The following is a 41,436-nucleotide window of genomic DNA, read 5'->3' on the forward strand; positions in this document are numbered from 1 at the left end:
GAAACCCCCAAACCCTCACCGATTCCGACCCACTTGGGCCCCGCACTCCGAGGTTGCCGACCCAGGTTCGGGCACCGGCCCGCTCTGCTGCCGCGTGCGGTGGGTGGGCAACCGCCGACCGAGCGGAGGGGGGAGAGGGGGGCCAAGGCCCCGCCCAGCCCCGCCCCCTACATGCTCAGCGACCGCGCGTAGTTGATCTGGGCCATGACGCGCTGGTAGGCCATCGCGTCCGTGGCCGGGAGCATCGTGGAGTGGTGGCGGCCGCCGCTGGTGACCGTGATCTGGATGTAGCCCGTGGTCTTCTTCTCCTTCATCAGGAGGAAGAGCAGGCCGAGCAGGCAGAACAGGAAGAAAATGACGGCCAGTACGATCGCGTGCGCGGGGATCTTCTCCTCGGTGCGCGAGAAGTCCGTCGCGTTCCACATCGCGCCCCTGAGCGGCATCGAGCCCGACGGGGTGATGATCTGGTCGCCGGCGATGCTGATGTCGCCGATCGAAAAGCCCGCGCCGCCCGGTGCGGCCATGGGGTAGGCGGGGGTGGGCATGCCCGCGCCGCCGATCGTGGGCTGGTAGGGCGGGGTCGCCGGGTAGGGCTGCGGGTAGCCGTAACTGGCCTCGCCCGGGCCCCATTTGTAGTCGCCGCCCTGGCCGGGGTCGCTCGCGTAAGGATTCGGCTGCTGCTCGCTCATGCGGCCGATCCTTCCACAACGACCCCGGTCCCGTACCCCGGTCAGAGAGCTGCTTCGACAATGCCGGTGACGCGCGTGACGATGTCGGTCCTGGTCGCCGTCGGCGTCGGGAGGAAGGACCAGGTGACGACCCGTCGGCCGTCGTTCGTGCCGAAGGTGCCGTTGGAGTACTGGGCCATGCTGCCGGTCTTCCCCCAGACCTCGGTACCGTCCTCCAGCTTGTAGTACGCCAAACCGCCCTGGCTGAACGGCTCCTTGGCGGTCTTGGAGAGCGCCGGCATGACGAACAGCTGCCGCTGCTGGGCCGGGGGCAGCGGCCGGCTGCCCAGCAGTGCCTTCATGAAGCGCTCCATGTCCGGGGCGTTGGAGATCATCCCGCCCTCGGCCCACGCCCACGGCTCCTTCGGGGTGGGTGCGGCCAGCGACGGGCTCGGCATGGAGGCGTCCCCCGGGCGCGGGAGGTACGTGTGGCGCAGGCCGAGCGGGCGGGTGATGCGGCGCTGGAGCTCGTCGGCGTAGGAGCGGCCCGTGACCTTCTCGATGGCCAGGCCGAGGATGAAGAAGTTGCCGCCGTTGTACTGCTGCCTGGTGACGGGGTGTTCGGGGGTGGCGCAGCCGTCCGAGGTCCAGGCGGTGACGACCTTCTCCGGGGTCAGGCCGAGCCCGTCCCCGAGCGGCCCGCAGGGCATGCCCAGGCCGCTGGTGTGGCTGAGCAGCTGTCCGACGGTGATGGGCTGCCAGTGGGCCGGGATGGTGTCGGGGAGGATCTCGCGGATCGGGGTGTCCAGGGTGAACCGGCCCTCGGCGACCAGCGGAGCACGGGAACGGGCGAGGGCCCCGCCCCGGGTGAACCGGGTGCGGGGCCCTCGTGCGGGCGCAGGGGGGGATCAGAAGCGGCGCGTGATGAGAGCGCGCTTGACTTCCTGGATCGCCTTCGTGACCTCGATGCCACGCGGGCACGCGTCGGTGCAGTTGAAGGTCGTGCGGCAGCGCCACACGCCGTCCTTGTCGTTCAGGATCTCCAGCCGCTGCTCGCCGGCCTCGTCACGCGAGTCGAAGATGAAGCGGTGCGCGTTGACGATCGCCGCCGGGCCGAAGTACTGGCCGTCGTTCCAGAACACCGGGCACGAGGACGTGCACGCGGCGCACAGGATGCACTTGGTGGTGTCGTCGAAGCGCTCGCGGTCCTCGGCGGACTGCAGGCGCTCGCGCGTCGGCTCGTTGCCCTTGGTGACCAGGAACGGCATGACGTCGCGGTACGCCTGGAAGAAGGGCTCCATGTCGACGACAAGGTCCTTCATCACCGTGAGGCCCTTGATGGCCTCGACGGTGATCGGCTTCTCCGGGTTGATGTCCTTGATCAGCGTCTTGCAGGCGAGCCTGTTCTTGCCGTTGATCCGCATCGCGTCGGAGCCGCAGATGCCGTGCGCGCACGAGCGGCGGAAGGTCAGCGTGCCGTCGAGGTCCCACTTGATCTTGTGGAGACCGTCGAGCACGCGCTCCTTCGGGTCGATCTCGATCTGGAAGTCCTGCCACTGCGCCTCGTCCGAGATCTCGGGGTTGTAGCGGCGGATCCGGAACGTGACGGTGATGAAGGGGGAAGCCGCGGCCGCCTCCTCCATCTTGTCCATCTTGTCCGTCTTGCTCAGGGTCGGGGTGCCCATCAGTACTTACGCTCCATCGGCTGGTAGCGGGTGACGACGACGGGCTTGTAGTCCAGCCGGACGGAGTCCTTGCCGTCATCGCCGACCTCGCGGTACGCCATGGTGTGGCGCATGAAGTTGACGTCGTCGCGGTTCGGGTAGTCCTCGCGGTAGTGACCGCCGCGGGACTCCTTGCGCGCCAGCGCGGACACCGCCATGACCTCGGCCAGGTCGAGCAGGTTGCCCAGCTCGATGGCCTCCAGCAGGTCCGTGTTGAAGCGCTTGCCCTTGTCCTGGACGGACACGTTCTTGTAGCGCTCGCGCAGCTCGGCGATCTTCTCGACCGCGGTCTTGATGGTCTGCTCCGTACGGAACACCATCACGCACGCGTCCATCGTCTCCTGGAGCTCCAGGCGCAGGTCGGCGACCCGCTCCTTGCCCGTGGAGTTGCGCAGCCGCTCGACGAGTTCGGCGACGTCCTGCGCCGGGTTCTCCGGCAGCTCGACGTAGTCGTTCTCGTGGGCGTACTTGGCGGCGGCGATGCCCGAGCGCTTGCCGAAGACGTTGATGTCCAGCAGCGAGTTGGTGCCCAGGCGGTTCGCGCCGTGTACGGAGACGCAGGCGACCTCGCCGGCCGCGTACAGGCCCGGCACGACGGTGGTGTTGTCCGCCAGGACCTCACCCTCGACGTTGGTCGGGATGCCGCCCATGGCGTAGTGCGCGGTGGGCTGGATCGGGATCGGGTCCGTGTACGGCTCGATGCCCAGGTACGTGCGCGCGAACTCGGTGATGTCCGGGAGCTTCGCGTCGAGCTGCTCCGGCGGCAGGTGCGTCAGGTCCAGGTACACGTGGTCGCCGGCCGGACCGCAGCCGCGGCCCTCGCGGATCTCGGTGTAGATGGAGCGCGAGACGACGTCACGGGACGCGAGGTCCTTCATGACCGGCGCGTACTTCTCCATGAAGCGCTCGCCGTCCTTGTTGCGCAGGATGCCGCCCTCACCGCGGGCGCCCTCCGTCAGCAGGATGCCCATGCGCCAGATGCCCGTCGGGTGGAACTGGAAGAACTCCATGTCCTCCAGGGGCAGGCCGCGGCGGTAGCAGGCCGCCTGGCCGTCACCCGTGAGGGTGTGCGCGTTGGAGGTCACCTTGAAGAACTTGCCGGTGCCGCCCGAGGCGTAGATGACGGACTTCGCCTGGAACACGTGGATCTCGCCGGTGGCGAGCTCGTACGCGACCACGCCGGCCGACTTCTTGACGCCGTCCTCCTCGACGAGGAGCTGGTCCAGGACGTAGAACTCGTTGAAGAACTCCACGCCCTCCTTGACGCAGTTCTGGTACAGCGTCTGGAGGATCATGTGGCCCGTGCGGTCCGCGGCGTAGCAGGACCGGCGGACCGGGGCCTCGCCGTGGTTGCGGGAGTGGCCGCCGAAGCGGCGCTGGTCGATGGTGCCGTCCGGGGTGCGGTTGAACGGCAGGCCCATCTTCTCGAGGTCGAGGACCGCGTCGATGGCCTCCTTCGCCAGGATCTCGGCGGCGTCTTGGTCGACCAGGTAGTCACCGCCCTTGACCGTGTCGAAGGTGTGCCACTCCCAGTTGTCGTCCTCCACGTTGGCCAGCGCGGCGGCCATGCCGCCCTGCGCGGCGCCCGTGTGGGAGCGGGTGGGGTAGAGCTTCGTCAGCACGGCGGTGCGGCTGCGCTTCGTCGCCTCGATGGCGGCGCGCATGCCCGCGCCACCGGCGCCGACGATGACGGTGTCGTACTTGTGGATCTTCATGAGTCGATTCGCCTCAGCCCGTGCCTAGCGGATGTTCGGGTCGAAGGTGAAGATCACCAGCGTGCCCAGAAGGATGGTGAACACCGTGGCGGTGTAGAGCAGGCCCTTCAGCCACAGCCGCGTGTTGGCGCGCTCCGCGTAGTCGTTGATGACGGTACGCAGACCGTTGGCGCCGTGCAGCATGGCCAGCCACAGCATCAGCAGGTCCCAGACCTGCCAGAACGGGGACGCCCAGCGGCCGGCCACGAAGGCGAAGCCGATCTTGGAGACGCCGCCGTCGAGCACCAGCTGGATCAGCAGGTGGCCGATGACCAGGACGACGAGGACGATGCCCGACAGGCGCATGAAGAGCCAGGCGGCCATCTCGAAGTTGCCGCGGGTCGAGCGCGGCGTCCTGCCGGTGCGCTTGCGCGGGGCCTCGATGTAGGGCGCCGGGTTCTCGACGTCGTAGAGGGAGACGCCCGTCACGGAGCCGCCGTCGCCGGCGGCCTTGGTCATGTCGACCGAAGAAGTGTCAGAAGACATGCGTGTCACTTCCCGAACAGTTCAAGGTACGCGTGGTGCAGGACGGGGTACACGGCCCCGGCCATCAGCACGATCCAGACGCCCACCACGGTCCAGAGCATCTGCTTCTGGTAGCGCGGGCCCTTGGACCAGAAGTCCACAGCGATGACACGGAGACCGTTGAGCGCGTGGAAGAGGATTGCGGCGACGAGGCCGTACTCCAGCAGCGCGACGATCGGGGTCTTGTAGGTAGCCACGACATCGTCGTACGCCTCGGGGGAGACGCGGACGAGAGCGGTGTCGAGGACGTGTACGAACAGGAAGAAAAAGATGAGGACGCCGGTGACTCGATGAGCCACCCACGACCACATTCCTTCCCGGCCGCGGTACAACGTTCCAGCCGGCACGGAAAACCCTCCGGAAGCGGGGCGGGGGCCAGCCGGCTTCTTTGTCGGTCGGGCCCGGCCGGGTACGGTCCTCCGGCCCCGGACATCGTAGCGACGCTTTGTCGGTTCCCTCGCCCGGGGTCCGCCGGTGTGATCAAACAGGCACGGACGGACTATCCCACAGGGGCGAATAGCCCGATTTCCGGAGCAGATGGCCCATTCGCCGAGGTCAGCCGCCGCGTCAGGTCCAGCAGCCGGGCCTGCGCGACGCGGCGCAGCTCGTCCGCCGAGATCGCCCGCTCCTCGTCCACCTCGTGGCCCATGCGACGGCGGATCGCCCCCAGCAGCTGGTCCGCCTGCTCCTCCGGCGGATGCCCGGCGAGGCAGATCACGAAGGCGTGGCCGAACTTCCGTTCGTACTCGGCGTGGGCCGCGTCGAGGGCCAGCAGTGCGGCGTACGGGGCCCCGTGGCCCAACTCCACCGAGAACTCGGCGGCCAGCGCCTCCGAGAGATCCGGCTGGGAGAGGTCGTACGAGGCTTCGTCCGCGGCGGCGAGCAAAGCGCCGGAATCGGGGTAAGGGCGGTGTGCGGCCAGCCGGTGCGCCCAGCGCCGGCTGCCGCAGCAGTGCATCAGGACCGCCTGCGCGGTTTCGGGTGAGAGGGCGTTGAACCGGGTGAGGCCGGAGCCGTGAGAGGAGTCGGAGCGCGCTGCGGACTTCTCCCGCAGACTTTGGTATCCGGAAGGGGCCCCCAGGGAGGTGCTCGCGGTGCCCCCGTGGGCCTGTGCCGGAAGATGGCTGGACAGCAGGGGGCTCCTCGGGGCGTGGCGCGGGTGTTCCGCCACGCTATCCACGCAGGGCAGGCTGTGTCGTACCGATTCGGGGATTTCACCCGGAAGTGAGCCGAAAGGATGACGTGGGCGCCGAAGGCAGGACCGAGAAGGGGAGGGCGACCGAGGCCGCCACCCCCCACAGGAGAGGCCCCGGCCGCCATCCGTCACGGGCTCGTGCGACAAGCCCGTATCCCTGTCAGCGCCCCGAGTGCGTTTTGTGTCACACCCCGCTCCGCACAGGATTGGTTGCTCGTTGTACAACTCGTGGACGAGAGGTGCTGGAAAGCCGTAACGTGCTGATTTGCGCCACACGTACAGGACAGTGAACGGGTTGGGGACTTTGCTGGGGGACGACGCCGAGCTGACCGCCGCAGTGCTCGCGGCACAGGACGGCGACGAGAACGCGTTCCGTACTGTGTACCGCGCCGTGCACCCGCGCCTGCTCGGATACGTACGCACGCTCGTCGGAGACGGTGACGCGGAGGACGTGACCTCCGAGGCCTGGCTGCAGATCGCCCGCGACCTCGACTCCTTCACCGGCGACGCCGACCGCTTCCGGGGCTGGGCCGCCCGCATCGCACGCAACCGCGCCCTGGACCACATCCGCATGCGCGGCCGCCGTCCCGCCATCGGCGGCGATGAGACGGAACTCACGGGCTGGGCCGCCGACAGCGACACCGCCGGCGCGGCGATGGAGGCCCTCTCCACCGGAAGGACCATGGCGCTCATCGCGCGGCTTCCGCAGGACCAGGCGGAGGCGGTCGTCCTGCGGGTCGTGGTCGGCCTGGACGCGAAGAGTGCCGCCGAGACCCTCGGCAAGCGGCCCGGAGCCGTACGCACCGCCGCGCACCGGGGCCTCAAGAAGCTCGCCGAGCTGCTCGCCGACGACGCGGACCGGGATGCGGAGTCGGAAGCGGAGGGCCGGGTCGGCCATAATGCCGGTGGCCGGCTACGGGACGGCGGGGGCGGGAGGGATCTCGACGCCGTACCCGCACAGCGCGGCCATGGCGGGGGCCTCGTAGAACAAACCGGTGTGACGCATTCACGTTGGCGGACGCAGAAGGACATGTGATGGCCGACGAGCGCGACAGGTGGCTGGACGGAGCCGCAGCGGAACGACTGCTGCGCGGAGAACCGGTGGAACCTGTGGGGCCGGCCGCCGATCCCCGAGCCCGGAGGGAAGCCGCCCGGCTGCGTGCCGCCCTCGACTCCCTCGACGCGCTGGGCGCCCCCGCGCCGGCCGGTGCGGAACTGCCCGGCGAGGCCGCGGCGCTGGCCGCCTTCCGCGCGGCGCGCGGCACGGCCGGTCCGGCAGCGGCCGGTTCCCCGGCGGCAGGCTCCGGCGCATCCGACGCCCCCACTGCACCCCTGGTCGACCTCGGCCGCACCGGCATCGGCATCGGCATCGGTATCGGCGGCAGAGGCAGAGGCAGCGGCAGCGGAACCCTCTCCGGGCCCCGGCGCGGCCGGCCCGTGCGGTTCGGCCTGGCGGCCGCCCTGGCGAGCATCGCGGTCGGCGGACTGGCCGCCGCGGCGGGGGCCGGACTGCTGGACCAGCCCCGGCGCACCACCGCGGGCCCCGGCCCGGCGATGTCCGTCAGCGCGGACGGGATCCCGACCCAGGGCGCCGACGGCGGATCGCCCACCCTCAGCCCGCAGCTGCGGCCCACCCCGCTCCCGGACGGCCCCGGGCAGTCGGCGACCGGGGGCACGGTTCCGCCGTCGGGCGGCACCGGGGAGCGTACGACGACGGACGGCGGAACCGGCGCCGGTTCCGGAGTCTCCCCGGGGGCCGGTGCGACCGGCGGCTCGGGCAAGGACGTCCAGGGCGGCAAGGACGGAGACCGGCAGGCCTTCGGCAGCGGAGGCGAAACCGGAACCGCCCTGACGGACCGCGACCGGGACCGCGAGAACCACCGCAGGGCCGTGGACCTCTGCAACGACTACCGGGCCGGGCACCTCAACGACGACCGGCGCAGGCGGCTCTCAGCCCTGGCCGGCGGTCTCGCGCGGATCCCGTACTACTGCGAGGCGCTGCTCGACGGCGTGACCGACAGCAGCCGCAGTGCCGACGGCCCCGGGGACAGCGTGCTCAAGGCCCCGACCCTGGCGCCGGCCCTCTCGGGAACCCCGAAGACCGGCCGCTGAGCCTGCCCGGCACATGCAGCTGACACATGCGCCGACCCGCCTGTAACACTTTTCGAACCGGTGACGCAGTACGTAACGAGCCGACTGGTCATCGGCCGCGCATGAGCCGGGGTTCCCCCCGTACCCCTGGGCTCTGCGCAACCGGCGCGGGCGGGGCACGTTCCCCCGGCCCTGCCCGCGCCCTTTACTTTCCGACCGGCCCGCCTGCGGGCCCCCGCCCCCGGCCTCACCAGTAGACGACGACCTTGTCGCCGACCTGGACCTGGTCGAAGAGGGCCGACAGCTTCACCTTGTCCCGGACGTTCACGCAGCCGTGCGAGGCGCCGGCGTAGCCGCGGGCCGCGAAGTCAGCCGAGTAGTGCACTGCCTGGCCGCCGCTGAAGAACATCGCGTACGGCATCGGCGTGTGGTAGATCGTCGACGTCCACTCCTTGGCCTTCCAGCCCACGTTGAACACGCCCTCGCGGGTCGGGGTGTTCTCCGAGCCGAAGCGCACGTCCATCGTCGAGACGACCTTGCCGTCGATCATCCAGGCGAGGGTGCGGCTCTCCTTGCTGATGCACATGACCCGGCCCTGCATACAGCGCGGGTCCGGCGCGTCCGCCTCGTTGACCGCCGGCGGGCGCAGCTCGTCGGCGGTGGGCTTCTTCGTGGCGCTCTGGATCTTCTTCCAGGTGGCCTCGTCCACCGAACCGGTGGGGTTCAGACCGTTCTTCGACTGGAAGGACTTGACCGCCGAGGTGGTCTTCGTGCCGTAGAAACCGGTCGGCGCGACCGACATCAGGTGGAGCTGCTTCAGGCGTGCCTGGAGCTCGCGCACCTGCTCGCTGTCGTCGCCGTTGGCCATGATCTGCTTGACGGTGGGCGAGGGCGAGGGCGAGGCGGACGGGGACGCCGAGGCGGAGGGCGAGGCCGAAGGCGAGGCCTCGGGCTTGTCGTCCGTGGACGGCGAGGCTTCCGGTGTGGCTCCCGCCGTGGGCGAGGACGGAGCCGAGGAAGCGGAGCCCGTGGACTCGGCCTTCTGCGGTCCGCAGGCGGTCGCGGCGAGCGCGACGGCGGTGGCCACCCCGAGCGCACGGACTATGACTCTCTGGCGGTGCATTGCAGTCCCCCGATTTCTACGTCGTGTACCTAGGTGATGCCTCGCGCGCGTGGAGAGTTGCACTCCGCCCGGGGATGTTGCGCCATTGTGACCAGGACCCGTACGCGGTCTTGCGAAGCGATGAGCGGCCGGGGATCGCCCCGGCGTTCGCTGGGGGAGGTTGTATCAGCCCCGGGCCCCGTCGCTCTACGGAGGGTTTGGTCACATGGCGCGCAGCGAGAGCGGACTTCCCATCGAACCCGTCTACGGGCCCGGCCATCTGACGGGGTGGGACCCCGTGGCCGAACTGGGGCAGCCAGGGGCATTCCCGTACACCCGGGGCATCTATCCGACCATGTACACCGGCAGGCCGTGGACGATGCGGCAGTACGCGGGTTTCGGCACGGCCGCCGAATCCAACGCCCGGTACCGGCAGCTCATCGCGGGCGGCGGGACCGGGCTGTCCGTGGCCTTCGACCTGCCGACCCAGATGGGGCACGACTCCGACGCCCCGCTCGCGCACGGCGAGGTCGGCAGGGTCGGGGTCGCGATCGACTCCGTCGACGACATGCGGATCCTGTTCGACGGGATCCCGCTCGACCGGGTCTCCACCTCGATGACCATCAACGCGCCGGCCGCGCTGCTCCTGCTGCTCTATCAGCTGGTCGCCGAGGAGCAGGGGATCGAGGGTGCGCAGCTGACCGGGACGGTCCAGAACGACGTGCTGAAGGAGTACATCGCGCGCGGCACGTACATTTTCCCGCCCGGGCCCTCGCTGCGGCTGACGGCCGACACCTTCCGCTACTGCCGGGCCGAGATCCCCAAGTGGAACACCATTTCCATCTCCGGCTACCACATGGCCGAAGCGGGTGCCTCGCCCGCGCAGGAGGTGGCCTTCACGCTCGCCGACGGCATCGCGTACGTCCGTACCGCGTTGGCGGCCGGGATGGCGGTCGACGAGTTCGCGCCCCGGCTCTCCTTCTTCTTCGTCGCCCGCACCACCCTGCTGGAGGAAGTCGCCAAGTTCCGCGCGGCCCGCCGCATCTGGGCCCGCGTCATGCGCGAGGAGTTCGGGGCCCGGGATCCGAAATCGCTGATGCTGCGCTTCCACACCCAGACGGCCGGGGTCCAGCTGACGGCGCAGCAGCCCGAGCTGAACCTCGTACGGGTGGCCGTGCAGGCACTGGCCGCCGTGCTCGGCGGCACGCAGTCGCTGCACACCAACTCCTTCGACGAGGCGATCGCGCTGCCGACGGAGAAGTCCGCCCGGCTCGCGCTGCGCACCCAGCAGGTGCTCGCGTACGAGACGGACGTGCCGCACACCGCGGACCCCTTCGCGGGCTCGTACGCGGTGGAGCGCATGACGGACGACCTGGAAGCGGCGGCCCTCGACCTGATGCGGCGGGTCGAGGACCAGGGCGGGGCGGTCGCCGCGATCGAGAACGGCTTCCAGAAGGGGGAGATCGAGCGGAACGCCTACCGCATCGCGCAGGAGACCGAGAGCGGGGAGCGGGTGGTGGTCGGGGTCAACCGCTTCGCGCTGGAGCGGGAGGAGCGGTACGAGCCGCTGCGCGTGGACCCGGCGATCGAGGCGCGGCAGTGCGAGGCGCTGGCGCGGCTGCGGGCGGAGCGGGACGGGGCGGCGGTGCAGGCCGCGCTCGGGGCGCTGCGCGAGGCGGCCGCGGGGACGGAGAACGTGCTCTATCCGATGAAGGAGGCGCTGCGGGCCCGGGCCACGGTGGGGGAGGTGTGCGGGGCGCTGCGGGAGGTGTGGGGGACGTACGAGCCGTCCGCATCCACGTGGTGAAAGCCACTGACTGACAGGTGCAACCTTATGGGACACTCCTGCCCATGCTGGGTGTGACCGATCTACCGACCTATCTCGCCGGCCTGGTGCTGATCATTCTGCTGCCGGGGCCGAACTCGCTCTACGTGCCTGCTGATATTCGGCGGCACCCGCCTCTCGGAGGCCTTCCGCCGCCGCAGGCGGCTGTCGGCCGGGGCCACCTCGGCGGCGGGCGTGCTGTTCCTCGGCTTCGCGGCCAAGCTCGCCGTCAGCTGAGCACCCGCCGCACGACCCTGGCCGCGGACCGGTGCCGTACTGGTCAACGACTTCGCCTGGAGCCGCGCCCGCTTCGGCCCGCCCCCCGGCTGACCAAGGGCACCGACCTCCTCGGCACCTCGCTCGTGGAGACCGGCGTGGTGGACCCGGCCCGCTATCGGGAGGCGGTGCGCGCCCTGACCCTGGAGCATGGCGCCACCCGCTACTTCGCGCACCGCCGGGAGTCCTTGGAGTATCTGCGCGCGCTCAGCCAGGCGACCGGGCTGGAGATCGTCCGGCCGGATCTGCCCCTGGAGATGATCGCGCGGCGCGGACCCGTCGGACGTAGGATCCTCAGCTTTCCGTCCACGGTCGTCCACACGCTGCCGTACGCGCCGGCCGGTACCGGTGTGACCGTCGCCGTCTGCGAAATCGACCCGGACTGGCTCACACGGTCCGCGTCCCCGCGCGCCCGCGGCTTCCTGGCCGGGGTCACCGACACCGCCCGTGATGTGCACAGACTCCCAGCCCGGGCGGCTCCGGCGGCCGGATGAGCGCCGGAGTTTACCCCCGGGCCCGCCCGGTCATGCGCCAGAGGCCGGGTTTCTTTCCCCTAACGGCATGAACTTTTCGTGATCCCCGGCCAGTTGACCCGTCGGTGCGCCTACCCTTCAACGGGTGAACCAGTTGATGTCCCGCGAGTCCCAGACCGCCCAGCCCGCCGTGTCCGAGCGGCCCGAGCTGCCCGGCAAACTTCCGGACCACCTGCGTGCCGAACTGATCGCCTTCCGCCGGGACTTGCACATGCACCCGGAGCTCGGACACCAGGAATTCCGCACCACGGCCGCGATCAAGGCCCGGCTCGAGAAAGCCGGCCTGCGACCACGTGTGCTGAAGTCCGGCACGGGCCTGGTCTGCGACGTGGGCACGTGGGACGGCGTGCGGCCCATGCTGGCGCTGCGCGCGGACATCGACGCCCTGCCCATCCCGGATGCCAAGACGCACGTCCCGTACCGCTCGACCTTCCCGGACCGCGCGCATGCCTGCGGCCACGACGTGCACACCGCCGTCGTCCTCGGCGCCGGCCTGGTCCTCGCCGAGCTCGACCGCCAGGGCCTGCTGCCCCGGCCGGTGCGGCTGCTGTTCCAGCCCGCCGAGGAGGTGCTCCCGGGCGGGGCGACCGACGCGATCGAGTCCGGGGTCCTGGACGGCGTGGGGAAGATGGTCGCCGTGCACTGCGACCCCCGGGTCGACGCGGGCCGGATCGGGCTGCGGACCGGCCCCATCACCTCGGCCTGCGACCGGCTGGAGGTCAGCCTCGCCGGCTCCGGCGGGCACACCGCGCGGCCGCACCTGACCACCGACCTGGTGACGGCCGCCGCCCGCGTGGCCGTGGACGTCCCGGCTCTGCTGTCCCGTCGGATGGACGCCCGTTCGGGCATGTCCGTCACCTGGGGCCGCATCGAGGCCGGGCACGCCTGCAACGTCATCCCGATGCACGCCGAGCTGTCCGGAACCGTCCGGTGCCTGGACCTGGACGCCTGGCACGTGGCCCCCGACATGATCCACGCGGCGATCGACGAGGTCGCGACCATGCACGGCGCCAAGTTCGAGATCAACCACGTCCGCGGGGTGCCGCCGGTGGTCAACGACCCGGTGATCACCGAACTGCTCCGCGAGGCGATGGCGGTCCGCTGCGGCGCGGAATCGATCGAGGACACCGAGCAGAGTCTGGGCGGGGAGGACTTCTCCTGGTACCTGGAGCACGTCCCGGGCGCGATGGCCCGCCTGGGGGTCCGTACGCCCGGCGACACGGCCAAGCGGGACCTGCACCGGGGCGACTTCGACGTGGACGAGTCCGCGATCGCCGTCGGAGTGGAGTTCTTCACGGCCGCGGCCCTGCTCGACGGGCGCCGCGCCGGGCATGTGAGGTAAGCCCGCGGCGAAGTCGGTACAACATCGGCGCGTCTTCCGCCGGACGCGTCCAGCCCTTGGTACACATGGGCTGGGCGCGTGAGGAGTTACCGATCGGTCACTGTCCGGTTCGCGACGATCCGATAACGACTCATGAACGGGCCTTTAACTGACATCTACGCGCGTTACGATCGCGGCGAAACCAGCGCCGGTCGTGGCGCTTCGGTCAGGTTTTGAAGGAGCCTCCCCTTGCGCCGGATCACCAGGATCGCCACCGTGGGCATCGCGTCCGCGGCGCTGGCCCTCTCGGCCACCGCCTGTGGCGGAAAGAACTCGTCCGACACCGGGTCTTCCGACTCGAAGGAAGCCAGCGCCGCCATCGCGTACGACATCGGTGGCCGCGGCGACCAGTCGTTCAACGACGCCGCCTTCGCTGGTCTCGAGCAGGCCAAGAACGACCTGAAGATCAAGACCGCCGAGGCGGAGCCCACCGACGGCGAGGGTGAGGCCGACAAGGTCCAGCGCCTCACCGAGCTGGCCCGCAAGGGCAACAACCCGGTCATCGGCGTCGGCTTCGCCTACGCCCCGGCCATCAAGAAGGTCGCGCCGAAGTTCCCGAACACCACGTTCGGCATCATCGACGACACCTCGGTGACCGGCCCGAACATCGCCAACCTGGTCTTCAACGAGGAGCAGGGCTCCTACCTGGCCGGCGTCGCCGCCGCCAAGGTGTCCAAGACCGGCACGGTCGGCTTCATCGGCGGTGTCGAGGTTCCGCTGATCAAGAAGTTCGAGGCGGGCTTCACCCAGGGCGTCAAGGACACCAACCCGAACGCCAAGGTGCTCTCCCAGTACCTGACCCAGCCGCCGAACTTCGACGGCTTCTCCAAGCCCGACCTGGGCAAGGCCGCCGCGCAGGGCCAGCTCGACTCGGGCGCCGACGTGGTCTACGCCGCCGCCGGTCTCGCCGGCTCGGGCGCCATCGAGGCCGCCTCGGCCAAGGGCAAGTGGGCCATCGGCGTCGACTCCGACCAGTACAACCAGGCCGGTCTGGCGAAGTACAAGGAGCACATCCTGACCTCGGTCACCAAGGACGTCTCCGAGTCCGTCTTCAACCTGATCAAGTCGGTCAAGGACGGCAAGCCCGAGACCGGTGAGGTCCGCTACGGCCTCGACAAGGACGGCGTCGGCCTCGCCGACTCCAACCCCGAGTACAAGAAGATGACCGACGTCATCGCCGCGGTGGACAAGGCGAAGGCCGACATCATCGCGAAGACGATCACCGTCAAGACCGCCCCGTAAGGCCGTCGCTGACAGGTAGTCGTGGTCTCCGGGGTCCGGGAAGCGGTCTCTACCGCTCCCGGGCCCCGCACCGCGTCCGCCTCTGAGTCCGTGTTCCGTGTGGCCGGGTGGTCACAGGTTTTCACTTCCGACAGTGCTACGCGCGTAGAAGCATCGTGGACGCGATACTTTCTCTCCCCGCCCTGTCCTCCCCTGCCTCCGCTCCTTCCGCGCCAAGGAGAGTGCGTCATCAACGCGTCCAGCCCCCCTCTCGCCGTAGAACTGCACGGCATCACCAAGCGTTTCCCCGGCGTCGTCGCCAACAAGGACATCGCGATCAGCGTCCGCAAGGGCACGGTCCACGCCTTGATCGGCGAGAACGGCGCCGGCAAGTCGACCCTGATGAAGATCCTCTACGGCATGCAGAAGCCGGACGAGGGCACCATCGCCATCGACGGGGAGCAGGTCTCCTTCCACAGCCCCGGCGACGCCATCGCCCGCGGCATCGGCATGGTGCACCAGCACTTCATGCTGGCCGACAACCTCACCGTCCTGGAGAACGTGGTCCTCGGCGGCGAGAAGCTCTACGGCATCGGCGCCAAGGCCCGTAAGAAGATCAAGGAGATCTCGGACACGTACGGCCTCGGCGTGCGCCCCGACGCCCTGGTCGAGGACCTCGGTGTCGCCGACCGGCAGCGCGTGGAGATCCTCAAGGTCCTCTACCGCGGCGCGAAGATCCTCATCCTCGACGAGCCGACCGCCGTGCTCGTGCCGCAGGAGGTGGACGCGCTCTTCGACAACCTGCGCGAGCTCAAGGCCGAGGGCCTGACGGTCATCTTCATCTCGCACAAGCTGGGCGAGGTCCTGAAGGTCGCGGACGACATCACCGTCATCCGGCGCGGCACGACGGTCGGCACCGCCGACCCGAGGACCGCCACCACCAAGCAGCTCGCCGAGCTGATGGTCGGCTCCGAGCTGCCGTCGCCCGAGACCCGCGAGTCCACGGTGACCACCACCCCGATGCTCGAGGTCGACGGTCTGCGCCTGGCCGCGACCGACCCGGACGGTGTGGTCCGCGAGGTGCTCGCCGGCATCGGCTTCACCATCCACAAGGGCGAGGTGCTCGGCATCGCCGGTGTCGAGGGCAACGGCCAGACGGAGCTCATCGAGGCCCTCATGGGCATGAGCATCCCGGACGGCGGCACCATCACGCTGGACGGCAGGGACATCTCCACCGTCGCGACACGGGGGCGCCGCGAGGGCGGCATCGGCTACATCCCCGAGGACCGGCACCGGCACGGCCTGCTGCTGGAATCCCCCCTGTGGGAGAACCGCATCCTCGGCCACGTCACCGAGGCGCCCAACTCCAAGCGCGGCATCCTCGATCCGAAGGCGGCCCGCAGGGACACCGAGCGGATCGTGCGCGAGTACGACGTCCGCACGCCCGGTATCGAGGTCACCGCGGCCTCGCTCTCCGGCGGCAACCAGCAGAAGCTGATCGTCGGCCGCGAGATGAGCCACAACCCGAAGTTCCTCATCGCCGCCCACCCCACCCGCGGTGTGGACGTCGGTGCGCAGGCCCAGATCTGGGACGCGATCCGCGAGGCCCGCCGCGAGGGCCTGGCCGTGCTCCTGATCTCCGCCGACCTGGACGAGCTCATCGGCCTGTCCGACACCCTGCGTGTGATCTACCGCGGCCGCCTGGTCGCGGACGCCGACCCCGCGACCGTGACCCCCGAGGAGCTCGGCACCGCCATGACGGGCGCCGCCTCCGGGCACCTGGAAGCCACCGACAACCACTCCGCCGCCGGTACCGACGCTGGTACCGACTCCCCGGAGGACGAGGTCCGATGAAGAAACTCGACAAGGACCGGCTGCTCCTCGGCTTCGCCGGGCCCGTGCTCGCGCTCCTCAGCGCCTTCCTGCTGACCGTGGTCGTACTGGCCGCGACGGGCATCGACCCGATCGAGCCGCTGCGCCTGATGGTGGAGAACGCCGGATACGAGGACGTCCAGGTCCTCATCGTGAACCAGGCCGGCACGTACTACCTGGCGGCCCTGGCCGTGGCCATCGGCTTCCGGATGAACCTCTTCAACATCGGCGTCGACGGCCAGTACCGCCTCGCGGCGATGCTCTCCGCCGTGGTCGGCGCGGCCGTGGCCCTGCCCGGCCCGCTGCACCTGCTGCTGATCGTGCTCGTGGCGATGCTCGTCGGCGCCTTCTGGTCCGGTATCGCCGGAGTCCTCAAGGCCAAGCGCGGGGTGAGCGAGGTCGTCTCCACGATCATGCTGAACGCCATCGCGACCAGCCTGATCGCCTGGCTGATGCTGACGAAGAACCTCGGCGTCCAGCTGGAGGGCTCCAACGACCTGACGACCGGCGACATCGCCGAGTCGGGCTGGTTCCCGGCGGTCTCCCTCGGCGACGGGCTGGAGATCTACGGCTTCACCTTCGTGGCCTTCGCCCTCGGCATCGTCTACTGGTTCGCGCTGGGCCGCACCCGCTTCGGCTTCGACCTGCGCGCCACCGGTGCCAGCGAGTCCGCCGCCCAGGCCTCGGGCGTCGACGCCAAGAAGATGGTCATCACCGCGATGCTCATCTCCGGCGCGGTCGCGGGCCTGGCCGGCATGCCGCAGCTGCTGGGCGAGACCCACACGTACAACCTGGCCTTCCCGACCGGTGTCGGCTTCACCGGCATCACCATCGCGCTGCTCGGCCGCAACAGCCCGGTCGGCATCCTCTTCGCCGCCTTCCTGATGGCCTTCATCGACAAGGCCTCGGCCTCGCTCGACCAGGCCGGGTACGCGAAGGAGATCGGCACGATCATGAAGGGCCTGATCGTGATCGCGGTCGTCGTCTCGTACGAACTCGTCCGCCGCTACGGCATCCGGCGCCAGCAGCAGAAGGTCGGCGAGGAGCTCGCCGCCGGGCACGCCATCAAGACCGACAAGGAGGTCGCGGCGTGAGCACCAGCACTGTCTCCGCGACGGCCGCCGCCCCGAAGAAGTCCGGCGGCCGCAAGAAGCTCACCCTGCCCTGGATCATGCTGATCATCGCGGGCGGCCTCGCGCTCGTCTCGCTGGTCCGCCTGATCAGCGGTGCGAACGACCTGACCTCGGTCGGCCAGGTCTCCGGCGCCCTCTCGCTCGCGGTGCCGATCGGCCTCGCCGGCCTCGGCGGCCTGTGGGCCGAGCGCGCGGGCGTCGTCAACATCGGCCTCGAAGGCATGATGATCCTCGGCACCTGGTTCGGTGCCTGGGCGGGCTACCAGTGGGGCCCGTGGACCGGTGTCCTCGCCGGCGTCATCGGCGGTGCCCTCGGCGGCCTGCTGCACGCGATCATCACGGTCACCTTCAACGTGAACCACATCGTCTCCGGTGTGGCCGTCAACATCCTGGCGCTGGGCTTCACCCAGTACCTGTCGAACTTCACCTTCGCGGACGCGCCGGGCGGCTCCTCCAAGCAGTCGCCGCAGGTCGAGCCGATCTACAAGATCACCGTGCCGGGGTTGTCCGACTGGATGTCGGATCTGCAGGGCAAGCACTGGTTCTTCATCTCGGACCTCGCCGGCGTCATCGGCGGCCTGGTCACCGAGCTGTCCCTGCTGACCGTCCTCGCCCTGCTGCTGATCCCGGGCACCTGGTGGGTGCTGTGGCGGACCACCTTCGGCCTGCGGCTGCGCTCCTGCGGCGAGAACCCCGTCGCCGCCGAGTCGCTGGGCGTCAACGTCTACAAGTACAAGTACATCGCCGTGGTCGTCTCGGGCGCCCTGGCGGGCCTCGGCGGCGTGTTCCTGTCGATCGTCGCCAGCCCGATCTACCAGGAGGGCCAGACCGGCGGCCGCGGCTACATCGGTCTCGCCGCGATGATCTTCGGTAACTGGATGCCGGGCGGCATGGCACTGGGCGCGGGCCTGTTCGGCTTCATCGACAGCCTCAAGCTGCGCGGCGGCGCCACGAACGTCCACGCGATGCTGCTGCTGATCGCGATCGTGCTGGTGCTGGTCTGCGCCTGGCAGCTGTACAAGAAGAAGTACCTCCAGGCCGGCATCTCGGCGGTCTGCGCCGCGCTGCTGTTCCTCTGGTACGCGCTCACCGACTCGGTGCCGAGCCAGTTCGTGGACGCCGCCCCGTACGTGACCACCCTGCTGGTGCTCGCGCTGTCGGCGCAGCGCCTGCGGATGCCGAAGGCGGACGGCATGCCGTACCGCAAGGGCCAGGGCAAGTGACGGCGGCGCTCACCCCCGACTGGGAGGCCCTGCGGGAGGCCGCCCGGGACGCCATGTCCCGGGCGTACGCCCCGTACTCGGGCTTCCCGGTCGGTGTCGCCGCCCTCGTCGACGACGGCCGCATAGTCGTCGGCTGCAACGTGGAGAACGCGAGCTACGGGCTGGGGCTGTGCGCCGAATGCGGCCTGGTCTCCTCCCTCCAGGCCACCGGCGGCGGCCGGCTGACGCACTTCACCTGCGTCGACGGCAAGGGCCAGATCCTGGTGCCGTGCGGACGCTGCCGCCAGCTCCTGTTCGAGTTCGGCGGCCCGGACCTGCTGGTGGATACCCCGCACGGGATCCTGCCGCTGGCCGAGATGCTGCCGCAGGCCTTCGGGCCCGACCATCTGAGATAGCAGTGCCGACGGCCCTCCGCCCTGCCGGGCAGAGGGCCGTCACCCTTCCTGTAGACCTGTAGACCTGTAGACCTCTCGGTCACACCCTCTCTCTATGCGCGTAGAAGGAAGCACTTCATGGACGTCATCTCCGTCATCCGGACCAAGCGGGACCGCGGCGAGCTGAGCCCCGAGCAGATCGACTGGGTCATCGACGCGTACACGCGGGGTGTCGTCGCCGACGAGCAGATGTCGGCGCTGGCGATGGCCATCCTGCTGAACGGCATGAACCGGGCCGAGATCGCGCGCTGGACCGCCGCGATGATCGCCTCCGGGGAGCGCATGAACTTCGACTCCCTCTCCCGCCCGACCGCCGACAAGCACTCCACGGGCGGCGTCGGCGACAAGATCACCCTGCCGCTGGCCCCGCTCGTCGCGGCCTGCGGTGCGGCCGTGCCCCAGCTGTCCGGCCGCGGGCTCGGCCACACCGGCGGCACCCTCGACAAGCTGGAGTCCATCCCCGGCTGGCGCGCGCTGCTGTCCAACGAGGAGATGCTGCACGTCCTGGACACCACCGGCGCGGTCATCTGCGCGGCGGGCGACGGCCTGGCCCCGGCGGACAAGAAGCTCTACGCGCTGCGCGACGTGACGGGCACGGTCGAGGCCATCCCGCTGATCGCCTCCTCGATCATGTCGAAGAAGATCGCCGAGGGTACGGGGTCGCTCGTCCTGGACGTCAAGGTCGGCAGCGGCGCCTTCATGAAGAACATCGAGGACGCGCGCGAGCTGGCGCGGACCATGGTGGGCCTGGGCACCGACTCGGGCGTCAAGACCGTCGCGCTCCTGACGGACATGTCCACACCGCTGGGCCTGACGGCCGGCAACGCGCTGGAGGTCCGCGAATCGGTCGAGGTCCTGGCCGGCGGCGGCCCCGCCGACGTGGTCGAGCTGACCATCGCGCTGGCCAAGGAGATGCTGGACGCGGCGGGCATCAAGGACGCCGACCCGGCGAAGGCCCTGGCCGACGGCTCCGCCATGGACCACTGGCGCCGGATGATCGCGGCCCAGGGCGGCGACCCGGACGCGACCCTGCCGGTGGCGCGCGAGCAGCACGTGGTCACCGCCCCGGCCTCGGGCGTCCTCACCCGCCTGGACGCGTACGCGGTCGGCGTGGGCGCCTGGCGCCTCGGCGCGGGCCGCGCCCGCAAGGAGGACCCGGTGCAGGCGGGCGCCGGCATCGAGCTGCACGCCAAGCCGGGCGACACGGTCACGGCAGGCCAGCCGCTGATGACGCTGCACACGGACACGCCGGAGAAGTTCGACTACGCCCTCGCCTCCCTGGAGGGCTCGTACGACATCGCCCCGCCGGGCACGGCCTTCTCCGCCACGCCGATCATCCTGGACCGCATCGCCTGATCGCCAGTCCCCCCGACTCGTCGGCGCGGCTCCCCGTCCGGAGCCGCGCCGGCGTCTTTTCACATCCCTGCGCACCCACCGATGAATTGCGGCGGGCGGGGGAGTCACCCCTGCGTGGAGATCACCCGACTCGTGCTGCCCGGACCCAGCCCGGCCGCGCGCGACGCCGAACCGCTGTGCGCGCGTCTGGGCCGCCTGTACGAGGACGGGGCGCGCACGGTGGAGTGCGATGCGCGGGCCGTCACCGCGCCGGGGCTGGGGGCCGTCGAGGTGCTGGCCCGGCTGCGGCTGGCCGCCCGGGGGCGCGGGGGCTTCGCCGTCACCGGCGCCGGCCCCGCGCTGCGGGCGCTACTGGACCTCGTAGGCCTCGTCGAGCTGCTCGGGGAGGCCGAAGAGCGGGAACCACCGCTCGGTGTCCAGGAAGGCGTTGAGCCCGACGATCTTGCCGTCTGAGATCTCCAGCACTTGGAGCGCCCACGGCGTGTGGCCCGACCCCGAGGCCGCCGGACGGTATTGGCCGAAGGCCGGCATGCCGTTCGCCGTCGTCGGGATCAGGCGGGAGCCCTTGCAGCCGATGCCCTGGTTCAGGTGCCAGGCCGCGATGTCGGCGTGGCCCTGGAGCCACAGGTCGAACGGCGGCATCGACAGCACCGCGTCCTCGTGCAGGAGCGTGGTGAGCCGCGAGATGTCGTACGCCTCGAAGGCGGACAGGTACTGCTCCAGCAGCTTCGCCTGGTCCTCGTCCAGCGGGTCGGCGGCGTCGCTCTCGCGGATCCGGCTGCCCGCCAGCGTGGCCCGCGCCCGCTGGAGGGCGCTGTTCACCGACGCCACCGTGGTGTCCAGGAGCTGCGCGACCTCGTCGGCCTTCCAGGCCAGCACCTCGCGCAGGATGAGCACCGCCCGCTGCTTCGCCGGCAGGTGCTGGAGCACCGCGACGAACGCCAGGCGGACGGATTCCTTCGCCAGGGCCATCTCCGCCGGGTCGGCGGTCTGCGGCAGCACCCGGCCGTCCGGGACCGGCTCCAGCCAGGTCACCTCGGGCCGCTCGTTCAGCACGGCGGAGGCCTGGTGCTGCGGGGCGGTCAGGTCCATCGGGCGGGCCCGCTTCTTCCCGGCGTTCAGCAGGTCCAGGCAGACGTTGGTGGCGATCCGGTACAGCCACGACCGCAGCGAGGAGCGGCCCTCGAACCTGTCGTGGCTGCGCCAGGCGCGGATGTACGTGTCCTGCACCGCGTCCTCGGCGTCGAAGGAGGAGCCGAGCATCCGGTAGCAGTAGCCGGTCAGTTCGATGCGGTAGCGATCCATCGCCGCATCGAGATCCGTGTCCGTCGCGAGGTCTGTCATGTCCGCCGATCCCCCTGGTAGAACCCGATACTTCGGAAACTACCGGAGGGCTCTGACAGCCGCAGCCCGACCGGCCGAAGCCCTCAGCGGGCGGCCGCCGCCCCGGCCGGGAGCCGGCGCTCCGCGCGGGCCGCGTGGGACCCGTACAGCGTGATCGAGGCGACGCCGATCACCGCGAGCAGCGCGATGCCCACCGTGGCCGCCCACCCCGCGGAGTGGTAGGCGAGGGCGCCCAGGGTGCCGCCCGCGCTGGAGCCCAGGTAGTACGCCGACTGGTAGAGGGCGGAGGCCTGCGCCCGGCCCGTCTTCGCCGTACGGCTCACCGCCGAGGAGGCCGCAGCGTGGCCGGCGAAGAAGCCCGCCGTGATCAGGACCAGGCCGAGCAGGATCGCCGGCAGCGCATCGGCCAGCGAGAGCAGCAGGCCCAGCGCCGTCGTCGTCACCGCCAGGTACAGCGCGCCGCGCCGGCCCGTGCGCGCCACCAGCTGCCCGGCGGCCGCCGAGGAGACCGTACCGACCAGGTAGACCAGGAAGACCGACCCGACGACGCCCTGCCCGAGCGAGAACGGCTCGTCGACGAGGCGGTAGCCGATCACGGTGTACACCGCGCCGAAGACGGTCATGAACAGCGCGCCGATCCCGTACAGCCGCAGCAGCAGCGGATCACGCAGGTGCCCGGCGACCGTACGGCCCACCGCGCGCGGGTTCAGCGACGAGGGGCGGAAGAACCGGGCCCGGGGCAGCAGCACCAGGAAGGCCGCCGCGCAGGCCAGCGCCACCAGCCCGACGGCCAGCAGGCCCGCCCGCCAGCCGCCCAGCTGCGCCGCCCAGCCCGTGACGAGGCGGCCGCTCATGCCGCCGATGGAGTTCCCCGCCACGAACAGGCCGATCGCACCGACCAGGGCCTTCGGCTTGACCTCCTCCGCCAGGTACGCCATCGCGGAGGCCGGGATCCCGGCGATCGCCGCGCCCTGTACGGCGCGCAGCGCCACCAGCCACTCCAGGTTCGGCGCGAAGGGCACCAGCAGGCCGACGCCGACGGCCACCGCCATCGACCAGGTCATCACCCGGGTGCGGCCGAACCGCTCGGACAGCGCGCTGAGCGGCAGGACGAACAGCGCGAGCGCGCCGGTGGCCGCGGACACCGTCCAGCTGGCCTGACCCGCCGTCACCCCGAAGCCGTCGGAGATCGCGGGCAGCAGCGCCTGGGTGGAGTAGAGGAGGGCGAAGGTGGCGAGTCCGGCGGCGAAGAGCGCGAGGCTCATCCGGCGGTAGCCGGGGCGGCCGGGCTCCCGGCCCTCGGGGGTGTGGGTGTCGGCGGCGGGGAACGACGGGGTGGAGGCACCCGGGATCGAGGATCCCTCCCAGCGGTAGCTGGGGGAGGGTGCCCCGGTATGAGCGGGAGGCATACGTCGAAGGTAGGCCGCTCTTTTTGATGCGTCCAATGCACGGATTCGCGATAATCGATCCACTCATGCATCAGCACAGCTCAGGGCGGCGTATGTCGATGAACCGTTACGAAGAAGACATGCCGGTGACACGTTTGCTGGCCCCGCGCCTCGCGTACTTCGCGGCCGTCGCCCGGCACGAGCACGTCACCCGCGCCGCGCACGAACTGGGCGTACCGCAGTCCACCCTGTCGCGGGCCATGGTCCGTCTCGAACAGGACCTGGGCGTCACGCTGTTCGCCCGCACGGGCCGCACCGTCGCCCTCACCACGGCGGGCCGCACCTTCCTGGCCTCCGCCGAACAGGCCCTCGACGGCATCGCCCGCGCCGCCGAATCCGTCCAGCAGGACGCCGACCCCGCCTTCGGCAAGGTCGCCTTCGGCTTCCTGCACACCCTGGGCTCCGAGACCGTACCCGGCCTCATCCGCGCCTTCCGCGCCGACCACCCGCGCGTCCGCTTCTCCCTCGTCCAGAACTACGGCGAGGCCATGCTGGAGAAGCTGCGGGCCGGCGAGCTCGACCTCTGCCTCACCTCGCCCGTGCCCGACGCCCCCGACCTCGTCGCCCGCCGCCTCGACGAACAGCGGCTGCGCCTCGTCGTCCCCGACGACCACCGCCTCGCCGGCCGCAAGCGCATCCGCCTCGCCGAGGCCGCCGAGGAAACCTTCGTCACCCTGGAAGCGGGCTACGGGCTGCGCCGCATCACCGACGACCTGTGCGCGGAGGCCGGGTTCATCCCGCGCGTCGCCTTCGAGGGCGAGGAGGCCGAAACCCTGCGCGGCCTGGTCGCCGCCGGCCTTGGCGTGGCCCTCCTGCCACCCCCGGCGGTCGCCCGCCCCGGCGTGGTCGAGCTGACGGTCACCGCCCCGCGCGCCGTCCGCGAGATCGGCCTCGCCTGGCTCGACGGCCACCCCGACACCCCACCGGTGGCGGAGTTCAAACGCTTCCTCCTCTCCCGGCGCGGCAGTCTGATCCCGGAGCTGGAACCACCGGCCTGACGCCGGCCACACCCACCCCCCACTGGCCTAGGGGGCGCCTTGGGCCACTTGGGCTGACGCGCCCGATCCAGCCTCGCCGGCTGAGGGGCGTCTTCGCCCAGCTTGGGGCCGAGGCCGGCCACATCCAGCCTCGCCGGCGTGTGAGATGGGGGTCCCCCCCGGACGAAGTCTGGGGGAGGGTCTGGGGCGGAGCCCCAGGTCCGGGCGCAGCCCGGCTAGTCCCCGGCTCCGGTACCGGCCCCGGCCCCCGAAGACCCCGGCGGGGGAGCGGCCAGCAAGTACCCCGCCTGGAAGCGGGACTTGGCGCCGACCGCCCGCATGATCTCGGCGATGTGCCGCTGACACGTCCGCTCCGACATCCCCAGCCGCCGCGCGATCACCTTGTCCTCCAGCCCCTCGGACAGCAGCCGCACGATGGTCTGCCGCAACTCGTCCGAGATCGACCGCGCCGCATCCGGACTCACCGTCACCGGAAACGGCTCCGCCGCCACCCACGACCGCTCGAACGCCGCCGTCATGAAGTGCACGACATTCGGCTCCCGCACCACCAGTGCCGCCCCGCTCCGGTCCGGCACCGCCATCAGCCCGGTGTGCCCGTCGAAGACCAGCATCCGCATCAGCCCGTCGCCCAGCGTCCGTACCTGCGCCCCGAGCGCCGTCACCCGCTCGACGTACGCCGCTGTCGGCCGCGAGTACCGCGCCGTGTGCTGGTAGATCGTCCGCATCCGCACCCCGCGCGCCAGCAGCTGCTCGTCCCGCCCGATCGACTCCTCCAGCGTCTCCAGCGGCCGCCCCCCGCCCGGCTGCGAGGTCAGCAGCTCCGTCTCGCACGCCGCGACCAGCTCCGCGATCAGCCCCCGCACCGCGCCCAGGTCCGTGACCAGCTCCAGCCGTCCCGCCCCGCTCAGGTCACGGTGCGCCGTCCCGGCCTCGTACGCCGGTACCAGCGCCTCCAGCCGCCCCCGCAGCCGGTCCATCTCGTCGTGGGTCTCCCGCACCAGCAGGGCCAGCGGGGCCAGCGCCCGGGCCGCCGCCGCCCGGGGCGCCACCGCGGTCCACCGGTCCGGCGCGCCGCCCGGCGCCCGCTGGAGCAGGTGCGCGGCGGCCAGCTCGGTGATCGCGGCGGCCGCGCGCACGCCCAGGGCCTCGGTGGCCTCGGCCGTGTCGAAGGCGTGCCGCTCGACCGCGTACGCGTAGAGGCGCCGCGCCGCAGGGCTCAGTTCCTCGGCTTCATCGGCTGGCATATGCGTATTGGTCCCGGCTTGCATCCGTTTATAAACCCCTCGTGTTCCCGCAAGGCGGCAAGACGACGCCTGTCCGGCGGCATTCGGCATATGCCGAAGAGGCACAGTGGCTCCACGGCGTGAGGGGGGAGCGCGGTATGCAGGAGCGGACACTCAGGGACGGGCGGGGGCCCGTGGCCGTCCTGCTGAGCCCGCGGCCCGCCGTGGTGGCGGCCGCCCGCCGTGCGGGCGCGCACACCGTGGTGGTCGCGCCGGATCCACCGGTGCCATCCGACCGTGAGGGGGCGGAGCGGCGGGTACGGACGGACTGGCGCGACCACCGACTCCTCGTCGGGGCGGTCGGCCGGATGGAGGCGGTACGGCACGGCCGCGCCGCCGTCTTCGGCTTCGACGCCGCCGGAGCCCTCGCCGCCGCCCGTGCCAACGAGGAGCTGGGCCTGCCCGGCACCCCCGCCTCCGCCGTGACCGCCCTCATGGACAAGGCCGCCCTGCGCGCCCGCTCCAACACCCTGCACCCCGCCCGGCCCGTGTCCTTCGCGCGCTGCGGCCGCGCCGCGACGCTCCCTTTCCTGACCACCCTCATCGGATACCCGTGCGTCATCAAGCCCCGCGCGGGCGCCGACGGCGAAGGGGTCCGGCTCGTCCGCGACGAGGCCGAGGCGCGGGCCGCCGCCCTCGGCTACCCCGAGGTGACCGACCTCCTCGTCGAGGAGTACCTCGAAGGGCCGGAGCTCACCGTCGAGGCCCTCTCGCGCGCGGGCCGCCACCGCGTCCTCGGCTGGACCCGCCGGCTCACGGACCCCGGACTCACCGCCGCCGGCCACGACCTCCCCGCCGCCCTGGACCCCGGGACCGCGCAGGCCGTACGGGCCCTCGTACGCGGTGTCCTCGACCTCGCCGGTCACCACGACGGCCCCTCCCACACCGAGGTCATCCTCACCCCGCACGGGCCGCGCCTCGTCGAGGCCCACGCCCGCCCCGGCGGCGAGGAGTTCAGCCGGCTGCTCAGGCTCGCCCACGGCACCGACGTCCTCGCCCTCGCCCTCGCCGCCGGACTGGGCCTGCCCGACCCGGTGCGCAGCCCGCGCGCCGCCACCCACGCCGGACTGCGGTACGTGGACTTCCCGCCGGGCGTGCGCGTCGACGGGATCCGCCCCGGGCTCACCGCCGCCCGCTCGGTGCCGGGCGTGGTCCGGGTGCAGCTGGAGATCCCGCTGGACGCGACGGTCCGGCGCGCCCCGACAGGCGGGCTGCACCACGCGTACGTCCTCGCCACCGCCCCGACGGCGGGCGCCCTCGCGCACCGCCTGGAGCGGGCGGCGGGGCTGCTCGGGCGGCCGGATCCGTCCGCCCGCGCCGGGATACGCCGGCCCTGCGCCCCGCGCTCGGGGCGCGGCAGCGGGACCGGACAGGAAACGGATCCCCGCGGCGGTCAGCCGCCGGCCGCCTTCGCGTAGGCGCCGAAGCCGGTCCAGTCGACGGCCACGCACGGCTCGTCGCCGAGGACCCACGCGTCGTGTCCCGGCGAGACCTGCATGAAATCGCCGGCGCCGTAGTCGTCTTCCTCCCCGTCGTCCATGACGACGTGCATCCTGCCGCTCACGATGTACCCCGTGTGCGCGGACTGGCAGCTGTCCGTGCCGGCCAGCGGCTTGATGTGCTCCGACCAGCGCCAGCCGGGCTCGAACACCGCACGGCCGACAGGTCCGCCGTCTGTCTGGATCAGATCCAGCCGACCCTTGCCGTCCTCGAACGGACGGGTCTCGTCGGCCTCGTCGAAGTTCTTGCGCAGGATGGCCATACCCATCGTCCTCCCGGAGCGGATCATCCCCGAGTCCGATCTCAGCTTACGCTCGGGCGCCTCTCCTCACCCCCGCAGCGACCGCCCGAAGCCCGAGGCCAGCGGCATCCGGAGGCCCAGCGGCGGCGGAGCGGCGAAGGCGTCCGTCACCGGCCGGGAGTACCGCCCCGAGAACACGGCCCCCAGAACGAAGTCCACGCCGAGCGCCACCACTTCCGCCTGGTGCTCGCGCAGCGCGTGCCCGTCCGAATGCACCTCGAACCGGCACGTCGACCGGTTCGCCTTCTTCGCCCGCGCCGCCAGCCGGAACGATCCCTCCGGGTCGCTGCGGGCGTCGTTGGTGCCGTGCACGATCAGCACCTGGCGGCCCGACAGATGTTTCACCGGTTCCGGCGAATCCGCCGCGGCGGCCGGTTTCCCTGGACAAGGGGCGAGCGCCAGGACCGAGTTGACGGCCCCGTGTCCCGCCGCGCGCAGCGCGGCCAGCCCTCCCGCGTCGTAGCCGGCCAGGCACACCGGCACGTCCCCGTACCGCCGCACCACCTCGTCCGCCGCCCGGACCGCCTCCTCCTGCCGGGAGGCACCCCTGTCGTGGAGGAGGGTGTGCGCGACCAGCCCGTCCGCCCCGCCCGCCCGGGCCAGCGCCCGCGCGAGCGGACGTATCGGGCCCAGGGAGAATCTGGACGCCCCCGGGAGCAGGAGCACCACACCACTGACCGTCGATCCCGAGCCGGTCGCGCCGGCTGCCCGCCCCAGGCGGGCCCCGCGCGCCGGCGGCGCATGCTGTGCCATGGCGGAACAGTCTCAGACCCGGAGGTGTACGCCATCCGTCCGTGCGGTCTCTGTTACATATCGGCGCACGCCGCGGGGGCCCGCTCTACGCGCGTAGGAGTTAGAGTGCCCAGATGACGAGCGAGACCCCCACCCTGCCGACCCCGGATCAGATCAGCCGCTCCCCGAAGGTGCTGCTCCACGACCACCTCGACGGGGGCCTGCGCCCCGGGACCATCATCGAGCTGGCCCGGGAGGTCGGCTACGAGAACCTCCCCGAGACCGATGCCGACAAGCTCGGCATCTGGTTCCGCGAAGCCGCCGACTCCGGCTCCCTCCCGCGCTACCTGGAGACCTTCGCGCACACCTGCGCGGTCATGCAGACGAAGGCCGCCCTCTTCCGGGTCGCCGCCGAGTGCGCCGAGGACCTGGCCGAGGACGGCGTCGTGTACGCCGAGATCCGCTACGCCCCCGAGCAGCACCTGGAAGCCGGCCTGACCCTCGAAGAGGTCGTCGAGGCCGTGAACGACGGCTTCCGCGAGGGCGAGCGCCGCGCGAAGGCGAGCGGCCACCGGATCCGCATCGGCGCCCTGCTGACCGCGATGCGCCACGCCGCCCGCGCGCTGGAGATCGCCGAGCTGGCCAACCGCTACCGCGACAACGGCGTGGTCGGCTTCGACATCGCCGGCGCCGAGGCCGGGTTCCCTCCCACCCGCCACCTCGACGCTTTCGAGTACCTCAAGCGCGAGAACAACCACTTCACGATCCACGCGGGCGAGGCCTTCGGCCTGCCGTCGATCTGGCAGGCCCTGCAGTGGTGCGGCGCCGACCGCCTCGGTCACGGCGTGAAGATCATCGACGACATCGAGGTCGCCGAGGACGGTTCCGTGACGCTGGGCCGCCTGGCCTCGTACGTCCGGGACAAGCGCATCCCCCTGGAGATGTGCCCGACGTCGAACCTCCAGACGGCCGCGGCCGCCTCGTACGCCGAGCACCCGATCGGCCTGCTGCGGAAGCTGCACTTCAGGCTCACGGTCAACACCGACAACCGCCTGATGAGCGGCACCAGCATGAGCCGCGAGTTCGAACACCTCGTGGACACCTTCGGCTACACGCTGGACGACATGCAGTGGTTCACCGTCAATGCGATGAAGTCCGCGTTCATTCCTTTCGATGAACGACTGGCCATGATCAACGAGGTCATCAAGCCCGGTTATGCGGAGCTGAAGTCGGAGTGGCTGTTCCAGCAGACCGCCTCCACCAGCCGTTCTGTCTCGGCTTAGGCCCTGGCATGACGTACTGAAAGCGCCCGGGAGAGGCAATTCCCGGGCGCTTTCTCATATTTAAGGATGTTTGCGGGCGGGGGTTTGAAGTGACTAGTTTGCGGAGCCGCTCAAATTCCCCGTCGCAAGGACACGTTTTCATGAAGCAGTCAGCTGCCAAGATCCTCGGTGCCGCCGCTGTCGGTGCCGCCTTCGCCGCCGTCGCCGCCGGTACCGCCTCGGCCGCCGTTCCGGCCGTCGGCCTCACCGACGCGCTGGGCACGGTCACGGGCGGACTCCAGGGTGTCACCAGCCAGCAGCACATGGGCGCGGAGGACGGTCAGCAGTCGAGCGACCCCACCTCCCAGGTCACCGGCCTGCTGAACCCCCTCACCAACAGCCTGAACGGCCTCGGCGGCTGACACCGCCGTCCGTGAAACGTACGCGCGTGCGGCGGGCGCACACCTCTTCGACGAGGTGTGCGCCCCGCCGTGCCGTGTGCCACGATCACCACCAACTGCCCGCCGACGCACTCGGTATGAGGTCATTGGTCATGCGCATGAAGGCACGAGCGACGATGGTCGCGCTGGTCCCCGCCCTGCTGTTCGCGGCCATGGGGTGCAGCAGCACGGACGCCCCCGCGAAGGACAACGACCCGGATCCCAAAGGCTCCCCGGGCCACGCCTCGGGCGCACCCGGTGCCCCGGCCGCCTCCGCCCCCGCCGGATCGGCCGCGCCGAAGACCGGCGGCAGCAGGCTGGAGCGCTCCGCGCTGGAACAGGGCGACCTGCCCGGCTACCAGATCTCCGCCCAGGGCAAGAACCCGAACGCCCCGGACGGCCAGCCGCAGGCCGACAAGAAGGCCTGCCAGCCGCTGGCCGACATCATGGGCGACAAGCCGGACCCGGCCGCACACGAGACCGTCAACCGGGGCATCGGCTCCCAGAAGCAGGTCGGACTCGCCGTGTCCGCCTCTGTCAGCTCCTATGCCGAGAGCGACGCCAAGGCGCTGATCGCCCGGCTCAAGGCCGCCGTCGCCGCCTGCGGTACGGGATTCTCCGCCAAGGTCGAGAAGCAGACCGGCAGCTACCGCCAAGTGCAGGCGGCCGACTTCCGCACGGCCGGCGACGAGAGCGTCAGCTGGACCACGGTCGCGGCCGCCGAAGGCGTCTCGGCGCAGGTCCACCTCGTCGTCGTACGCGAGGGCGACACCATCGTGCGGCTGATGGCCCTCAACGTGGCGTCCGGCGCACAGAAGGCTCGGGTGCCGCAGGAGGTCGCCGACAAGCAGCTCGACAAGATCAAGCGGGCGGGCTGACCCCGCCGCCGGCTACCAGGCGGTGGAGGCGGACTTCTCGTTCGGCAGGAGCAGCCACAGCGCCAGGTAGACCAGGAACTGCGGGCCGGGCAGCAGACACGAGACGACGAAAATGACGCGCATCGTGTTCGCGGAAATTCCGAAGCGGCGCGCCAGACCGGCACAGACTCCGCCGATCCATCGTCCGTCACGGGGGCGGGCAAGGGCGCTCATGGTTACTCCTTCGTCGGGATCGCATTCTTGCGATGCCTCAATATTCCCGCGGGACCGCCGACAGAACCTCGGTCCAGGGGCCGAGCCCGACCCTGGTAATTCTCGGGGTCGCCCCCTGATAAGCAGCCTGTGAGCGCCGCATGCGGGCGCGCAGCGCCGGTACGACGGCCACGTGCGCGAGCAGCACCCCGAGGGTGTTCAGGAGCACCGAGTCCACGTTCACGACCTGGCCCGGAACGGCGGTCTGGAGCATCTCGATGGACACCGAGACCAGTGCGCCCGCGGCGGCGGTCCGGGCCAGCGAGGACCACGCGGAGAGCGCCGAAGGCGCGAGGCGCCCGCTGACCAGGGGCAGCAGCACCCCCAGCGGGGCCAGCAGCGCCAGACCCGCCCCGATCTGCCGGGCGGCCTCCAGCGGGCCCTGGGCGAGGGTGGCACCGATCCCCTCCAGCGGGGTCAGATTGGCGGCCGCGGCCCAGGGCACGTCCAGTGGCCGCAGGGTCAGCCACCCGACGATCACCAGGTGGGCTGCCAGGAGGGCGCCGGCCAGGAGCCGGACCCGGGGATGGATGGCGGCGCTGCCGCCGGCCTCAAGACGCTGCACACCTGCGAGGACGCACCCCGCGGTACCGGTGGTTCCGCCCCTCACCCGCTGGTGGGGCCTTGTCCGACCGGGTATCCGGCGTTGCCGGCGTACGACGGGCGCCGGGGGCGCGGCCGGTGGTCAGCGGGTGGCGAGGAGCACGATCAGCAGCAGCGCGCCGGCCACGGCGGGCACGATGATCTCGTACGACCAGTGCACGTGCACGCTGCCCTGCGCCCCGGCCCGCGAGGCCCCGCGCTCGGCCAGCTCCCGCAGCTCGTCGATGACCTTGTCGGCATGGGCGCGCGGCGGCCCGGCCGGCGCGGCGGCCTTGTCCGCCTCCGGGGCCGAGACGCCCCGGCCGGTGAGCCCGCCGCGGCGGGTGAGCTGCCCCCGGCTCGCCTTCTTCCGCTCGCGCAGCGAGACGGGGACGGACCAGAGCTGGTACTTCGCGCCCTCGGCCAGCACCTCGGCCGAGTACCCGGCGCGTACCGCGTCCACGGCCGCCCAGGGCAGCTCGATGACGCGGAAGGGGTTCCGTACGCGCATCCGGTCGTCATTGGCGAAGACGGCGGGGCGCAGGGTGAAGGCCACGGTCAGCGGTACCGCGCACAGCGCGACCGCGAGCGCGATCCAGGGGGTGTTGCCGGAGCCCCGCACCGCGGCGTCGCCGCAGAGCCACACGATCAGGGCGAGCAGCGCGACCCCGCCGGCCACGGCCATGGAGGAGCGGTAGACCCGGTCGTCGTAGACCGGCTCGTCGGTCGGCTGCTGGTTGCTGCTCATGGGGCCGATTCTGCCCCACGCCGTCTCAGCCCACGAGATCGGCGTACAGAATGATGTTGTCGGGCCGGTGGCCGTCGGTGATTTCCCCGCCGCAGGTGATGACGCGCAGCTCCGGGCGGGCGGTGTCCCCGTAGACCTTGTCGGTGGGGAACCGCTTCTTGTCGACCTGCTCCAGCTCGCGGACGCGGAAGACGGCGGTGCTGCCGTCCGCGCGGGACACCGTGATCTCGTCGCCGGTGTGGACGCGCGAGACGTCCTTGAGCACGGCCGGTCCCCGGGCGGTGTCGAAGTGGCCGATCAGCACGGCGGGGCTGGTCTCGCCGGGGGTGACGCCCTTGCCGTACCAGCCGATCTTGTCCCCATCGGCCACGGAGGGCACCTCGACCGCGCCGTCGGCGGCCAGCCCCAGCGTCAGCAGCGGCTGCTGATGAGAAATTTACGGATCTTGTGCGGGCGGATGATCTGCTTCCTGTCATGGACGTGTAACGGGGAGTGGAGGTGTCGATTCCGTAGCAATTGAGGGGAGGGGGTGACAGGTCGCTACGCGCGTAGATATGCTCATGTGGTGACCATGCCCACCACCCTCACCGCATTCGCTGACGTGACGACGTCCGACAGTGCGCTGCGCCGCTTCCTGCACGGGCTGCCCGGCGTCGACGCTGTCGGCCTGGAGGCCCGCGCGGCCGCCCTCGGCACCCGTTCGATCAAGACGACGGCCAAGGCGTACGCCATCGACCTGGCCATCTCGATGATCGACCTGACGACCTTGGAAGGCGCGGACACGCCGGGCAAGGTCCGGGCGCTCTCCGCCAAGGCCGTCAACCCCGATCCGACCGACCGCAGCACTCCGATGACGGCCGCCGTCTGTGTGTACCCCGACATGGTGGCCACCGCGAAGGCCGCGCTGAACGGCGCCGACGTCAAGGTCGCCTCCGTGGCCACCGCGTTCCCCGCCGGCCGCGCCGCCCTGCCGGTCAAGCTGGCGGACACCGCCGACGCCGTCGCCGCCGGCGCCGACGAGATCGACATGGTCATCGACCGTGGCGCCTTCCTCGCCGGCCGCTACCTGGAGACGTACGAGCTGATCAAGGCCATCAAGGAGGTTTGCGTCCGCCCCGACGGCACCGCCGCCCGCCTGAAGGTCATCTTCGAGACCGGCGAGCTGTCGACGTACGACAACATCCGCCGCGCCTCCTGGATCGGCATGCTCGCGGGCGCCGACTTCATCAAGACGTCGACCGGCAAGGTGGGGGTGAACGCCACTCCGGCGAACACCCTGCTCATGCTCGAAGCCGTACGCGACTTCCGCGCGCAGACTGGAATCCAGATCGGCGTGAAGCCGGCCGGCGGCATCCGCACCACCAAGGACGCGATCAAGTTCCTGGTCCTGGTCAACGAGACCGTGGGCGAGGACTGGCTGAGCAACCACTGGTTCCGCTTCGGCGCCTCCAGCCTGCTCAACGACCTGTTGATGCAGCGGCAGAAGCTGAGCACCGGCCGTTACTCCGGTCCCGACTACGTGACGGTGGACTGATCACCATGGCATCTGTATTCGAGTACGCACCGGCTCCCGAGTCCCGCTCGGTCGTCGACATCGCCCCCTCCTACGGGCTCTTCATCGACGGCGAGTTCACCGACGCCGCCGACGGCAAGGTCTTCAAGACCGTCTCGCCGTCGTCCGAGGAGGTCCTGGCCGAGGTCGCCCAGGCGGGTGCCGCCGATGTGGACCGGGCCGTCAAGGCCGCCCGCAAGGCCTTCGCGGGCTGGTCCGCACTGCCGGGCTCCGAGCGCGCCAAGTACCTCTTCCGCATCGCCCGGATCATCCAGGAGCGCAGCCGCGAGCTCGCCGTCCTGGAGACCCTGGACAACGGAAAGCCAATCAAGGAAACCCGCGACGCGGACCTCCCGCTGGTCGCCGCGCACTTCTTCTACTACGCCGGCTGGGCCGACAAGCTCGACCACGCGGGCTACGGCCCGAACCCGCGCCCGCTGGGCGTGGCGGGCCAGGTCATCCCCTGGAACTTCCCCCTCCTCATGCTCGCGTGGAAGATCGCCCCGGCGCTCGCCACCGGCAACACGGTCGTCCTGAAGCCCGCCGAGACCACGCCCCTGTCGGCGCTGTTCTTCGCGGACATCTGCCGCCAGGCGGGCCTGCCCAGGGGTGTCGTCAACATCCTCACCGGGTACGGCGACGCGGGTGCGGCCCTCGTCGAGCACCCGGACGTCAACAAGGTCGCCTTCACCGGCTCGACGGCCGTGGGCAAGAAGATCGCCCGCCACGTCGCCGGCACCGACAAGAAGGTGACCCTGGAGCTGGGCGGCAAGGGCGCCAACATCGTCTTCGACGACGCCCCCATCGACCAAGCCGTCGAGGGCATCGTCAACGGCATCTTCTTCAACCAGGGCCAGGTCTGCTGCGCGGGTTCCCGCCTGCTGGTCCAGGAGTCGATCCACGACGAGCTGCTGGACTCGCTCAAGCGCCGCCTCTCCACGCTCCGCCTCGGCGACCCGCTCGACAAGAACACCGACATCGGCGCGATCAACTCCGCCGAGCAGCTCGCCCGGATCACCGCGCTCGCCGACACCGGCGAGGCCGAGGGCGCCGAGCGCTGGTCCCCGGCGTGCGAGCTGCCGTCCGCCGGCTACTGGTTCGCCCCGACGCTCTTCACGAACGTCACCCAGGCGCACACCGTCGCCCGCGACGAGATCTTCGGCCCGGTGCTGTCCGTGCTGACCTTCCGTACGCCGGACGAGGCCGTCGCCAAGGCCAACAACAGCCAGTACGGCCTGTCCGCCGGCATCTGGACGGAGAAGGGCAGCCGCATCCTGGCGGTCGCCAACAAGCTCCGCGCGGGTGTGGTGTGGGCCAACACGTTCAACAAGTTCGACCCGACCTCGCCCTTCGGCGGCTACAAGGAGTCGGGCTTCGGCCGCGAGGGCGGTCGCCACGGCCTGGAGGGCTACCTCGATGTCTGAGTCTTCTGCGACCCGTCTGAACGTCTTCAAGACCTACAAGCTGTACGTCGGGGGCAAGTTCCCCCGCTCCGAGAGCGGCCGGGTGTACGAGGTGAGCGACTCAAAGGGCAAGTGGCTGGCCAACGCCCCCCTGTCCTCCCGCAAGGACGCACGGGACGCGGTCGTCGCCGCCCGCAAGGCCTTCGGCGGCTGGTCGGGCGCGACCGCGTACAACCGCGGGCAGATCCTCTACCGCATCGCCGAGATGCTGGAGGGCCGCCGGGAGCAGTTCGTCCGCGAGGTCGGCGAGGCCGAGGGGCTGTCCAAGTCCAAGGCCGGCGCGGTCGTGGACGCCGCCATCGACCGCTGGGTCTGGTACGCGGGCTGGACCGACAAGATCGGCCAGATCGTGGGCGGCGCCAACCCCGTCGCGGGCCCGTTCTTCAACCTCTCCACCCCGGAGCCGACCGGCGTCGTCACGGTCGTCGCCCCGCAGGACTCGTCCTTCCTGGGCCTGGTCTCGGTGATCGCCCCGGTCATCGCGACCGGCAACACGGTGGTCGTGATCGCCTCGGAGAAGTCCCCGCTGCCCGCCCTTTCCCTGGGCGAGGTGCTGGCCACTTCCGACCTGCCCGGCGGCGTGGTCAACATCCTGTCCGGCAAAGCCGCCGAGATGGGCCCGCACCTGGCCTCTCACCAGGACGTCAACGCGATCGACCTGGCGGGCGCGGACACCGCGCTGGCCAAGGAGCTGGAGATCGCGGCGGCCGACAACCTCAAGCGCGTGCTGCGTCCACAGCCTGTGGACGACTGGAGCGCGGACCCGGGCACGTCCCGTATGACGGCATTCCTGGAGACCAAGACGGTCTGGCACCCGACGGGTTCGCTGGGCGCGTCCGGCTCCTCGTACTAGTACGGGTACTGGTTACGGCAAACAGAGACCGGCCCCGGCAGCGTCCCCCGCGCTGCCGGGGCCTTTCCGTACCCGGGCCTACTTCTTGGGCAGGACGGGCCCGAGCAGCGAGGTCACCGCGGCGCCGGGCAGTTCGGCGACCGACGGCCCCTGGGTCAGGGCGCCCGTGGCCATGCCGGTTCCGACGGCCGGGAAGTCGGCGACCTTGGTGCCGATGCCGTTGTCGAGGGGGTCCACGCCGGTGTGCGCGAGCGGATTCACCTTGAGGTTCGCGATCGGGTCGGTGACCCCGGCCAGGGCGGCCGGGACGTCGAGTTCCCCGGCTTGGGCGCCCCCGGCGGCCATCGCCAGGGCCGCGCCGGCCATCGAGAGGGTCAGGCCGGCGCTGCGGAGCCGGTTGGCTGCGGAGGGGACTGCGTGGCGTGCCATGGGATTCCCGCCCTGTGGTTGGTCGTAGTCGAGTGCGCACGCAGCGTAGTCGAGGTGTGATCCTGGATACCAACCGGCCACCGGGAGGATCCCCTACCCGGGGGAATGGTTCAGACTGGTGTCCCGTGAGCCGTTCTTCTCCTTCGCCGACCCGCGTCGTCCTGCTGACCGGTCCCTCGGGCTCCGGAAAGTCCGTACTGGCCGTCCGCTCCGGGCTGCCCGTGCTGCGCCTCGACGACTTCTACAAGGAGGGCGACGACCCCACCCTCCCGCTGGTCGACGGCAGCTCCGACATCGACTGGGACTCCCCGCTGTCGTGGGACGCGGAGGCGGCGGTGGCCGCGATCGCTGAGCTGTGCGCGTCCGGTCGTACGGACGTCCCGGTCTACGACATCGCGACGAGCGCGCGTACGGGGGCGGAGGTGCTGGACATCGCGCGGGGGCCGCGGACGCCGCTGTTCATCGCGGAGGGGATCTTCGCGGCGGACATCGCCGCCCGCTGCCAGGAACTGGGCCTGCTGGCCGACGCGATCTGCCTGCGGGGGCGGCCGTCCACCACCTTCCGGCGGAGGCTGGCCCGTGACCTGCGGGAGGGGCGCAAGTCGGTGCCATTCCTGCTCCGCAGGGGCTGGCGTCTCATGCGCGCCGAGCGCGGCATCGTGGCCCGGCACGTCGCGCTGGGCGCCCACCCGTGCGCACGCGACGAAGCCCTCGGCCGCCTGGCCGCCGCCGCGGCCGGCCGCCACCGAACCGCCACCCCGGCCTGACCACCCGCCCCGGGGCCGGCCCCCGCGCCTCAAACGCCGGCGGGGCTGGATGTGCCCCCGTAGTCCTGCGAGTGCGGCGCCGTTGCCGGGGGCCAGCCCCCGGACCCCCGCGCCTCAAACGCCGGCGGGGCTGAGGCATCGCCGGCTGTGCAGTCTGAGGGTCCGGGCGGAGCCCGGGGAACGGTGGAAGGGCGGGTAGGGGACGGCTCCGCGTAGCGGCAACACCGCGCCTGAGGTGCGGGGTCCGGGCTCCCGCCCAGCCGTACGCCGGTCGGAGGCCGGCGCAGCGGCGCGCGAAGCAGGAGAACCCCGCGCCTGAGGTGCGGGGTCCGGGCTCCCGCCCAGCCGTACGCCGGTCGGAGGCCGGCGCAGCGGCGCGCGAAGCAGGAGAAGGCGCCCCGGCGCCGAAGCCGTGTCCGGAGGGACCCGCGGACGCGAAAAGGCGGGATCGCGCGGACCCCCGGCCGCATGATCCCGCCTTTTCCCCCCGCGGCCCCCGCCCTACCCCCGTAGGACGGGCCCCCTGGCCCGATGGTCTTCAGGTGGCCCCCGCTACGCCACCAGCTCCTCGAACGACTCCGCCTCGTCACGGCCGAAGCTCAGCGCCTCGTCGTCCCGCAGCCGCCGCAGCGACCGCCAGATGCTCGACTTCACCGTGCCGACGCTGATCCCCAGGATCTCCGCGATCTCCGGGTCCGTGCGGCCCTCGTAATAGCGCAGCACCAACATCGTGCGCTGCGGCTCCGGGATGCGGGCCAGCGCCTGCCACAGCACCGCGCGCAGTTCCGTACCGCGCATGGCGTCCGTGTCCGACGCCGTCTCCGGCAGTTCCGCCGTCGGGTACTCGTTCAGCTTCCGCCGGCGCCACGCGCTGATGTGCAGGTTCGTCATCGTGCGGCGCAGGTACCCGCCGACGGCGGCCTTGTCGCTGATCCGGTCCCAGGCGCGGTACGTCGAGAACAGCGCGCTCTGCAGCAGGTCCTCGGCCTCGTGCCGGTCGCCGGTGAGGTGGAAGGCCGTCGCGTACAGCGCGGCCCGGCGCTCCTGGACGTACGCCGTGAACTCCGCTTCCGAGGTGGAAGAGGTGGAGGAGGCGGCGCCGACGGCGCCGGCGGCCTGGTACGTGTTCGCGTCGATGGCCACCACGTGTGCCGGCCGGGTCCGGGAGGCCGTCACCGAACGGACACCCGCCCGACGGTTCACATCGTGCAGCCGCGTGACAACCGCGCTGGTCGTGGTGCTGTGCAGCGTGTTCATCTCGCGCCCCCCGTCGTGGAGTCTGCCTGGGTTTCGGTGTTCGGTTCCGTGCTTTCGTTCGCTGTTAGAAGAGTGCCCCGCGGACTTAACCGCGGTGTCCGCCGACTGTCACAGGCCTGTCACAGCGACCTCCGTCAGATCCCGTGTCGCCGACGGTCGAACTCCCGTCGGCCGATGGGACAGAATGAGCCCGTGCCTTTCCTGTTGCTGATCGAGGACGACGACGCCATCCGCACGGCCCTCGAACTCTCCCTGTCTCGCCAGGGCCACCGTGTGGCCACCGCGGCGACGGGCGAGGACGGCCTGAAGCTGCTGCGCGAGCAGCGGCCGGACCTGATCGTGCTGGACGTCATGCTGCCCGGGATCGACGGCTTCGAGGTGTGCCGGCGGATCCGCCGCACCGACCAGCTGCCGATCATCCTGCTCACCGCGCGCAACGACGACATCGACGTGGTCGTCGGCCTGGAGTCCGGCGCCGACGACTACGTGGTCAAGCCCGTCCAGGGGCGCGTCCTCGACGCCCGCATCCGGGCCGTGCTGCGCCGCGGCGAGCGGGAGTCCAGCGACTCCGCGAGCTTCGGCTCCCTCGTCATCGACCGCTCCGCCATGACGGTGACGAAGAACGGCGAGGACCTCCAGCTCACCCCGACCGAGCTGCGGCTGCTGCTGGAGCTGAGCCGCCGTCCCGGACAGGCCCTCTCCCGCCAGCAGTTGCTCCGCCTCGTCTGGGAGCACGACTACCTCGGCGACTCGCGGCTCGTCGACGCCTGCGTACAGCGGCTGCGCGCCAAGGTGGAGGACGTGCCGTCCTCGCCGACCCTGATCCGGACCGTCCGCGGCGTCGGCTACCGCCTGGACTCCCCGCAGTGATCCGCGCGCTGCTCGCGGGCCGGCGCTGGACCAGCCTGCGGCTGCGGCTCCTTGTCGTCTTCGCCCTGGTCGCACTGACGGCCGCCGTCTCCGCGTCCGGGATCGCGTACTGGCTCAACCGCGAGGCGGTCCTCACCCGTACCCAGGACGCCGCCCTCGGCGACTTCCGGCAGGAGATGCAGAACCGCGCCGCCGCGCTGCCCGCCGACCCGACGCCCGAGGAGATGCAGCGCACCGCCGAGCTGATGGCGGGCAGCAGCCCCGGCTACAGCGTGCTGCTGGTGCAGGAGCGCAAGGACGGCCGTCAGGTGGCGGGCCAGGCGGGGCCGGACGCCTTCAGGCTGGCCGACGTACCGAAGTCCCTCCAGAACGCGGTGAACGACCGGCAGAAGACGACGACGGCGAACGACTCCGAGTACCACGTGTACTGGCAGCGGACGAAGCCGCGCGGCAATCCGTACCTGGTCGGCGGAACGCGCATCGTGGGCGGCGGCCCGACCGGCTACATGTACAAGTCGCTCGCGCAGGAGCGGGACGACCTCAACGCGCTCGCCTGGTCGCTGACGATCGCGACGGGGCTGGCGCTGCTGGGATCCGCGCTGCTCGCGCAGGCCGCGGCCCGTACGGTCCTCAAGCCCGTGCAGCGGCTCGGCGACGCGGCGCGCCGGCTGGGCGAGGGGGAGCTGGACCACCGGCTGGACGTGTCGGGTACGGACGAACTCGCCGATCTGTCGCACACCTTCAACAAGACGGCGGAGGCGCTGGAGAAGAAGGTCGCCGACATGAGCGCGCGGGAGGAGGCCAGCCGGCGCTTCGTCGCGGACATGTCGCACGAACTGCGCACGCCGCTGACGGCGTTGACGGCGGTCGCCGAGGTGCTGGAGGAGGAGGTCGACGACCTCGATCCGATGATCGCACCGGCGGTGGCGCTCGTCGTGAGCGAGACGCGGCGGCTGAACGACCTGGTGGAGAACCTGATGGAGGTCACCCGCTTCGACGCGGGCACGGCCCGGCTGGTGCTGGACGACGTGGACGTCGCCGACCAGGTCACGGCCTGCATCGACGCCCGGGCCTGGCTCGACGCGGTCGAACTCGACGCCGAGCGCGGCATCGTGGCGCGGCTCGACCCGCGCCGCCTCGACGTCATCCTCGCCAACCTGATCGGCAACGCGCTCAAGCACGGCGGCTCGCCGGTGCGGGTCTCGGTGGTCGTGGAGGGCGAGTGGCTGGTGATCGCGGTCCAGGACAACGGGCCGGGCATCCCGGAAGACGTCCTGCCGCACGTCTTCGACCGCTTCTACAAGGCGAGCGCCTCCCGTCCGAAGTCGGACGGGAGCGGGCTGGGCCTGTCGATCGCCATGGAGAACGCGCACATCCACGGCGGTGACATCACCGCCGCCAACGGGGCGGGGGGCGGGGCGCTGTTCACGCTGCGGCTGCCGGTGGACGTGGGGAAGGTGATCGCGGATGACGAGGCGTAGTTCCCTCCCGGCGGTGGTGCTGGCGTCCCTCCTGCTCTCGGGAAGCGTTTCGGGGTGCGGGATCAGGGCGACGACCGTGCCGGTGGACGTGGGCCCGGCGCCCTCGCGGGTGTCGTGCGACACCCCGGCGCAGCCGGGCGGGCAGGGCGGGGTGCAGGGCTTCCGGGCCACGGTGGAACTGGTCTGCGGATCACAGCTGGTGGGCGTGGAGCGGGTGGTTCCGGTACCGGAGAAGCGGGTGCTGCGGGACCCCCTCGCGCTGGTCGCGCAGGCGCTGCTGGAGGCGCTGGAGCGGACGCCGTCCGGGGAAGAGCGGGACGCCGGCTTCACGAGCGGGGTCCCGGCCGGGCTCTCGGCGGTCGCGCCGAGGGCGGGGGATCCGGCGGGCACGGTGCGGTTGAGCCGCAAGCCGGAGGACCTGCCGCCGGTGGCGCTGTCGCAGATCGTGTGCACGCTGGCGGGCAACGAAGCCGTGTCGGCGGGGCCGGGGCCGGTGGTCCTGGGCGGCCCGGACGCGGATCCGCCGCGCGCCTGGGAATGCACGGACGCGGTCCGCTCCCGCCCGGAGTCGGTCCCCACCCTGGGCGAGATCGTCCGCCCTTCCGCCTCCGCGGGGGCCGCGCCGCGCTGACGGCCCGTGCGGGCCGCCTGCTAAAACACTGCCCCAGACCCCTCCCCCCAGA

41 protein-coding genes and 3 pseudogenes are annotated in these 41,436 nt (G+C 71.3%); 25 read left to right on the forward strand and 19 right to left on the reverse strand.

Annotation, left to right across the window (positions count from 1 at the left end):
• Positions 1 to 167: 167 nt before the first annotated feature.
• From J7E94_RS22305 to J7E94_RS22335, 7 genes are all read right to left on the reverse strand, one after another.
• Positions 168 to 689 (reverse strand): hypothetical protein, encoded by a 522-nt coding sequence (locus J7E94_RS22305; RefSeq protein WP_215018180.1) that lies wholly within the window; start codon positions 687 to 689, stop codon positions 168 to 170.
• 41 nt (positions 690 to 730) lie between these two features.
• Complete coding sequence (locus J7E94_RS22310; protein ID WP_215018244.1) at positions 731 to 1,501, reverse strand: serine hydrolase; 771 nt, start codon at positions 1,499 to 1,501, stop codon at positions 731 to 733.
• 75 nt (positions 1,502 to 1,576) lie between these two features.
• Complete coding sequence (locus tag J7E94_RS22315) at positions 1,577 to 2,353, reverse strand: succinate dehydrogenase iron-sulfur subunit (RefSeq protein WP_215018182.1); 777 nt, start codon at positions 2,351 to 2,353, stop codon at positions 1,577 to 1,579.
• Positions 2,353 to 4,107, reverse strand: a complete 1,755-nt coding sequence (gene sdhA / locus J7E94_RS22320) for a succinate dehydrogenase flavoprotein subunit (RefSeq protein ID WP_215018185.1) — start codon at positions 4,105 to 4,107, stop codon at positions 2,353 to 2,355. Before sdhA ends, J7E94_RS22315 begins: the two co-directional genes overlap by 1 nt.
• A 24-nt stretch (positions 4,108 to 4,131) precedes the next feature.
• Positions 4,132 to 4,632 (reverse strand): succinate dehydrogenase hydrophobic membrane anchor subunit, encoded by a 501-nt coding sequence (locus tag J7E94_RS22325; RefSeq protein ID WP_215018186.1) that lies wholly within the window; start codon positions 4,630 to 4,632, stop codon positions 4,132 to 4,134.
• A 5-nt stretch (positions 4,633 to 4,637) separates the two neighbouring features.
• The gene (gene sdhC, locus J7E94_RS22330) at positions 4,638 to 5,018 is read right to left on the reverse strand and encodes a succinate dehydrogenase, cytochrome b556 subunit (protein WP_215018188.1); all 381 of its coding nucleotides are present in this window, start codon (positions 5,016 to 5,018) and stop codon (positions 4,638 to 4,640) included.
• A 152-nt stretch (positions 5,019 to 5,170) separates the two neighbouring features.
• Positions 5,171 to 5,725: a 2-oxo-4-hydroxy-4-carboxy-5-ureidoimidazoline decarboxylase gene (locus J7E94_RS22335; protein ID WP_251057066.1), complete on the reverse strand. Its 555-nt coding sequence runs from the start codon at positions 5,723 to 5,725 to the stop codon at positions 5,171 to 5,173.
• 445 nt (positions 5,726 to 6,170) lie between these two features.
• Here J7E94_RS22335 and J7E94_RS22340 point away from each other — a divergent pair, with 445 nt between their 5' ends.
• Positions 6,171 to 6,902 (forward strand): RNA polymerase sigma factor, encoded by a 732-nt coding sequence (locus tag J7E94_RS22340; protein ID WP_215018247.1) that lies wholly within the window; start codon positions 6,171 to 6,173, stop codon positions 6,900 to 6,902.
• On the forward strand, positions 6,902 to 7,978 hold the full coding sequence (locus J7E94_RS22345; RefSeq protein WP_215018190.1) for a hypothetical protein: 1,077 nt from the start codon (positions 6,902 to 6,904) through the stop codon (positions 7,976 to 7,978). The genes J7E94_RS22340 and J7E94_RS22345 overlap by 1 nt, the downstream gene beginning before the upstream one ends.
• Before the next feature lie 226 nt (positions 7,979 to 8,204).
• Here the strand turns inward: J7E94_RS22345 and J7E94_RS22350 are convergent, their stop codons facing one another.
• Positions 8,205 to 9,080 (reverse strand): L,D-transpeptidase family protein, encoded by an 876-nt coding sequence (locus tag J7E94_RS22350; protein WP_215018192.1) that lies wholly within the window; start codon positions 9,078 to 9,080, stop codon positions 8,205 to 8,207.
• Positions 9,081 to 9,285: 205 nt separating this feature from the next.
• Here J7E94_RS22350 and J7E94_RS22355 point away from each other — a divergent pair, with 205 nt between their 5' ends.
• The 11 genes and pseudogenes from J7E94_RS22355 to J7E94_RS22405 all read left to right on the forward strand — a co-directional run bounded on the left by J7E94_RS22355 (position 9,286) and on the right by J7E94_RS22405 (position 20,766).
• Positions 9,286 to 10,866: a methylmalonyl-CoA mutase gene (locus J7E94_RS22355; protein WP_215018194.1), complete on the forward strand. Its 1,581-nt coding sequence runs from the start codon at positions 9,286 to 9,288 to the stop codon at positions 10,864 to 10,866.
• Between the two features lie 129 nt (positions 10,867 to 10,995).
• Positions 10,996 to 11,121: pseudogene (locus J7E94_RS22360) on the forward strand (leucine efflux protein LeuE); the annotation flags it as partial.
• Positions 11,122 to 11,166: 45 nt separating this feature from the next.
• A pseudogene (locus tag J7E94_RS22365) lies at positions 11,167 to 11,654 on the forward strand (hypothetical protein); the annotation flags it as partial.
• A gap of 136 nt (positions 11,655 to 11,790) precedes the next feature.
• A complete protein-coding gene (locus J7E94_RS22370; protein ID WP_215018249.1) occupies positions 11,791 to 13,035 on the forward strand; it encodes an amidohydrolase in 1,245 nt (414 codons plus the stop codon).
• Between the two features lie 228 nt (positions 13,036 to 13,263).
• The gene (locus tag J7E94_RS22375; RefSeq protein ID WP_215018196.1) at positions 13,264 to 14,316 is read left to right on the forward strand and encodes a BMP family protein; all 1,053 of its coding nucleotides are present in this window, start codon (positions 13,264 to 13,266) and stop codon (positions 14,314 to 14,316) included.
• 228 nt (positions 14,317 to 14,544) lie between these two features.
• Entirely contained in the window at positions 14,545 to 16,149 is a 1,605-nt protein-coding gene (locus J7E94_RS22380) for an ABC transporter ATP-binding protein (RefSeq protein WP_308345423.1), read from the forward strand.
• Positions 16,146 to 17,261, forward strand: coding sequence for an ABC transporter permease (locus J7E94_RS22385; protein WP_215018198.1), 1,116 nt, complete (start codon positions 16,146 to 16,148; stop codon positions 17,259 to 17,261). Before J7E94_RS22380 ends, J7E94_RS22385 begins: the two co-directional genes overlap by 4 nt.
• Positions 17,258 to 18,523, forward strand: a complete 1,266-nt coding sequence (locus J7E94_RS22390) for an ABC transporter permease (protein WP_215018200.1) — start codon at positions 17,258 to 17,260, stop codon at positions 18,521 to 18,523. The genes J7E94_RS22385 and J7E94_RS22390 overlap by 4 nt, the downstream gene beginning before the upstream one ends.
• Entirely contained in the window at positions 18,520 to 18,918 is a 399-nt protein-coding gene (locus J7E94_RS22395; RefSeq protein WP_215018202.1) for a cytidine deaminase, read from the forward strand. Before J7E94_RS22390 ends, J7E94_RS22395 begins: the two co-directional genes overlap by 4 nt.
• Before the next feature lie 117 nt (positions 18,919 to 19,035).
• Positions 19,036 to 20,313, forward strand: coding sequence for a thymidine phosphorylase (locus J7E94_RS22400; protein WP_215018204.1), 1,278 nt, complete (start codon positions 19,036 to 19,038; stop codon positions 20,311 to 20,313).
• 114 nt (positions 20,314 to 20,427) lie between these two features.
• The gene (locus J7E94_RS22405; RefSeq protein WP_308345422.1) at positions 20,428 to 20,766 is read left to right on the forward strand and encodes an STAS domain-containing protein; all 339 of its coding nucleotides are present in this window, start codon (positions 20,428 to 20,430) and stop codon (positions 20,764 to 20,766) included.
• Here J7E94_RS22405 and J7E94_RS22410 read toward each other — a convergent pair.
• Entirely contained in the window at positions 20,662 to 21,657 is a 996-nt protein-coding gene (locus J7E94_RS22410) for a sigma-70 family RNA polymerase sigma factor (RefSeq protein ID WP_215018208.1), read from the reverse strand. The two genes, J7E94_RS22405 and J7E94_RS22410, sit on opposite strands and share 105 nt — an antisense overlap.
• Positions 21,658 to 21,740: 83 nt before the next feature.
• Entirely contained in the window at positions 21,741 to 23,066 is a 1,326-nt protein-coding gene (locus J7E94_RS22415) for an MFS transporter (RefSeq protein ID WP_215018210.1), read from the reverse strand.
• Positions 23,067 to 23,164: 98 nt separating this feature from the next.
• Between J7E94_RS22415 and J7E94_RS22420 the strand changes: the two genes are divergently transcribed.
• Complete coding sequence (locus tag J7E94_RS22420) at positions 23,165 to 24,103, forward strand: LysR family transcriptional regulator (RefSeq protein ID WP_215018212.1); 939 nt, start codon at positions 23,165 to 23,167, stop codon at positions 24,101 to 24,103.
• Positions 24,104 to 24,318: 215 nt separating this feature from the next.
• On the opposite strand, the gene J7E94_RS22425 is transcribed toward J7E94_RS22420, so the two are convergent.
• Entirely contained in the window at positions 24,319 to 25,347 is a 1,029-nt protein-coding gene (locus J7E94_RS22425) for a helix-turn-helix transcriptional regulator (protein WP_251057061.1), read from the reverse strand.
• 137 nt (positions 25,348 to 25,484) lie between these two features.
• Here J7E94_RS22425 and J7E94_RS22430 point away from each other — a divergent pair, with 137 nt between their 5' ends.
• Positions 25,485 to 26,804, forward strand: a complete 1,320-nt coding sequence (locus tag J7E94_RS22430; RefSeq protein WP_215018214.1) for an ATP-grasp domain-containing protein — start codon at positions 25,485 to 25,487, stop codon at positions 26,802 to 26,804.
• On the opposite strand, the gene J7E94_RS22435 is transcribed toward J7E94_RS22430, so the two are convergent.
• Both J7E94_RS22435 and J7E94_RS22440 read right to left on the reverse strand, forming a co-directional pair.
• Complete coding sequence (locus J7E94_RS22435; protein WP_374224483.1) at positions 26,780 to 27,154, reverse strand: cupin domain-containing protein; 375 nt, start codon at positions 27,152 to 27,154, stop codon at positions 26,780 to 26,782. The genes J7E94_RS22430 and J7E94_RS22435 overlap by 25 nt on opposite strands.
• Positions 27,155 to 27,214: 60 nt before the next feature.
• The gene (locus J7E94_RS22440) at positions 27,215 to 27,940 is read right to left on the reverse strand and encodes an alpha/beta hydrolase (RefSeq protein WP_215018216.1); all 726 of its coding nucleotides are present in this window, start codon (positions 27,938 to 27,940) and stop codon (positions 27,215 to 27,217) included.
• Between the two features lie 113 nt (positions 27,941 to 28,053).
• Here J7E94_RS22440 and J7E94_RS22445 point away from each other — a divergent pair, with 113 nt between their 5' ends.
• The 3 genes from J7E94_RS22445 (at position 28,054) to J7E94_RS22455 (ending at position 30,499) form a co-directional block, all read left to right on the forward strand.
• A complete protein-coding gene (locus J7E94_RS22445) occupies positions 28,054 to 29,202 on the forward strand; it encodes an adenosine deaminase (protein ID WP_215018218.1) in 1,149 nt (382 codons plus the stop codon).
• Between the two features lie 140 nt (positions 29,203 to 29,342).
• Positions 29,343 to 29,603 (forward strand): hypothetical protein, encoded by a 261-nt coding sequence (locus J7E94_RS22450; RefSeq protein ID WP_215018220.1) that lies wholly within the window; start codon positions 29,343 to 29,345, stop codon positions 29,601 to 29,603.
• A gap of 131 nt (positions 29,604 to 29,734) precedes the next feature.
• The gene (locus J7E94_RS22455) at positions 29,735 to 30,499 is read left to right on the forward strand and encodes a hypothetical protein (RefSeq protein ID WP_251057062.1); all 765 of its coding nucleotides are present in this window, start codon (positions 29,735 to 29,737) and stop codon (positions 30,497 to 30,499) included.
• Between the two features lie 12 nt (positions 30,500 to 30,511).
• Here the strand turns inward: J7E94_RS22455 and J7E94_RS22460 are convergent, their stop codons facing one another.
• The 4 genes and pseudogenes from J7E94_RS22460 to J7E94_RS22475 form a co-directional block, all read right to left on the reverse strand.
• On the reverse strand, positions 30,512 to 30,712 hold the full coding sequence (locus J7E94_RS22460; protein WP_215018224.1) for a PspC domain-containing protein: 201 nt from the start codon (positions 30,710 to 30,712) through the stop codon (positions 30,512 to 30,514).
• A 37-nt stretch (positions 30,713 to 30,749) separates the two neighbouring features.
• Positions 30,750 to 31,316: a VanZ family protein gene (locus tag J7E94_RS22465; protein ID WP_215018226.1), complete on the reverse strand. Its 567-nt coding sequence runs from the start codon at positions 31,314 to 31,316 to the stop codon at positions 30,750 to 30,752.
• Positions 31,317 to 31,436: 120 nt separating this feature from the next.
• A complete protein-coding gene (locus J7E94_RS22470) occupies positions 31,437 to 32,081 on the reverse strand; it encodes a PH domain-containing protein (protein WP_215018228.1) in 645 nt (214 codons plus the stop codon).
• Positions 32,082 to 32,106: 25 nt separating this feature from the next.
• Positions 32,107 to 32,502 (reverse strand): annotated as a pseudogene (locus tag J7E94_RS22475) (class F sortase); the annotation flags it as partial.
• 150 nt (positions 32,503 to 32,652) lie between these two features.
• Between J7E94_RS22475 and deoC the strand changes: the two are divergent.
• From deoC to J7E94_RS22490, 3 genes are read left to right on the forward strand one after another with little or no spacing between them, the layout of a single operon-like run.
• Positions 32,653 to 33,615 carry a deoxyribose-phosphate aldolase gene (gene deoC / locus J7E94_RS22480; protein WP_215018256.1) on the forward strand — a complete coding sequence of 321 codons (963 nt, stop codon included), beginning with the start codon at positions 32,653 to 32,655 and terminating at the stop codon, positions 33,613 to 33,615.
• Positions 33,616 to 33,620: 5 nt separating this feature from the next.
• On the forward strand, positions 33,621 to 35,057 hold the full coding sequence (locus tag J7E94_RS22485) for an aldehyde dehydrogenase family protein (protein ID WP_215018231.1): 1,437 nt from the start codon (positions 33,621 to 33,623) through the stop codon (positions 35,055 to 35,057).
• Complete coding sequence (locus tag J7E94_RS22490; protein WP_215018233.1) at positions 35,050 to 35,949, forward strand: aldehyde dehydrogenase; 900 nt, start codon at positions 35,050 to 35,052, stop codon at positions 35,947 to 35,949. Before J7E94_RS22485 ends, J7E94_RS22490 begins: the two co-directional genes overlap by 8 nt.
• 78 nt (positions 35,950 to 36,027) lie before the next feature.
• Here J7E94_RS22490 and J7E94_RS22495 read toward each other — a convergent pair whose 3' ends face one another.
• Positions 36,028 to 36,378, reverse strand: a complete 351-nt coding sequence (locus tag J7E94_RS22495; RefSeq protein ID WP_215018235.1) for a hypothetical protein — start codon at positions 36,376 to 36,378, stop codon at positions 36,028 to 36,030.
• 59 nt (positions 36,379 to 36,437) lie between these two features.
• On the opposite strand from J7E94_RS22495, the gene J7E94_RS22500 reads away from it, so the two are divergent.
• Positions 36,438 to 37,145, forward strand: a complete 708-nt coding sequence (locus J7E94_RS22500; protein ID WP_215018258.1) for a uridine kinase — start codon at positions 36,438 to 36,440, stop codon at positions 37,143 to 37,145.
• Positions 37,146 to 37,697: 552 nt separating this feature from the next.
• Here J7E94_RS22500 and J7E94_RS22505 read toward each other — a convergent pair.
• Entirely contained in the window at positions 37,698 to 38,402 is a 705-nt protein-coding gene (locus tag J7E94_RS22505; RefSeq protein ID WP_215018237.1) for a SigE family RNA polymerase sigma factor, read from the reverse strand.
• A gap of 192 nt (positions 38,403 to 38,594) precedes the next feature.
• Between J7E94_RS22505 and afsQ1 the strand changes: the two genes are divergently transcribed.
• Genes afsQ1 through J7E94_RS22520 form a run of 3 tightly spaced genes read left to right on the forward strand, consistent with a single transcriptional unit; the run spans position 38,595 to position 41,384 of the window.
• Positions 38,595 to 39,272, forward strand: a complete 678-nt coding sequence (gene afsQ1, locus J7E94_RS22510) for a two-component system response regulator AfsQ1 (protein WP_215018238.1) — start codon at positions 38,595 to 38,597, stop codon at positions 39,270 to 39,272.
• On the forward strand, positions 39,269 to 40,753 hold the full coding sequence (locus tag J7E94_RS22515) for a sensor histidine kinase (protein ID WP_215018240.1): 1,485 nt from the start codon (positions 39,269 to 39,271) through the stop codon (positions 40,751 to 40,753). Before afsQ1 ends, J7E94_RS22515 begins: the two co-directional genes overlap by 4 nt.
• Positions 40,740 to 41,384 (forward strand): hypothetical protein, encoded by a 645-nt coding sequence (locus J7E94_RS22520; protein ID WP_215018242.1) that lies wholly within the window; start codon positions 40,740 to 40,742, stop codon positions 41,382 to 41,384. Before J7E94_RS22515 ends, J7E94_RS22520 begins: the two co-directional genes overlap by 14 nt.
• The last annotated feature ends 52 nt before the right edge of the window (positions 41,385 to 41,436 follow it).

Origin of the sequence: Streptomyces sp. ISL-94 (assembly GCF_018614075.1) — a bacterium.
Classification (GTDB): domain Bacteria; phylum Actinomycetota; class Actinomycetes; order Streptomycetales; family Streptomycetaceae; genus Streptomyces.

Excerpts from the sequence above, each read along its gene's own strand:
- J7E94_RS22460 (WP_215018224.1), bottom strand. The coding sequence starts at position 30,712 with ATGAGCGCCCTTGCCCGCCCCCGTGACGGACGATGGATCGGCGGAGTC.
- J7E94_RS22345 (WP_215018190.1), top strand. The coding sequence starts at position 6,902 with ATGGCCGACGAGCGCGACAGGTGGCTGGACGGAGCCGCAGCGGAACGA.
- J7E94_RS22470 (WP_215018228.1), bottom strand. The coding sequence starts at position 32,081 with ATGAGCAGCAACCAGCAGCCGACCGACGAGCCGGTCTACGACGACCGG.
- J7E94_RS22415 (WP_215018210.1), bottom strand. The coding sequence starts at position 23,066 with ATGCCTCCCGCTCATACCGGGGCACCCTCCCCCAGCTACCGCTGGGAG.
- J7E94_RS22370 (WP_215018249.1), top strand. The coding sequence starts at position 11,791 with ATGTCCCGCGAGTCCCAGACCGCCCAGCCCGCCGTGTCCGAGCGGCCC.
- J7E94_RS22445 (WP_215018218.1), top strand. The coding sequence starts at position 28,054 with ATGACGAGCGAGACCCCCACCCTGCCGACCCCGGATCAGATCAGCCGC.
- J7E94_RS22305 (WP_215018180.1), bottom strand. The coding sequence starts at position 689 with ATGAGCGAGCAGCAGCCGAATCCTTACGCGAGCGACCCCGGCCAGGGC.
- J7E94_RS22455 (WP_251057062.1), top strand. The coding sequence starts at position 29,735 with ATGCGCATGAAGGCACGAGCGACGATGGTCGCGCTGGTCCCCGCCCTG.
- J7E94_RS22425 (WP_251057061.1), bottom strand. The coding sequence starts at position 25,347 with ATGCCAGCCGATGAAGCCGAGGAACTGAGCCCTGCGGCGCGGCGCCTC.
- J7E94_RS22430 (WP_215018214.1), top strand. The coding sequence starts at position 25,485 with ATGCAGGAGCGGACACTCAGGGACGGGCGGGGGCCCGTGGCCGTCCTG.
- J7E94_RS22410 (WP_215018208.1), bottom strand. The coding sequence starts at position 21,657 with ATGACAGACCTCGCGACGGACACGGATCTCGATGCGGCGATGGATCGC.
- J7E94_RS22350 (WP_215018192.1), bottom strand. The coding sequence starts at position 9,080 with ATGCACCGCCAGAGAGTCATAGTCCGTGCGCTCGGGGTGGCCACCGCC.
- J7E94_RS22315 (WP_215018182.1), bottom strand. The coding sequence starts at position 2,353 with ATGGGCACCCCGACCCTGAGCAAGACGGACAAGATGGACAAGATGGAG.
- J7E94_RS22440 (WP_215018216.1), bottom strand. The coding sequence starts at position 27,940 with ATGGCACAGCATGCGCCGCCGGCGCGCGGGGCCCGCCTGGGGCGGGCA.
- J7E94_RS22490 (WP_215018233.1), top strand. The coding sequence starts at position 35,050 with ATGTCTGAGTCTTCTGCGACCCGTCTGAACGTCTTCAAGACCTACAAG.
- deoC (WP_215018256.1), top strand. The coding sequence starts at position 32,653 with ATGCCCACCACCCTCACCGCATTCGCTGACGTGACGACGTCCGACAGT.
- J7E94_RS22520 (WP_215018242.1), top strand. The coding sequence starts at position 40,740 with ATGACGAGGCGTAGTTCCCTCCCGGCGGTGGTGCTGGCGTCCCTCCTG.
- J7E94_RS22495 (WP_215018235.1), bottom strand. The coding sequence starts at position 36,378 with ATGGCACGCCACGCAGTCCCCTCCGCAGCCAACCGGCTCCGCAGCGCC.
- J7E94_RS22450 (WP_215018220.1), top strand. The coding sequence starts at position 29,343 with ATGAAGCAGTCAGCTGCCAAGATCCTCGGTGCCGCCGCTGTCGGTGCC.
- J7E94_RS22420 (WP_215018212.1), top strand. The coding sequence starts at position 23,165 with ATGAACCGTTACGAAGAAGACATGCCGGTGACACGTTTGCTGGCCCCG.
- J7E94_RS22505 (WP_215018237.1), bottom strand. The coding sequence starts at position 38,402 with ATGAACACGCTGCACAGCACCACGACCAGCGCGGTTGTCACGCGGCTG.
- sdhA (WP_215018185.1), bottom strand. The coding sequence starts at position 4,107 with ATGAAGATCCACAAGTACGACACCGTCATCGTCGGCGCCGGTGGCGCG.
- J7E94_RS22355 (WP_215018194.1), top strand. The coding sequence starts at position 9,286 with ATGGCGCGCAGCGAGAGCGGACTTCCCATCGAACCCGTCTACGGGCCC.
- J7E94_RS22325 (WP_215018186.1), bottom strand. The coding sequence starts at position 4,632 with ATGTCTTCTGACACTTCTTCGGTCGACATGACCAAGGCCGCCGGCGAC.
- J7E94_RS22485 (WP_215018231.1), top strand. The coding sequence starts at position 33,621 with ATGGCATCTGTATTCGAGTACGCACCGGCTCCCGAGTCCCGCTCGGTC.
- J7E94_RS22400 (WP_215018204.1), top strand. The coding sequence starts at position 19,036 with ATGGACGTCATCTCCGTCATCCGGACCAAGCGGGACCGCGGCGAGCTG.
- J7E94_RS22435 (WP_374224483.1), bottom strand. The coding sequence starts at position 27,154 with ATGGGTATGGCCATCCTGCGCAAGAACTTCGACGAGGCCGACGAGACC.
- J7E94_RS22385 (WP_215018198.1), top strand. The coding sequence starts at position 16,146 with ATGAAGAAACTCGACAAGGACCGGCTGCTCCTCGGCTTCGCCGGGCCC.